General features: G+C 57.0%; 53 protein-coding genes (1 of these 53 only partly in view). 20 read left to right on the forward strand and 33 right to left on the reverse strand.

Annotated features, from left to right (window positions below):
• Both ACOTXT_RS06520 and ACOTXT_RS06525 read right to left on the reverse strand, forming a co-directional pair.
• On the reverse strand, positions 1–983 hold a 983-nt coding region (locus ACOTXT_RS06520), incomplete at its 3' end, for a type VI secretion system Vgr family protein (RefSeq protein WP_421625294.1).
• A gap of 105 nt (positions 984–1088) precedes the next feature.
• The gene (locus ACOTXT_RS06525; RefSeq protein WP_055322261.1) at positions 1089–3368 is read right to left on the reverse strand and encodes an ATP-binding protein; all 2280 of its coding nucleotides are present in this window, start codon (positions 3366–3368) and stop codon (positions 1089–1091) included.
• A gap of 181 nt (positions 3369–3549) precedes the next feature.
• Between ACOTXT_RS06525 and ACOTXT_RS06530 the strand changes: the two genes are divergently transcribed.
• The 7 genes from ACOTXT_RS06530 to lpxO all read left to right on the forward strand — a co-directional run bounded on the left by ACOTXT_RS06530 (position 3550) and on the right by lpxO (position 10697).
• Positions 3550–5070 carry a sugar ABC transporter ATP-binding protein gene (locus ACOTXT_RS06530; protein ID WP_021242933.1) on the forward strand — a complete coding sequence of 507 codons (1521 nt, stop codon included), beginning with the start codon at positions 3550–3552 and terminating at the stop codon, positions 5068–5070.
• Positions 5067–6062, forward strand: coding sequence for an ABC transporter permease subunit (locus ACOTXT_RS06535; RefSeq protein ID WP_008500046.1), 996 nt, complete (start codon positions 5067–5069; stop codon positions 6060–6062). Before ACOTXT_RS06530 ends, ACOTXT_RS06535 begins: the two co-directional genes overlap by 4 nt.
• A gap of 30 nt (positions 6063–6092) precedes the next feature.
• Positions 6093–7034: an ABC transporter substrate-binding protein gene (locus tag ACOTXT_RS06540; RefSeq protein WP_055322260.1), complete on the forward strand. Its 942-nt coding sequence runs from the start codon at positions 6093–6095 to the stop codon at positions 7032–7034.
• A gap of 49 nt (positions 7035–7083) precedes the next feature.
• Positions 7084–7770 carry a D-lyxose/D-mannose family sugar isomerase gene (locus tag ACOTXT_RS06545; RefSeq protein ID WP_023293504.1) on the forward strand — a complete coding sequence of 229 codons (687 nt, stop codon included), beginning with the start codon at positions 7084–7086 and terminating at the stop codon, positions 7768–7770.
• A gap of 10 nt (positions 7771–7780) precedes the next feature.
• On the forward strand, positions 7781–8641 hold the full coding sequence (locus ACOTXT_RS06550; protein WP_055322259.1) for a ketose 1,6-bisphosphate aldolase: 861 nt from the start codon (positions 7781–7783) through the stop codon (positions 8639–8641).
• Positions 8638–9645 carry a carbohydrate kinase family protein gene (locus ACOTXT_RS06555; RefSeq protein WP_023293506.1) on the forward strand — a complete coding sequence of 336 codons (1008 nt, stop codon included), beginning with the start codon at positions 8638–8640 and terminating at the stop codon, positions 9643–9645. The genes ACOTXT_RS06550 and ACOTXT_RS06555 overlap by 4 nt, the downstream gene beginning before the upstream one ends.
• Before the next feature lie 143 nt (positions 9646–9788).
• Positions 9789–10697 carry a lipid A hydroxylase LpxO gene (gene lpxO, locus ACOTXT_RS06560; protein WP_021242939.1) on the forward strand — a complete coding sequence of 303 codons (909 nt, stop codon included), beginning with the start codon at positions 9789–9791 and terminating at the stop codon, positions 10695–10697.
• A 3-nt stretch (positions 10698–10700) separates the two neighbouring features.
• On the opposite strand, the gene ACOTXT_RS06565 is transcribed toward lpxO, so the two are convergent.
• The gene (locus tag ACOTXT_RS06565; RefSeq protein ID WP_023293508.1) at positions 10701–11432 is read right to left on the reverse strand and encodes a response regulator; all 732 of its coding nucleotides are present in this window, start codon (positions 11430–11432) and stop codon (positions 10701–10703) included.
• 256 nt (positions 11433–11688) lie between these two features.
• On the opposite strand from ACOTXT_RS06565, the gene fdhF reads away from it, so the two are divergent.
• From fdhF to ACOTXT_RS06580, 3 genes are all read left to right on the forward strand, one after another.
• Positions 11689–13836, forward strand: coding sequence for a formate dehydrogenase subunit alpha (gene fdhF / locus ACOTXT_RS06570; protein WP_084831941.1), 2148 nt, complete (start codon positions 11689–11691; stop codon positions 13834–13836).
• 321 nt (positions 13837–14157) lie between these two features.
• Positions 14158–14310: a Hok/Gef family protein gene (locus ACOTXT_RS06575; RefSeq protein ID WP_032650616.1), complete on the forward strand. Its 153-nt coding sequence runs from the start codon at positions 14158–14160 to the stop codon at positions 14308–14310.
• 121 nt (positions 14311–14431) lie between these two features.
• Positions 14432–15106 carry a tetratricopeptide repeat protein gene (locus ACOTXT_RS06580; RefSeq protein WP_055322339.1) on the forward strand — a complete coding sequence of 225 codons (675 nt, stop codon included), beginning with the start codon at positions 14432–14434 and terminating at the stop codon, positions 15104–15106.
• Between the two features lie 83 nt (positions 15107–15189).
• Here ACOTXT_RS06580 and gltP read toward each other — a convergent pair whose 3' ends face one another.
• A complete protein-coding gene (gene gltP / locus ACOTXT_RS06585) occupies positions 15190–16503 on the reverse strand; it encodes a glutamate/aspartate:proton symporter GltP (protein WP_008503398.1) in 1314 nt (437 codons plus the stop codon).
• A 423-nt stretch (positions 16504–16926) separates the two neighbouring features.
• On the opposite strand from gltP, the gene acs reads away from it, so the two are divergent.
• The 3 genes from acs (at position 16927) to actP (ending at position 20928) form a co-directional block, all read left to right on the forward strand.
• Entirely contained in the window at positions 16927–18885 is a 1959-nt protein-coding gene (gene acs / locus ACOTXT_RS06590; RefSeq protein WP_008503397.1) for an acetate--CoA ligase, read from the forward strand.
• Between the two features lie 82 nt (positions 18886–18967).
• On the forward strand, positions 18968–19282 hold the full coding sequence (locus ACOTXT_RS06595) for a DUF485 domain-containing protein (protein WP_008503396.1): 315 nt from the start codon (positions 18968–18970) through the stop codon (positions 19280–19282).
• Positions 19279–20928, forward strand: coding sequence for a cation/acetate symporter ActP (gene actP / locus ACOTXT_RS06600; protein ID WP_008503395.1), 1650 nt, complete (start codon positions 19279–19281; stop codon positions 20926–20928). Before ACOTXT_RS06595 ends, actP begins: the two co-directional genes overlap by 4 nt.
• Positions 20929–20960: 32 nt before the next feature.
• Here actP and ACOTXT_RS06605 read toward each other — a convergent pair whose 3' ends face one another.
• Together ACOTXT_RS06605 and ACOTXT_RS06610 are read right to left on the reverse strand one after the other, a co-directional pair.
• Positions 20961–21650, reverse strand: a complete 690-nt coding sequence (locus ACOTXT_RS06605; RefSeq protein ID WP_333165064.1) for an LrgB family protein — start codon at positions 21648–21650, stop codon at positions 20961–20963.
• Positions 21643–22053, reverse strand: a complete 411-nt coding sequence (locus ACOTXT_RS06610) for a CidA/LrgA family protein (protein ID WP_021242769.1) — start codon at positions 22051–22053, stop codon at positions 21643–21645. The genes ACOTXT_RS06605 and ACOTXT_RS06610 overlap by 8 nt, the downstream gene beginning before the upstream one ends.
• Before the next feature lie 102 nt (positions 22054–22155).
• Here ACOTXT_RS06610 and ACOTXT_RS06615 point away from each other — a divergent pair, with 102 nt between their 5' ends.
• Entirely contained in the window at positions 22156–23043 is an 888-nt protein-coding gene (locus ACOTXT_RS06615) for a LysR family transcriptional regulator (protein ID WP_021242768.1), read from the forward strand.
• A gap of 81 nt (positions 23044–23124) precedes the next feature.
• On the opposite strand, the gene ACOTXT_RS06620 is transcribed toward ACOTXT_RS06615, so the two are convergent.
• The 4 genes from ACOTXT_RS06620 to soxR form a co-directional block, all read right to left on the reverse strand.
• On the reverse strand, positions 23125–24771 hold the full coding sequence (locus ACOTXT_RS06620) for a Na+/H+ antiporter (protein ID WP_008503391.1): 1647 nt from the start codon (positions 24769–24771) through the stop codon (positions 23125–23127).
• A 150-nt stretch (positions 24772–24921) separates the two neighbouring features.
• Complete coding sequence (gene ghxP, locus ACOTXT_RS06625; RefSeq protein WP_008503390.1) at positions 24922–26271, reverse strand: guanine/hypoxanthine transporter GhxP; 1350 nt, start codon at positions 26269–26271, stop codon at positions 24922–24924.
• A gap of 294 nt (positions 26272–26565) precedes the next feature.
• Complete coding sequence (locus ACOTXT_RS06630; protein ID WP_008503389.1) at positions 26566–27237, reverse strand: glutathione S-transferase family protein; 672 nt, start codon at positions 27235–27237, stop codon at positions 26566–26568.
• Positions 27238–27611: 374 nt separating this feature from the next.
• Positions 27612–28070 (reverse strand): redox-sensitive transcriptional activator SoxR, encoded by a 459-nt coding sequence (soxR, locus tag ACOTXT_RS06635; protein WP_008503388.1) that lies wholly within the window; start codon positions 28068–28070, stop codon positions 27612–27614.
• A gap of 98 nt (positions 28071–28168) precedes the next feature.
• On the opposite strand from soxR, the gene soxS reads away from it, so the two are divergent.
• Positions 28169–28495, forward strand: coding sequence for a superoxide response transcriptional regulator SoxS (soxS, locus tag ACOTXT_RS06640; RefSeq protein ID WP_008503387.1), 327 nt, complete (start codon positions 28169–28171; stop codon positions 28493–28495).
• 6 nt (positions 28496–28501) lie between these two features.
• Here soxS and ACOTXT_RS06645 read toward each other — a convergent pair whose 3' ends face one another.
• On the reverse strand, positions 28502–30067 hold the full coding sequence (locus ACOTXT_RS06645) for an EAL domain-containing protein (RefSeq protein ID WP_023293514.1): 1566 nt from the start codon (positions 30065–30067) through the stop codon (positions 28502–28504).
• A 636-nt stretch (positions 30068–30703) separates the two neighbouring features.
• Between ACOTXT_RS06645 and ACOTXT_RS06650 the strand changes: the two genes are divergently transcribed.
• Positions 30704–30985, forward strand: coding sequence for a YjcB family protein (locus ACOTXT_RS06650; protein ID WP_008503385.1), 282 nt, complete (start codon positions 30704–30706; stop codon positions 30983–30985).
• Positions 30986–31047: 62 nt separating this feature from the next.
• Here the strand turns inward: ACOTXT_RS06650 and ssb1 are convergent, their stop codons facing one another.
• Positions 31048–31572: a single-stranded DNA-binding protein SSB1 gene (ssb1, locus tag ACOTXT_RS06655; RefSeq protein ID WP_008503384.1), complete on the reverse strand. Its 525-nt coding sequence runs from the start codon at positions 31570–31572 to the stop codon at positions 31048–31050.
• A 251-nt stretch (positions 31573–31823) separates the two neighbouring features.
• Between ssb1 and uvrA the strand changes: the two genes are divergently transcribed.
• The gene (uvrA, locus tag ACOTXT_RS06660; RefSeq protein WP_008503383.1) at positions 31824–34646 is read left to right on the forward strand and encodes an excinuclease ABC subunit UvrA; all 2823 of its coding nucleotides are present in this window, start codon (positions 31824–31826) and stop codon (positions 34644–34646) included.
• Positions 34647–34649: 3 nt separating this feature from the next.
• On the opposite strand, the gene ACOTXT_RS06665 is transcribed toward uvrA, so the two are convergent.
• From ACOTXT_RS06665 to dnaB, 8 genes are all read right to left on the reverse strand, one after another.
• Positions 34650–35003 carry an MmcQ/YjbR family DNA-binding protein gene (locus ACOTXT_RS06665; RefSeq protein WP_008503382.1) on the reverse strand — a complete coding sequence of 118 codons (354 nt, stop codon included), beginning with the start codon at positions 35001–35003 and terminating at the stop codon, positions 34650–34652.
• Between the two features lie 2 nt (positions 35004–35005).
• Complete coding sequence (locus ACOTXT_RS06670; protein WP_023293516.1) at positions 35006–35422, reverse strand: secondary thiamine-phosphate synthase enzyme YjbQ; 417 nt, start codon at positions 35420–35422, stop codon at positions 35006–35008.
• Between the two features lie 113 nt (positions 35423–35535).
• Positions 35536–36249 (reverse strand): acid phosphatase AphA, encoded by a 714-nt coding sequence (gene aphA, locus ACOTXT_RS06675; RefSeq protein WP_333165067.1) that lies wholly within the window; start codon positions 36247–36249, stop codon positions 35536–35538.
• Between the two features lie 247 nt (positions 36250–36496).
• Positions 36497–37690 carry an aromatic amino acid transaminase gene (gene tyrB, locus ACOTXT_RS06680; protein ID WP_333165070.1) on the reverse strand — a complete coding sequence of 398 codons (1194 nt, stop codon included), beginning with the start codon at positions 37688–37690 and terminating at the stop codon, positions 36497–36499.
• Between the two features lie 75 nt (positions 37691–37765).
• Positions 37766–38776, reverse strand: coding sequence for an AAA family ATPase (locus tag ACOTXT_RS06685; protein ID WP_333165073.1), 1011 nt, complete (start codon positions 38774–38776; stop codon positions 37766–37768).
• Positions 38773–39330, reverse strand: coding sequence for a nicotinamide riboside transporter PnuC (pnuC, locus tag ACOTXT_RS06690; RefSeq protein ID WP_023293520.1), 558 nt, complete (start codon positions 39328–39330; stop codon positions 38773–38775). The genes ACOTXT_RS06685 and pnuC overlap by 4 nt, the downstream gene beginning before the upstream one ends.
• A 22-nt stretch (positions 39331–39352) precedes the next feature.
• Positions 39353–40432 carry an alanine racemase gene (gene alr / locus ACOTXT_RS06695; protein WP_333165076.1) on the reverse strand — a complete coding sequence of 360 codons (1080 nt, stop codon included), beginning with the start codon at positions 40430–40432 and terminating at the stop codon, positions 39353–39355.
• A 16-nt stretch (positions 40433–40448) separates the two neighbouring features.
• Complete coding sequence (gene dnaB, locus ACOTXT_RS06700) at positions 40449–41861, reverse strand: replicative DNA helicase (protein ID WP_008503375.1); 1413 nt, start codon at positions 41859–41861, stop codon at positions 40449–40451.
• Between the two features lie 60 nt (positions 41862–41921).
• On the opposite strand from dnaB, the gene ACOTXT_RS06705 reads away from it, so the two are divergent.
• On the forward strand, positions 41922–42905 hold the full coding sequence (locus ACOTXT_RS06705) for a quinone oxidoreductase (protein WP_008503374.1): 984 nt from the start codon (positions 41922–41924) through the stop codon (positions 42903–42905).
• A gap of 184 nt (positions 42906–43089) precedes the next feature.
• Here ACOTXT_RS06705 and pspG read toward each other — a convergent pair whose 3' ends face one another.
• The 4 genes from pspG to ACOTXT_RS06725 form a co-directional block, all read right to left on the reverse strand.
• Positions 43090–43332, reverse strand: coding sequence for an envelope stress response protein PspG (gene pspG / locus ACOTXT_RS06710; RefSeq protein WP_008503373.1), 243 nt, complete (start codon positions 43330–43332; stop codon positions 43090–43092).
• A 136-nt stretch (positions 43333–43468) separates the two neighbouring features.
• A complete protein-coding gene (dusA, locus tag ACOTXT_RS06715; RefSeq protein WP_023293522.1) occupies positions 43469–44464 on the reverse strand; it encodes a tRNA dihydrouridine(20/20a) synthase DusA in 996 nt (331 codons plus the stop codon).
• Positions 44465–44546: 82 nt separating this feature from the next.
• The gene (locus ACOTXT_RS06720; protein WP_021242754.1) at positions 44547–45857 is read right to left on the reverse strand and encodes a conjugal transfer protein TraF; all 1311 of its coding nucleotides are present in this window, start codon (positions 45855–45857) and stop codon (positions 44547–44549) included.
• A 172-nt stretch (positions 45858–46029) separates the two neighbouring features.
• Positions 46030–46518 (reverse strand): cupin domain-containing protein, encoded by a 489-nt coding sequence (locus ACOTXT_RS06725; protein WP_025912207.1) that lies wholly within the window; start codon positions 46516–46518, stop codon positions 46030–46032.
• Positions 46519–46633: 115 nt separating this feature from the next.
• On the opposite strand from ACOTXT_RS06725, the gene zur reads away from it, so the two are divergent.
• The gene (gene zur, locus ACOTXT_RS06730) at positions 46634–47146 is read left to right on the forward strand and encodes a zinc uptake transcriptional repressor Zur (RefSeq protein WP_008503369.1); all 513 of its coding nucleotides are present in this window, start codon (positions 46634–46636) and stop codon (positions 47144–47146) included.
• 69 nt (positions 47147–47215) lie between these two features.
• Here the strand turns inward: zur and ACOTXT_RS06735 are convergent, their stop codons facing one another.
• The 4 genes from ACOTXT_RS06735 to ACOTXT_RS06750 all read right to left on the reverse strand — a co-directional run bounded on the left by ACOTXT_RS06735 (position 47216) and on the right by ACOTXT_RS06750 (position 50032).
• Positions 47216–47425 (reverse strand): CsbD family protein, encoded by a 210-nt coding sequence (locus ACOTXT_RS06735; protein WP_014830284.1) that lies wholly within the window; start codon positions 47423–47425, stop codon positions 47216–47218.
• A gap of 120 nt (positions 47426–47545) precedes the next feature.
• Entirely contained in the window at positions 47546–48883 is a 1338-nt protein-coding gene (dinF, locus tag ACOTXT_RS06740; protein WP_021242751.1) for an MATE family efflux transporter DinF, read from the reverse strand.
• A gap of 63 nt (positions 48884–48946) precedes the next feature.
• Entirely contained in the window at positions 48947–49555 is a 609-nt protein-coding gene (gene lexA / locus ACOTXT_RS06745; protein ID WP_008503366.1) for a transcriptional repressor LexA, read from the reverse strand.
• Positions 49556–49663: 108 nt separating this feature from the next.
• The gene (locus tag ACOTXT_RS06750) at positions 49664–50032 is read right to left on the reverse strand and encodes a diacylglycerol kinase (RefSeq protein ID WP_045335150.1); all 369 of its coding nucleotides are present in this window, start codon (positions 50030–50032) and stop codon (positions 49664–49666) included.
• Between the two features lie 154 nt (positions 50033–50186).
• Between ACOTXT_RS06750 and plsB the strand changes: the two genes are divergently transcribed.
• Entirely contained in the window at positions 50187–52607 is a 2421-nt protein-coding gene (gene plsB / locus ACOTXT_RS06755; RefSeq protein WP_021242749.1) for a glycerol-3-phosphate 1-O-acyltransferase PlsB, read from the forward strand.
• A gap of 102 nt (positions 52608–52709) precedes the next feature.
• Here the strand turns inward: plsB and gntU are convergent, their stop codons facing one another.
• The 5 genes from gntU to ACOTXT_RS06780 form a co-directional block, all read right to left on the reverse strand.
• Entirely contained in the window at positions 52710–54050 is a 1341-nt protein-coding gene (gene gntU / locus ACOTXT_RS06760) for a gluconate transporter (RefSeq protein ID WP_014833577.1), read from the reverse strand.
• 3 nt (positions 54051–54053) lie between these two features.
• A complete protein-coding gene (gene gntK, locus ACOTXT_RS06765) occupies positions 54054–54581 on the reverse strand; it encodes a gluconokinase (protein ID WP_008503362.1) in 528 nt (175 codons plus the stop codon).
• Between the two features lie 126 nt (positions 54582–54707).
• Positions 54708–55703 carry a gluconate operon transcriptional repressor GntR gene (gene gntR / locus ACOTXT_RS06770; protein WP_021242747.1) on the reverse strand — a complete coding sequence of 332 codons (996 nt, stop codon included), beginning with the start codon at positions 55701–55703 and terminating at the stop codon, positions 54708–54710.
• A gap of 101 nt (positions 55704–55804) precedes the next feature.
• The gene (locus tag ACOTXT_RS06775) at positions 55805–56500 is read right to left on the reverse strand and encodes a pirin family protein (RefSeq protein ID WP_008503360.1); all 696 of its coding nucleotides are present in this window, start codon (positions 56498–56500) and stop codon (positions 55805–55807) included.
• 122 nt (positions 56501–56622) lie between these two features.
• Positions 56623–57072, reverse strand: the 3' end of a protein-coding gene (locus ACOTXT_RS06780) for an oxidoreductase (RefSeq protein ID WP_333165083.1). 588 nt of this gene lie beyond the right edge of the window; the window shows 450 of its 1038 coding nt (coding positions 589–1038); its start codon lies beyond the right edge, outside the window — the gene reads right to left on this strand; the stop codon is at positions 56623–56625.

The raw sequence follows: 57072 nt of genomic DNA on the forward strand, positions 1-57072 counted from the left end.
CCCTCTTTCAGGGCCGTAATGACATCGCCCTGTGGCTCCAGCACCTGCCCGGGCGTGAGGTGGGCAGCATTGCTGAACAGGTGGATGCGGGCTGATTTGTTCAGTTCCCGCTCGTGGTAGATGCGGGCATAAAAGGCGCCGGATTCGGTTTCCGGCTCCGGGCTGGTGTCGTCACCTGCGTCACGGTAAGGCGCTGCGTAGCGGTAATGCTCCCCGGTGGTGACCGCATCGTTACGCACGCTGACCGTCGCATCCATCGGCGTGGAGGCAGTCCGGTAGTTGTAATCCCGCGTGGCGACGGTGCCGGTGGCAACCCTGTGCCAGGTCCGCACATCCCAGACCGATTCTGCCGCGCCGTCAAACAGGCCCGATGGCTCGCTGTAAGGCAGGCGCACGTCAAACCGGTAGTTAAGCTGGCTGTCGGCAAATATGTACGTATCCAGACCACGCACGTCGTCCATCTCCGTGCGCCAGTAAATGCCCACCTCGGACAGAATGCGCTGGATAAACTGTAAATCCGTCTCCCGCCACTGGGTGATAATTTCACGCGGCGGGTAGGTGCGCTCCAGCCTGAATTCAAAATCAGGTCCCTCCAGCCCGTGTCTGCGCAGCACCTGCTCAACCACCTCAGGAACGGACTGGTTCTGATATACCGCGCACTGCCGGGTGTATCCCAGCAGCGCCAGGCGCGAACTGAGCGTAAGACGGTAGTGAGACTGGTCCCTGGATGTGGACAGCCATTCCAGGCGGGTCACCCTGCCGTGGACATTTTTGCCGCTTCGCATCCGGAAGGTGGCATATTTCATCAGCACCTGTTCCGGGGGGATGTTCGCCTGCGGCGTGGTGAACTCAATGTCCCATCTGAACGGCTCACTCAGGGGTTCCCTGCCGCGAAAGCGCAAAACATCCGGCTTTACTGGACTGTCATTAATATCCAGAAAATAACGGGTCTGTCCGTCGAAAAGCGCCAGCCAGTTATCCATAACAAAGCCTTATTATCAGCATGGTTAAATCAGAATGGTTGCATGGAGAGACGGCGCTGTAAACGGTTGAAACACGTGTCAAATTCTGAAAATAAAGGGCAAATCTCAAATTACCATCACTCTCCGCAGCGCCTGCGCCAGCTGCACCCGCGTAAACGGCTTGCGCAGTAGCTGAACGTCCGGCAGCTGAGGATTATGCGAGGGCCGTAAATCCTGTCCGCTGATCAGCAGCACCGGAAGCTGCGGATAGTGGCTGCGCACATGGCTAATCACCTCGGCCCCGCTCAGGCTTCCCGGCAACATCAGGTCGCTGATAAACATGCCAATATCCGGCGACGCCGCCAGCATGTTCAGCGCCTGCTCGCCGTTTTCCGCTTCGAGCGTCAGGTAGCCAAGCTGGTGCAGCTGCTCGCACAGGGTCTGACGGACATCGGCTTCATCTTCCAGCACCAGTACCAGCCGCTCGTTATCGACGGAGGCGGTGGCAGAGAGCGTTTCATCTTCAGGAACTACAGGTAGCGTCGATCGCGGAAGGTGAAGCCGGACGGTCGTCCCTTGCCCCGGTGCGCTCTCGATCTCCACGCGGCCGCCGGACTGGCGCACAAAGCCGTACACCATCGACAGGCCTAACCCGCTCCCGCTCCCGGTCTGTTTGGTGGTGAAGAACGGCTCAAAGACGCGGGATTTCACCTCCTGAGACATCCCGCAGCCGCGGTCAATGACCTCCAGCGCCACCATATCCTGCCTGCGCCCGTCGCTGCGGGTGACGCGCTGATTCCAGGTGCGGATTTTTATCACCCCGCTTTGCCCTTCCATTGCATCGCGCGCGTTCATCACCAGGTTTATGATGGCGTTTTCCAGCTGGCTAACGTCTATCCAGGCGGGCCATGCCGGGGATTGCGCTTCGATCTCCAGGGTCAGGGTGGCAGGGAGGGAGTGACGCAGCAGTTCCCGGAGGTTCTCCAGCAGCGGCTGCATCTCTACCGCATGCGGGGTCAGGGATTGCTTGCGGGAAAACGCCAGCAGGCGCTGGGTCAGCAAGGCGCCACGCTCGGCCGCCTTCAGCGCCCGGGTAATGCGCGGCGCGTCGTTTGATTCGGGGTCGGTCAGCTCAAGGCTGCCGATGATCACCGCCAGCAGGTTATTAAAATCATGCGCCAGCCCGCCCGTCAGCTGTCCGACGGCCTTCATTTTCTGGCTGTGCAGGAGCGCCTCTTCCAGCCCCTGACGCTCAATGCGGTCGATCTCCATCTGCGTGGTTTTTTCTTTCAGCAGACGCGTGGTGTGCTCAAGCGAGGCGGTGTTGCGGGCAAAAACGTTGAACGCGCGCGCCAGTTCACCCAGCTCATCACGCCGCTGCAGCGCGGGAACGGAAACATCCTGTTCGCCGTGCGCAAGGCGTGACATCGCCCGGGAAATGGCCGTCAGGTTGGAGGCCAGATGGCGGTAGATATACCAGCAGGCACACCCGGTGATGATCAGCGCCAGCACGGCGAAAATGGTGATAAATACGCTGATGGATTGCAGTTCGTGATGGCTCTGGGCGGTGCGAAGCCGGGAGGCCTGCGCCACCTGCTCAACGTACTGATTAATATCGCTGTTGAGGATCGCCACCAGCGCCTTGATGTGGAACATGTACCAGCTTATCGCCAGATCGCTCTCCTCCAGCTGCTTCGACAGCGGGGCGAGCTGACCTAGCTCGGCATTAAAATCAGGCAGAACCGCCTTCACGACCGGCTGTGCGGCGCTCCGGGGCAGCATCGCGGCCACCGCGTCCAGCTGCTGAACGGTCGCACGCGGCGAGGGGGTGTCGATGGCGGCGGCGATTAGCCGGTCCATCTCCATCAGCTGCTGCGCATCCGGAACATTGCTGCCATAGCGGCGGTTGATGTCCTGCAGATGGCGCAGGTAGCTCTGGCTTTGGTACAGCGAGCTCAGCAGCGCGTTACGCTCCAGATGGCGTCGCTGTCCGCGCTCCAGCATCTCCGTCACGCTCTGCTGGAGCTCATTGCTTCGTTGAATAATACGCGCCACCAGCGCCGGCTCCTGCTGCGCCAGCGGCGCCTCCGCAAGCTGCTCCAGCGAGTGGCGCAGGGCCATTTGCGTCTGCTTCAGGCGCTCGGCTTCACCTTTATACTCGAGCGCCCCTACCACCTGCGAGAGCCGCACCGCCGCCGTTGCCACGCTGGCGGTGTCGCGGGCCAGGTTCATGCTGCCGGTCATGTCGTCCAGCGTTTGCTGCTGGACCTGCTCCTGGATTTGGCTGGCGTGGCGGAAGCCGAGCACCGCCACGCCGCTCACCATCAGCGTCACGGCGACCACCAGCAGATTGAAAATCAGCAGGCGGCCTCGGGCGCTGGCGAAGAACGGGGGGCGTGATGGCATGGGGTTGGGCTCCTTTGCGGTTTGGTGCCCTCACCCTGGCCCTCTCCCACAGGGAGAGGGAAAAGGAAAATGTGATGGCGATTAGCTATTCATAACTATGACAAATATGAACAGCTTCTGACATTTTGCATTTACGCACCTGTGATGAAGTGCAGAAATCGGCATTCACAGGAGATCCGCCATGAGCAGAACCCCGGTATTAGAGATGCGCAGCATTGCCAAAACGTTTGGCAGTTTCCACGCGCTCAAGGGTGTGGATTTGACGGTCTTTGCCGGTGAGATCCACGCGCTGATGGGTGAAAACGGCGCAGGCAAAAGCACGCTGATGAAAATCCTTGCGGGCGCCTATACCGCCACCGGCGGCGAGATCCTGATCGACGGCCAGCCGTTTCACATCAAAGGGCCGAAGGATGCGCTGGCCGCAGGCATCACGCTGATTTACCAGGAGATGCAGCTCGCGCCCAATTTGACCGTAGCCGAAAATATCTTCCTCGGCAGCGAGCTGTCGCGCGGCGGGCTGGTCCAGCGCAAGGAGATGGCCGCCCAGGCGCAGGCGGTGATTGACCGCCTCGGCGCGCAGTTTAGCGCCACCGATCTGGTGATGAAGCTCACCATCGCCGAACAGCAGCAGGTGGAAATTGCTCGCGCGCTGCACCGCAACAGCCGCATTCTGGTGATGGATGAACCTACCGCCGCCCTCTCCTCCCGCGAAACCCATCGCCTGTTTGAACTGATTTTGCGCCTGCGCGATGAAGGGATGGCGATCATCTATATCAGCCACCGCATGGCGGAGGTCTATGAACTCTCTGACCGCGTCAGCGTTCTGCGCGACGGGCAGTACGTCGGGAGCCTGACGCGCGACAAGCTGAACGCGTCGGAACTGGTGAAGATGATGGTGGGCCGCCCGCTAAGCGACCTGTTCAACAAGGAGCGTGATATTCCCCTCGGCAGTCCGCGTCTCAACGTCCACCACCTCACCGACGGTAAAAAAGTACAGCCGTGCAGCCTGCAGGTGCGTTCCGGCGAAATCGTCGGGCTGGCGGGACTGGTCGGGGCCGGACGTTCCGAGCTGGCACAGCTTATCTTCGGCGTGCGTAAAGCCACGGGCGGCATGATTGAGGTCGACGGCGAGCCGGTGGTGATCCACTCCCCGCGCGCGGCCATCGAAAACGGCATCGGTTTTCTCACCGAGAACCGCAAGGAGCAGGGGCTGTTTCTGGAGCTGGCGGCGCAGGAGAACATCACTATGGCGACGCTGGAGCGCGACGCCACCTTCGGCTGGCTGAACCGCAAAAAAGCCCAGTCCATTTCCGATGACGCCATTGCCCTGCTCAATATCCGCGTGCCCCATTCGCAGGTGCGCGCAGGCGGTCTTTCCGGCGGCAACCAGCAAAAACTGCTCATCTCCCGCTGGGTCGCCATCGGCCCGCGCATTCTGATTCTGGACGAACCCACGCGCGGCGTGGACGTCGGCGCAAAAAGCGAGATCTACCGCATCATGAACCAGATGGCGCGCAAAGGCGTGGCGATCCTGATGATCTCCAGCGAGCTGCCGGAAGTGGTGGGCATGAGCGACCGGGTTTACGTGATGCGGGAAGGCAGCATCGCGGGCGAGCTTCACGGGCGTGACATCTCTCAGGAAAACATTATGACGCTGGCAACCGGCGTGAACGACACTCATCATCAGGCGGTGCAATCATGACAACTCCAACCCATCCGCAGCAGGTGGCGAAATCCGCCTCCGCCAAAAAAATGCTGATGAGCGATCTGATGCAAACGGTCGGCATTTTGCCGATTTTGATCCTGATTGTGGCGGTATTTGGCTTTATTGCCCCGAACTTCTTTACCGAGAGCAACCTGCTCAACATCACCCGTCAGGCGTCGATCAACATCGTGCTGGCGGCGGGAATGACCTTTATTATCCTCACCGGCGGGATTGACCTCTCCGTAGGGTCGATTCTCGGCACCACGGCGGTGGCGGCGATGGTGGTGTCGCTCATTCCCGAATTCGCCGGGCTGTCCATTCCGGCCGCGCTGATGCTCGGCATGGTGCTGGGCCTGTTCAACGGCGCGCTGGTGGCCTTTGCCGGGCTGCCCCCCTTCATCGTCACGCTCGGCACCTATACGGCGCTGCGCGGCGCGGCCTATCTGCTGGCCGACGGCACGACGGTCATTAACTCCAACATCAACTTCGAGTGGATCGGCAATAACTACCTCGGCCCGATCCCCTGGCTGGTGGCGATCGCCCTGGCGGTCATTGTGGTGTGCTGGTTCATCCTGCGCCGCACCACGCTCGGCGTTCACATCTACGCCGTGGGCGGCAACATGCAGGCGGCGCGCTTAACGGGCATTAAGGTCTGGCTGGTGCTGCTGTTTGTCTACGGCATGAGCGGCCTGCTCTCCGGCCTCGGCGGCGTCATGAGTGCCTCACGCCTGTACAGTGCCAACGGCAACCTCGGCACGGGTTACGAGCTGGATGCAATTGCGGCGGTGATCCTCGGCGGCACCAGCTTCGTCGGCGGGATCGGCACGATCACCGGCACGCTGGTCGGTGCCTTGATCATCGCCACCCTCAACAACGGCATGACGCTGATGGGCGTCTCCTACTTCTGGCAGCTGGTGATCAAAGGGGCGGTGATCATCATTGCGGTGCTGATCGACAAATACCGTACCCGACACCATCAAAGTGCATAACAACAATACCCTACGAGTGAGGAAGACAAGATGCGTTTGAAACCCTTAGTGACCGCGCTCTGTGCTGGCGCGCTGCTTGCCGCAACGCCGTTTGCGCAGGCGAAAGATCTGAAGTCCATTGGCGTGACGGTGGGCGACCTGGCTAACCCGTTCTTCGTGCAGATCACCAAAGGTGCCGAGCAGGAAGCGCGCAAACTGGCGGGCGATAACGTCAAGGTGACGCTGGTCTCCAGCGGGTACGATCTGGGCCAGCAGGTGGCGCAGATCGACAACTTCATTGCCGCGAAAGTGGACATGATCATCCTCAACGCCGCGGACTCCAAAGGGATCGGCCCGGCGGTGAAGCGCGCGAAGGACGCCGGGATCGTGGTCGTGGCGGTTGACGTGGCGGCGGAAGGGGCTGATGCCACCATCACCTCCGATAACACCCAGGCGGGTGAGATGGCCTGTAAGTACATTACCGACCGCCTGAAAGGGAAAGGCAACGTGGTGATCATCAACGGACCGCCGGTCTCTGCGGTACAAAACCGCGTAGAAGGGTGCCAGACGGAGTTCAAAAAACATCCTGATATCAAGGTGCTCTCGGATAACCAAAACGCCAAGGGCAGTCGTGAAGGCGGTCTGGAAGTCATGACCTCCCTGCTGGCGGCCAATCCGAAGATCGACGGCGTGTTTGCGATTAACGATCCGACCGCGATCGGCGCCGATCTGGCGGCGAAACAGGCGCAGCGCAATGAGTTCTTTATCGTTGGCGTGGATGGATCGCCGGACGGTGAGGAAGCGCTGAAGCGCGAAAATTCCCTGTTTGTCGCAACCCCGGCGCAGGATCCGCAGGTCATGGCGGCAAAGGCGGTGGAGATCGGCTATGACATTCTCCAGGGCAAACCCGCGCCGAAAGCGCCCGTGCTGATCCCGGTGACGATGATCGATAAAAAGAACGTCGGCACGTATAAGGGGTGGACGGTTAAATGATCCTTTTCCCTCTCCCGCAGGGAGAGGGAACTGTTTTCAAGGAGTCCCCATGAAACGCTCCGACATCAATGAAATCCTCGGCCACACGCGGCAGTTTTTCTCCATGCACGACGTTCATCTCCCGCCTTTTGCCAGCTTTCCGCCAACGAAATGGCAGCAGCTTGACCAGGCCGCATGGCAGGAAGTGTTCGACCTCAAGCTCGGCTGGGACGTGACGGCGTTCGGCGGCAACAACTTTGCCGCTGAGGGCCTGACGCTGTTTACCCTGCGCAACGGCTCGCCCAACGGCGTGCCTTATGAAAAAAGCTATGCCGAAAAAATCATGCACGTGCGCGACGGCCAGGTGACGCCGATGCATTTTCACTGGCGCAAGCGCGAAGACATCATCAACCGGGGCGGCGGGAATCTGATCATTGAGTTATGGAATGCCGGAGCGCATGAAGAGACGGAAAACACCGACGTGACCGTCACCGTCGACGGCTGCCGCCAGACCCACGCCCCCGGCAGCCAGCTGCGCCTCACGCCAGGGGAAAGCATCTGCCTGACGCCCACTCTTTACCACAGTTTCTGGGGCGAACGCGGCTTCGGCGACGTGCTGGTGGGGGAAGTCTCCTCGGTTAATGACGATGAACACGACAACCACTTTTTGCAGCCGGTTGCCCGCTATAACAACATCGAAGAAGACGAACCGGCACTGCTGGTGCTGTGCAACGAGTACAACCTGTTCCGGATATAAGGGGTGAATGATGCCATTGATTTCTCTTGCCGACGGTCTTGCGCACGCCAGACAACACCGCTATGCGCTGGGCGCGTTTAACGTGCTCGACTCCCACTTCCTGCGCGCGCTGTTCGCCGCCGCAAAGCAGGAACGCTCGCCGTTTATCATCAACATCGCGGAAGTGCATTTTAAGTACGTGTCGCTGGATTCCCTTGTCGAAGCGGTGAAGTTCGAGGCCGCTCGCCACGCTATTCCCGTGGTGCTCAACCTCGACCACGGCCTGCATTATGACGCCGTCGTGCGCGCCCTGCGCTTAGGGTTTAGCTCCGTGATGTTCGATGGCTCTACGCTGAGCTATGAGGAAAATGTTCGCCAGACGCGAGAAGTGGTGAAGATGTGCCATGCGGTGGGCGTCTCCGTGGAGGCAGAGCTGGGCGCGGTCGGGGGTGATGAAGGGGGCGCCCTTTACGGACATGCGGATGAAGCCTTCTTCACCGATCCGCTGCTGGCGCGCGAATTTGTTGATTCAACCGGCATCGACGCGCTGGCCGTCGCCATCGGCAACGCACACGGCAAGTATAAAGGCGAGCCGAAGCTCGATTTCCCGCGTCTGGACGCCATTCGTCAGCAGACGGGGCTGCCGCTGGTTTTACACGGCGGCTCCGGGATTAGCGATGCCGACTTCCGCCGCGCCATCGAGCTGGGCATTCATAAAATCAATTTCTATACCGGCATGTCGCAGGCCGCGCTCGCCGCCGTGGAGCAGCGCATGGCGAACCGCCAGCCGCTGTACGACGAGTTTGCCGAACTGCTGCTCGGCATTGAAGAAGCGATTACCGATACGGTCGCCGAACAGATGCGCATCTTCGGCAGTGCGGGGCAGGCATGATGGAACGCAAAGGCATCATCGCCGCAGGCAATATGCTGGTGGACCACGTCCACCAGATCGTGCAGTGGCCGGAGCGCGGCTGGCTGGCGGAAATCACCCACAGCGAACGCTCAACCGGCGGCGCGCCGCTCAACGTCCTGCTGACGCTGGCAAAAATGCACGTTGGCCTGCCGCTGCAGGCGGTGGGGCTGATTGGCGAAGACGGCGACGGGGACTACATTCTGGCGATGCTCGACCAGTACCACGTCAACCGCCAGCGCGTACAGCGCACCACCTTTGCGCCAACCTCCATGTCGCAGGTGATGACCGACCCCAGCGGACAGCGCACCTTTTTCCACTCGCCGGGGGCCAACCGCCTGCTGGATCTTCCTGCTTTCGATCGCTTAGACGGATCGATGAAGATCTTCCATCTCGGCTATCTCCTGCTGCTCGACAGCCTGGATATGCCCGATGACGAGTTCGGCACCCGCAGCGCGCGGCTGCTGGCGCAGATGCGCGACCAGGGGTATGAAACCTCGCTCGATCTGGTTTCCCGCAAGGGCGACCCGCGCTATCAGCCGCTGGTGCTCCCTGCCCTTCGCCATCTCGACTATCTGGTGATTAACGAGCTGGAGGCCGGTGAGTTTAGCGGCCTGACAATGCGTGACGAAAACGACGCCCCGCACATTGCCCATATCGCGGACGCCGCGGCGCAGTTGCTGGCGGCCGGCGTACGCCAGCGGGTGGTGATCCACTGTCCGGAAGGCGCATGGGGAGAAGCTCGCGGTGAAGAGGGTCGCTGGATCCCGTCATGGATGCTGGAGCAGGAAGAGATTATTGGCAGCGTCGGCGCGGGCGATGCCTTTTGCGCGGGCTTTTTATACGGCTGCCATGAATCGCTCCCGCTAACAGAGAGTATTTATCTGGCGCACGCCTGCGCGCGGGCAAGCCTGCTGGCCGCCAATGCGATTGACGGCGCAAAAACGCTGGCCGAGCTGCAGGCGTTTATTCGCGAGAGCATTTAATTTAACAATAATTGCGATTTTTCATTACAGTTCTATGAATTTTATATTCCCGAACTACACTCTCTCCATCTGGCATATTCGGCGTGGGCAGCACTCTGTCCGCACGCTTTTCCGAAATGAGATAGAAAGAGGACAAGGGAAAAATGTTCGCAGTCATCATCATCGGTATTTTCATTATCAGCGTTATTTATGCGCATTCCCGCGGCAAAGAAAAACAGACGCTTTCCCGTCAGCTCTTCGACCATTCGACGTTTATGGCGCCCATCAATATGTTTATGACGGCGTTTTCTTCCCTGCCCGCCAGGCAGCCTTTCTTTGAAACAGAGCGCTTCCCGGAATTAAATAAGCTGACGGAAAACTGGCTGGTTATTCGCGAAGAGGCGCTGCGTTTGCAGCATCATATTAAGGCAGCGGAAAATAATAACGACGCTGGCTTTAACACCTTTTTTAAACGCGGCTGGAAACGTTTTTATCTGAAGTGGTATGCCGATGCCCATCCCTCCGCGCAGTCTTTATGCCCGGTGACGACCCGGCTGGTGAGTGAAATCCCCTCGGTGAAGGCGGCCATGTTTGCCGAGCTGCCGGCGGGTGCAAAGCTTGGCAAGCACCGGGATCCGTATGCGGGCTCGGTTCGTTACCATCTGGGCTTATTCACCCCGAATGACGATCGCTGCTTTATTGAAGTCGACGGGCAGCGCCACAGCTGGCGGGATGGTGAAGCCGTTATTTTTGATGAGACCTACGTCCACTGGGCAGAAAATAAATCGGATCAAACGCGCATTATTCTCTTCTGCGATATCGAGCGTCCGATGAAATGGCGCTGGGCGCAGGCGGTTAACCATTGGGTGGGAACCACGCTGATGTCTGCGGCCAGGTCACCGAATGACGAGAATGACAGCACCGGCGGCATTAACCGCATTTTTAAATACGTTCATGCGGGCCGCGAACGGGGGCAGCGTCTGAAAAAAAGGAACCGTAAGGCCTATTACGCCCTCAAGTATTTGTGCATCATCGCGATTTTTGCCGCCATCATTGTTCCGGCGATAACGTAAGCCTTATGCCGCCTGTTCGGGCCGGCTCACGTCAGTGGCAAACACGTAACCCAACCCGCGGATGGTTTTGATGAGCGCAGGCTGATGCGGGTTAGCCTCTATTTTCCGGCGCAGGCGCATGATCAGCACGTCAATCGTGCGGTCGAACACGTCGGCACTTTCGCTGTGGGTCAGCTCAAGCAGCCGATCGCGGCTCAGCACCCGGCGGGCATTTTGCGTGAGCGCCAGCAGCAGGCCGTACTCGCCCTGGGTTAAGGGCACGGTATTACGCTGCGGATCAATCAGCTCACAGCGGGTGGTATCAAGCGTCCATCCGTTAAACGCAATGCCCGCGACGGGCGCTGCGGAGGCTTCTGCCGCCAGCGCGCCCGTTCGGCGCAACACCGCTTTCACCCGGGCGACCACCACGCGCGGGTTGAACGGTTTGCCAATATAATCGTCGGCCCCCATCTCCAGCCCCACCACCACGTCTGACTCACTGCCCAGGCCGGTTAACATCACAACCGGTAGCGCCGGACGCTGCTTTTGCAGCTGCAGCAGAACCTGCAGGCCGTTGATATCCGGCAGCATCATATCCAGCAGCACAAGCGCGATATTCGGCTCCTGCTGCACCTGGCGCAGCGCATCCTGGCCGTTATGGCAGACAAGCACGCTAAAGACGTGCTCGCTCAGCACGTCCTGAAGCAGTTCGCAGACTGCCGTATCGTCATCAACCACCAGAATCGCCGGTTTCATCGTATGCTTCCGTCAGGGAATTATGTTAAGTCTGAACTATTCTGCCGTTGGCTCCAGTCAAATGGTTTTTTCAGTGACGGAAATTCAACCCATGTCACATCCGCCGCCCTGTCGACACGTCAATTTTGACGATTGACTGCTTTTTGTCAGGGTTTTCACCCCGGATGGGCCGTAAAGTCAGGGGATACCCATACAAAAAACATGGCATAGAAGCTGCATAGTGGGTGCGAACGATTCGATTAACTGGAGCAGACTGATGAAAAAAGTCGTCACGGTTTGCCCTTATTGTGCCTCAGGTTGCAAGATCCACCTGGTGGTCGATAACGGCAAAATCGTCCGGGCGGAGGCCGCACAGGGGAAAACCAACCAGGGCACGCTGTGCCTGAAAGGGTACTACGGCTGGGATTTTATTAACGATACCCAAATTCTTACCCCGCGCCTGAAAACCCCTATGATCCGCCGCGAGCGCGGCGGCAAGCTGGAAGCCGTCTCCTGGAACGAGGCGCTGGATTATGTCGCCACGCGCCTGAGTGCCATTAAGGCCAAGTATGGCCCGGATGCCATCCAGACCACCGGCTCTTCCCGCGGGACGGGAAATGAAACCAACTATGTGATGCAAAAATTCGCGCGCGCCGTTATTGGTACCAATAACGTCGACTGCTGCGCTCGCGTCTGACACGGCCCATCGGTTGCAGGTCTGCACCAGTCGGTCGGTAACGGCGCAATGAGTAATGCCATCAACGAGATAGATAATACCGATCTCGTCTTCATCTTTGGTTATAACCCGGCGGATTCTCACCCTATCGTCGCGAACCACGTTATTCGCGCTAAACAGAATGGGGCGAAAATCATCGTCTGCGATCCGCGCAAAATTGAAACCGCGCGCATTGCGGATATGCACATTGCATTGAAAAACGGCTCAAACATCGCGCTGTTGAACGCAATGGGGCACGTCATTATTGAGGAGAACCTGTACGACCAGGCGTTTGTCGCGACCCGTACAGAAGGCTTTGAAGAGTATAAGAAAATAGTCGAGGGCTATACGCCTGAATCCGTCGAAGCGATAACCGGCGTTAGCGCACAGGAGATTCGTCAGGCGGCCAGAATGTATGCCGGGGCAAAAACCGCCGCCATTCTCTGGGGCATGGGCGTGACCCAGTTCTACCAGGGCGTGGAAACCGTGCGCTCGCTCACCAGCCTCGCGATGCTGACCGGTAATCTGGGTAAAGCCCACGTTGGCGTGAACCCGGTGCGCGGTCAGAATAACGTGCAGGGCGCCTGCGATATGGGCGCGCTGCCGGACACGTATCCGGGCTACCAGTACGTGAAGTTCCCGGAAAACCGCGCCAAGTTCGCGAAGGCGTGGGGCGTGGAAAGCCTGCCGGAACACACCGGGTATCGCATCAGCGAGCTGCCGCACCGCGCGGCGCATGGCGAAGTGCGTGCGGCCTATATCATGGGTGAAGATCCGCTTCAGACCGACGCCGAGCTTTCTGCAGTGCGTAAAGGGTTTGAGGATCTGGAGCTGGTGATTGTCCAGGATATCTTCATGACCAAAACCGCGGCGGCGGCGGATGTCATTTTACCGTCGACCTCCTGGGGCGAGCATGAAGGCGTCTACACGGCGGCCGACCGCGGCTTCCAGCGCTTCTTCAAGGCGGTCGAGCCGAAGTGGGATCTGAAAACGGACTGGCAGATCATCAGTGAAATCGCCACCCGCATGGGCTACCCGATGCACTACAACAACACCCAGGAGATCTGGGATGAGTTGCGCAGCCTGTGTCCGGACTTCTACGGCGCCACCTATGAAAAAATGGGCGAGCTGGGCTACATCCAGTGGCCGTGCCGGGACGAGTCAGAGGCCGATCAGGGGACGTCCTATCTCTTTAAGGAGAAATTCGACACCCCGAACGGGCTGGCGCAGTTCTTCACCTGCGACTGGGTCGCGCCGATCGATAAACTCACCGATGAGTATCCGATGGTGCTCTCCACCGTACGCGAAGTGGGCCACTACTCCTGCCGCTCGATGACCGGAAACTGCGCCGCGCTGGCCGCGCTGGCGGACGAGCCCGGCTATGCGCAAATCAACACCGCCGATGCGGAACGGCTCGGTATTGAGGATGAAGCGCTGGTGTGGGTGAACTCGCGCAAAGGGCGGATTATCACCCGTGCGCAGGTCAGCGATCGTCCAAACAAAGGGGCGGTCTATATGACCTACCAGTGGTGGATTGGTGCCTGCAACGAGCTGGTAACAGAGAACTTAAGCCCGATAACCAAAACGCCGGAGTATAAATACTGCGCCGTTAACGTTGAGCCGATTGCGGATCAGCATGCGGCAGAACAGTACGTGATCGACGAATATAACAAGCTGAAAGCCCGACTGCGCGAAAGCGCAATGGGTTGAAGCCGTTAATTTATCGTTGAATAAAGGGAGTGAAATATTCACTCCCTTTTTATTTCCGAGTAACCCATCAATAATATCAATTAATATTCTGGAAAACGACTCGCAGAAATAATGTAATTTTCGCGAAAAAGAATTACATCTTTGCATTTTAATTCAGAGGGATAAGATATTCGGCGGGTGCTTAAGACTTTCTGTCTTGAGCATTGTTGAGGGACAGAAAGTAGAAAGCCCCGGGAAATTTTCATTTACCCGAGGCTACTCCCTCAACTCCAACAAGTTGAGAGTAGCCTGTTATTCTTTTTTTGACAAGGAGTAAAAGGCATGACGCCATTAAAAACTGCGTTAGGCATCGTCTTTATTATTTGCCTGACGATAGTGATCTTTACCTTTATTACTCGCGGCAGGCTCTGCGAGTTTTCAATAAAGAGTGAGCATCAGGAGGTGGCGGCTAAATTAGCCTGCAACCCAGGCTAACCTCTACGGGCGGAACAACGGTTCCGCCCGGCTTGTAGGATGCTGAGGTCTTAATGCACCCATTTTTTTCTTTTGCGCCCGCGATTATACTGCGCGGCGTGTACCCAGATGATAAGAATCCATGAAAGCCATTTTTCTGTTGTTAGTATTTTTAACGTCCTTCGCCCGCGCGGATGAGATAGGCAGCCAGTATCGGAAACAGGCGGAAGCCGGTGATGCGCGTGCCCAGTATTATCTTGCCGATACGTACTTCAGCTCCGGCGACAGCAAGCAGGCCGCGCTGTGGGCCGAGAAAGCCGCGAAAGGCGGCGATGTCGACGCCATGGGGTTGCTCTCGCAAATCCTCTTTACGCAGGGCAATTACACACAGGCCAAAGCCCTGGCACAGCAGGCAAACATTGCTGGCAGCAAACGCGGCGCGATCATGCTGGCGCGCATTCTGGTGAATACTCAGGCGGGGAAAACTGACTATCCCCAGGCCATCAGACTGCTGCACACGGCAACCGAAGATATCGACAGCGACTCTGCGGTCGATGCACAGCTGCTGCTGGGGCTGATTTATGCCAACGGCGTCGAGGTAGCGCAGGATGACGTGCAGGCCGCCTCTTGGTTCAAGCGGAGTTCAGCCCTTTCGCGTACCGGCTACGCCGAGTACTGGGCTGGGATGTTGTTCAGGCAGGGTGAGAAAGGCTTTATCACGCCAAATAAGCAGAAAGCGCTGTACTGGTTGAACCTGAGCTGTACTGAAGGGTTTGATACGGGGTGCGAAGAGTTTGATGCGTTGAGCGGGGAGTAAACCATTGCCCGGTGGCGCTGCGCTTACCGGGCCTACGGCTTGTGTAGGCCGGGTAAGGCGAAGCCGCCACCCGGCTTTTTACATCACTGGTCAGCCGTCTTATCAAAACGACCCAGCACCTCGCGTTCATACGCCAGCGCCTTTTTACGATCGAATTTGTGTTCCCACTTGGCGATAACCAGCACCGCCAGTGCATTACCCACCACGTTCAGCGCCGTACGCGCCATGTCGAGGATACGGTCCACACCGGCGATAAAGGCCAGGCCTTCCAGCGGAATGCCTACGCTGCCCAGCGTCGCCAGCAGTACCACGAACGAAACGCCCGGTACGCCTGCGATACCTTTAGACGTCACCATCAGGGTCAGCACCAGGACGATCTCCTGCCACAGCGACAGGTCAATGCCATACAGCTGCGCAATAAAGATAGCGGCGATACTCTGGTAGAGCGTGGAACCATCCAGGTTAAAGGAGTAACCGGTCGGCACCACGAAGCTGGTGATCGACGCTGGCGCACCGTAGGCTTCCATCTTCTCAATAATACGCGGCAGCACGCTCTCAGAGCTTGCCGTGGAGTAGGCCAGAATCAGCTCATCTTTCAGGATACGAATCAGGATCCAGATGCTCAGCCCACACAGACGCGCCACAATTCCCAGCACCACCAGCGCAAAGAACAGGATGGCAAAGTGCACCAGGAGCACCAGCTTCGCCAGCGGCCAGAGGGAGGCAAAACCGAAGTTCGCCACGGTGACGGCGATAAGCGCAAACACCCCTACCGGCGCGTAACGCATCACCATGTGGGTCACTTTAAACATGGTTTCGGAGATCGAGCGGAACACGGTCACCAGCGGTTCGCGGTGCGTCGCGGGCAGTGAAGAGAGCCCCAGACCAAACAGGACCGAGAAGAAGATAATAGGCAGCATCTCGCCCTTCGCCATCGACGCCACGATGTTGGTCGGTACCAGAGAAAGGATCGTGCCCATCAGGCCGTGTGCATGGCTTTGCACGTCAGCGGTCGTACTTTGGTATTTCGAAATATCCACCGTCGCCAGCTGCGACATATCAATCCCGGAACCCGGCTGGAACACGTTCGCCAGGGTAATACCGAGAATGATCGCAACCGTAGTGATCACTTCGAAATAGATAATGGTTTTCGCACCAATACGGCCTAACTGCTTCGCATCGCCGACGCCTGCAATACCCACCACCAGCGTCGAGATCACAATCGGTACTACGATCATCTTGATCAGGTGAATAAAGATATCCCCTGCCGGTGAAAGCAGGTTCGCAATCAGCCAGTCGCGGCTGTCGCTGTGATAGTGGAGGTAACTGCCCAGCAGGATGCCCAGCACAAGGGCGATTAAGATCTGCCAGGCCAGGCTGACTTTAACGTTTTTCATAGAAACTGACTTCCTCAATGAAGCGCCTTATTCACTCAAACTGCATGAATATGGGGACATACTGAAAGGGTATGAATTGTGTTGCGTCGATTTATGGGATTTTTTAACGCGGCGTATGAGTATCATTTGCGCGGCCTGTTGCGCAAGCCTTAAAGAACGACGCATTTCACTCGTAAAAGCGTCTGTGACGGGAGTTTCTCCTGATTCTAATAAATAACCTTTTGTTATAAAAAACCTTTTTTAAACATAAATGTGAATAATCGTCAGCATAAATTATTTTCCTTCAAAGTTTCATTCGCTCATTTTTCAACCTGTTCAAACAATGCGTGATCTGTCGCCCAAATAATAAACAAAGCTTGTAAAGCCCCTACTATTAACGTTTTTGCGACATATTATTAACATCTTACAAGGAGAAAAAAAGCCATGAGCCAAATACACAAACATGACATTCCCGCAAACATTGCGGACCGTTGCCTGATCAACCCGGAGCAGTACCACGAGAAATATCAGCAATCTATTACCGCCCCGGACACCTTCTGGGGTGAGCAGGGCCATATCCTTGACTGGATCAAACCTTATCAGAAGGTAAAGAACACCTCCTTTGCGCCCGGTAACGTCTCCATTAAATGGTATGAAGATGGCACGCTGAACCTGGCGGCAAACTGTCTGGACCGTCACCTTGCCGCGCGCGGGAACGAGACGGCGATTATCTGGGAAGGCGATGATGCCTCGCAGAGCAAACACATTACCTATAAAGAACTGCACCGCGACGTGTGCCGCTTTGCCAACGTCCTGCTGGATAAAGGCATTAAAAAAGGCGACGTGGTCGCTATCTATATGCCGATGGTGCCGGAAGCGGCGGTGGCCATGCTGGCCTGTGCGCGTATCGGCGCGATTCATTCCGTTATTTTCGGTGGGTTCTCGCCAGAGGCGGTTGCGGGTCGTATTGTCGATTCAAGCTCAAAACTGGTGATCACCGCCGATGAAGGCGTGCGCGCAGGACGCAGTATCCCCCTGAAGAAAAACGTCGACGAAGCGCTGAAAAACCCGAACGTCAACACGGTCAGCAACGTCATCGTCCTTAAGCGTACCGGCGGCAAAATCGACTGGCACGAGGGGCGCGACCTGTGGTGGAGCGACCTGATTGAAAAGGCGAGCGACCAGCATCAGCCGGAAGAGATGAACGCGGAAGATCCGCTCTTCATTCTTTACACCTCTGGCTCAACCGGCAAACCGAAAGGCGTGCTGCACACCACCGGCGGTTATCTGGTCTACGCGGCCACTACCTTCAAATACGTCTTCGACTACCACCCGGGCGACATCTACTGGTGTACCGCCGACGTGGGCTGGGTCACCGGACACAGCTACCTGCTGTACGGCCCGCTGGCCTGTGGCGCCACCACGCTGATGTTTGAAGGCGTGCCGAACTGGCCGACCCCGGCGCGTATGTGCCAGGTGGTCGACAAACACCAGGTCAACATTCTCTACACCGCACCAACGGCCATCCGCGCCTTAATGGCGGAAGGCGACAAAGCCATCGAAGGCACCGACCGCTCTTCATTGCGCATCCTCGGTTCCGTGGGTGAGCCCATTAACCCGGAAGCCTGGGAGTGGTACTGGAAGAAAATCGGCAACGAGAAATGCCCGGTCATGGACACCTGGTGGCAGACCGAAACCGGCGGCTTTATGATCACCCCGATGCCGGGCGCCACGCAGCTGAAAGCGGGCTCGGCAACGCGTCCGTTCTTCGGCGTACAGCCTGCGCTGGTGGATAACGAAGGCAACCCGCTGGAAGGGGCCACCGAAGGCAACCTGGTGATCACGGACTCGTGGCCGGGTCAGGCGCGTACCCTGTTCGGCGATCACGATCGCTTCGAGCAGACCTACTTCTCGACCTTTAAAAACATGTACTTCAGCGGCGACGGCGCGCGTCGTGATGAAGATGGCTATTACTGGATCACCGGACGCGTGGACGACGTGCTGAACGTCTCCGGCCACCGTCTGGGCACCGCGGAGATTGAATCGGCGCTGGTGTCGCATCCGAAGATTGCCGAAGCCGCCGTTGTCGGCATTCCGCACAACATCAAGGGCCAGGCAATTTACGCGTACGTCACCCTGAACCACGGGGAAGAGCCGTCGCCAGAGCTCTATGCTGAGGTGCGCAACTGGGTGCGTAAAGAGATTGGCCCGCTGGCGACGCCGGACGTGCTGCACTGGACCGACTCGCTGCCGAAAACCCGCTCCGGCAAAATCATGCGCCGTATCTTGCGCAAAATCGCGGCAGGGGACACCAGCAACCTCGGTGATACCTCAACGCTCGCGGATCCTGGCGTGGTGGAAAAACTGCTCGAAGAGAAGCAGGCCATCGCAATGCCTTCCTAGTGTTTTCTCCCTCTCCCCTCACCCTCTCCCCATAGGGGAGAGGGGATAAAAACAAACCAACCTTACCTTTGGAGACTCTGTGATGAATGACCATATTTGTCAGCAGATAGAGAATAGTGCGCACTACAGGGAGCTCGTCGATAAGCGGCAACGGTTTGCCTTCACCCTTTCCATCATCATGCTGATTATCTATGTCGGCTTTATTCTGCTGATCGCCTTTGCGCCGCACTGGCTGGGCACCCCGCTGCACGAGGGCACCAGCGTGACGCGCGGTATTCCCATTGGCATTGGCGTCATCGTGATTTCATTTGTGCTGACCGGCGTTTACGTCTGGCGCGCGAACGGTGAATTCGATCGCCTTAATAAAGCGGTACTGCAAGAGGTAAAAGCATCATGAAGAGAATTCTGACGGCGCTCGCCGCCACGCTTCCCTTTGCCGCCCACGCGGCAGATGCGATTACCGGCGAGGTACAGCGCCAGCCAACCAACTGGCAGGCGATTGTGATGTTCCTGATTTTCGTGGTGCTGACGCTGTACATCACTTACTGGGCGTCGAAACGCGTGCGCTCCCGTAACGATTACTACACCGCAGGCGGCAACATTACCGGCTTCCAGAACGGGCTGGCGATTGCGGGTGACTTTATGTCCGCCGCCTCGTTCCTCGGGATCTCCGCGCTGGTCTACACCTCCGGCTATGACGGCCTGATTTACTCCCTCGGCTTCCTCGTCGGCTGGCCGATCATTCTGTTCCTGATTGCCGAGCGCCTGCGCAATCTGGGCCGCTACACCTTCGCCGACGTGGCCTCGTATCGCCTGAAGCAGGGACCGATTCGCACCCTCTCCGCCTGCGGTTCGCTGGTGGTGGTGGCGCTGTACCTGATTGCGCAGATGGTGGGCGCGGGTAAATTGATCCAACTGCTGTTCGGCCTGAACTACCACATCGCGGTGGTGCTGGTGGGCGTACTAATGGTGATGTACGTGCTGTTCGGCGGCATGCTGGCGACGACCTGGGTGCAGATCATCAAAGCCGTCCTGCTGCTGTTCGGCGCCAGCTTTATGGCCTTTATGGTGATGAAGCACGTCGGGTTCAGCTTCAATAACCTGTTCACTGAAGCCATGGCGGTCCACCCGAAAGGGGAAGCCATCATGAGCCCGGGCGGGCTGGTGAAAGACCCGATATCGGCCCTGTCGCTCGGTCTGGGCCTGATGTTTGGTACCGCAGGCTTACCGCATATCCTGATGCGCTTCTTCACCGTGAGCGACGCGCGTGAAGCGCGCAAGAGCGTCTTCTACGCAACCGGCTTCATGGGTTACTTTTATATCCTGACCTTTATTATCGGCTTTGGTGCGATCATGCTGGTGGGGGCAAACCCGGCGTTTAAAGATGCCGCGGGCGCGCTGATTGGCGGCAATAACATGGCGGCGGTGCATCTGGCCGACGCGGTGGGCGGCAACCTGTTCCTCGGCTTTATCTCAGCCGTGGCCTTCGCCACCATTCTTGCGGTGGTTGCGGGTTTAACGCTGGCCGGGGCGTCGGCGGTTTCGCATGACCTCTACGCCAACGTCTTCCGCAAAGGCGCGAGCGAGCGCGATGAGCTGAAGGTTTCTAAAATCACCGTGCTGGTGCTGGGCGTCGTGGCGATCCTGCTGGGCATTCTGTTCGAGAAGCAAAACATCGCCTTTATGGTGGGGCTGGCCTTCTCCATCGCGGCAAGCTGTAACTTCCCGATCATCCTGCTCTCCATGTACTGGTCGAAGCTGACCACCCGTGGCGCGATGATTGGCGGCTGGCTGGGGCTGCTGACGGCGGTGATCCTGATGATTCTGGGCCCGACGATTTGGGTGCAGATCCTCGGTCACGCAAGCGCCATCTTCCCGTATGAATATCCGGCGCTGTTCTCCATTGCCGTGGCGTTTATCGGTATCTGGGTCTTCTCGGCTACCGACAATTCGCCGGAAGGTAACCTGGAGCGCGAGAAATTCCGCGCCCAGTTTATTCGTTCACAAACCGGTCTTGGCGTTGAGCAAGGCCGCGCGCACTAAACCTTTCTCCCCGGCCATTCTGGCCGGGGAGCTTAAAACATCACCCACGCCACCAGCGGCGCAATCAGCACCATCACCACGCCCGACAGCATCATCACCAGGCTCGCGACAACCCCCTCCTGCTGGCCCAGCTCATAGGAGCGTGCCGTGCCCGCGCCGTGCGACGCCGCGCCAAACCCCGCGCCTTTGGCCATTCCTTCCCGAATAGAAAGCCGCAGAAAGAGCATATCGCCCACCGCCATCCCAAAGACGCCCGTCACCACCACAAACAGCGCCACCAGGTCCGGCTGTCCGCCGAGGGGTTTCGCCGCCGCGAGCGCAAACGGCGTGGTCACCGAGCGCACGGCCAGGCTGCGCTGAATTTCATCGGGCAGCGTAAACAGTCTCGCCAGCCAGACGGAGCTACAGACCGCGACCACCGTAGCGGTGATCACGCCTGCGCTGAGCGACATCCAGTGGCGCCTGATAATCGCCAGGTTGTCGTAAACGGGCACGGCAAAGGCGATGGTCGCCGGGCCGAGCAGCCACAGCAGCCAGTGGGATTCACCAATGTAGTTCTGCCAGAAGATATGGCCGAAGACCAGCATCAGCACCAGCAGGATCGGCGTGAAGACCAGCGGCATCAGCGGCAGCGCATGAAACCGGCGATACAGCCGCTTGTTGGCAAAGTAGATCGCCAGCGTCGCGATCAGGCACAAGACGCTGATCTGAAAGTTAGTCATGTTTGTGCCTGCTGATTTCAAAGCGATACACTTTATCCACCACCCAGGCGGTCGCTCCCAGCACCATCAGCGTACTCAGCGCGATCACCGCGAAGATGCGCCAGCCGTCCACCATCAACAGCTGCGCATAGTTCACCACCGCCACCACGGCAGGCACAAAGAACAGCAGCATCTCCGCCAGCAGCCAGCGCGCCCCGGCGCGCACCCAGTTAAGGGGGATCACGCGACAGAGGATGAGCGTCAACATCAGCAGCATCCCCACCAGGTTGGCAGGCAGCGGCAGGTGGAGCCAGCCGACAAGATATTCGGCGAAAACAAACAGTCCCGCGTAGAGCAGTACCTGAACCGGGACCTGGAGTCGTTGCACAACGGCAGGCGTAACACGGCTTAACGCCACGGCCATGGGGGTTTTCCTCAAAAATGAGACGAGGCGCCAGTATAGTGAGCGCACGGTATGGACTGAAATGAATTAAAATCATCACAGGTATAGTTTCGAGGAATAATCATGGACATAAGAACGCTGCGCTATTTTGTCGAAGTGGTTCGCCAGCAAAGTTTTACCCGCGCAGCGGAGAAGTTGTTTGTTACCCAGCCCACCATCAGCAAGATGCTGAAAAACCTCGAAGATGAACTTAACTGTACCCTGCTGATCCGCGACGGGCGCAAGCTGCTGCTGACCGACACCGGACGCGTGGTGTTCGAACGCGGGCTGGCCATTCTGGCGGAGTTCCGCCAGCTGGAAGCGGAGCTGGACGATATTAATCATCTGACCAAAGGGGTGCTTCGCCTCGGCATTCCCCCGATGGTCGGCATGATGATGGCCGGGCCGATCGGCCTGTTTCGCCAGCGCTATCCTGGCGTAGAGCTGAAGATTTCGGAGTTTGGTGGCTTAACCGTCCAGCAGGCCGTCACTAACGGCGAGCTCGACGTGGCCATGACCGCCCTCCCCGTTGAGGAAGAGAGCGGCCTGGCGACGCTTCCGCTCTTTAGCCACCCGCTGTGCGTGCTGGTTCCCCGCTCCGGCGACTGGCTGAAAAGGGACGCGGTGAAGCCTGAGCTGCTCGGCGAACACCCTCTGCTGATCTACAACGAAGACTTCGCCTTAAGCCGCCAGCTGATGACGCTGTTTAACCAACATAACGTCAAGCCACGCATCGCGGTGCGCAGCGGTCAGTGGGATTTCCTGGCCGCGATGGTGCAGGCGGGCGTGGGGATTGCCATTCTGCCGCAGCCGATTTGCGAGCGTCTGGATAAAAACACGCTGCGCTGGATCCCGCTGGAGAGCGATCTGCACTGGCAGTTAGGGATGATCTGGCGTGAAGGGGTCTATTTGTCGCAGAGCGCGCAGGCGTGGCTGCAGTGTTGTGAGGGGTTTTGGGTGCGGTCTGAATAGTGCCCGGTGGCGCTGCGCTTACCGGGCCTACGTTCGAACCGTAGGCCGGGTAAGGCGAAGCCGCCACCCGGCAAAACAGCGCTACTGATTCTCTATCAGCAGCGCTTCCAGCAGGTCCAGATCGTGCAGCAGCTTTTGCAGCGTCTCGTTGCTGATCTGGCGCGTGGCGCGCAGGTGATACAGTTCGGCACGCTCTGAGCGCAGCGCGGCCAGACGGAACCGGCGTTCCAGGTTCTCCTCCTGCAGCGAGCTTTCTACATCGTTACGCCCGTCCGCGCGGCGACGCAGGTTACCAATTACGCGGGAACTCACCTCCGTCAGCAGCTGATTGTCGATGTTCTCTTCCGCATCCGCGGCCAGGCGCTCTTCCATTTTCTGGATGGCGACAATCGCCACTTCGGCGGTCGCAGCACGCGCAATACGCTCTTCCTTGTGCTGCTGGGTCGAATCGCCAACATCAATATGCTGGAGCAAAATCGGCAGCATAATCACGCCGACGAACAGGGAGAACAGAATCACCCCCGCCGCCAGGAATACCAGCTCGTAACGCGCCGGGAAGACATCGCCCGTCGGCAGCAGCAGCGGAATGGAGAGCACACCGGCGAGGGTTATCGCCCCGCGTACGCCCGCAAAAGAGGCAATCAGCAGCTCACGCGTTGTCCACGAGCCGAACTCCATCGGTTTTTTCTTCAGGAAGCGGACGCTGAAGTTTTTCATCGTCCACAGCCAGCCGAAACGCACCAGCATCAGCGCCAGGTAGATCAGCACGATGTCGGTAAACAGCATCCAGACCTCAACGTTCGGATCGGCCTCCGCCGCCACCAGCGAGGATTCCATAATGCCCGGCAGCTGCAGGCCCAACAGCAGGAACACCATGCCGTTAAAGACAAACTCCAGCATCGCCCAGGTGCTGTTGGCACGCAGGCGCATCGCCAGCGGCGCGCGGCGCATCACGCCGGAGCGGGTGATGGTCATCCCTGCCGCGACCGCGGCCAGAATGCCCGACACGCCGATATGTTCGGCAATCAGATAAGAGGCGAACGGCAGCAGGAACAGCAGCACGATCTGCGTCGCGGGTTCATCGCCGCCCCAGCGGCTGAGGAAGCGCAATGAGCGGCCGTACAGCCAGCTCACCACGAAGCCCGCGAGAATACCGCCGATGGCTACCTTAAAGAACTCCAGCGTCGCGCCGCCGACGGTAAAGACCATCGTGCCCATCGCAACGGCCACGGCAAACTTCAGGGCAACCAGGCCGGAGGCGTCATTCATCAGCGCCTCACCCTGTAAAATCCCCATGATTTTCTTCGGAATGCGGCCTTCGCCCACAATGCCGGACAGCGCCACGGCATCGGTTGGCGACAACACGGCGGCCAGCGCAAAGGCAGGAATTAACGGGATACCCGGTACCGTCCAGTAGATCAGGAAACCAATCCCGACGACGGTAACCACCACCAGCGCAAGCGCCAGGCCGAAGATCTCTCGCCCGTGCTCAAGGAACTCGCGCGTGGGCGTTTTCCAGCCATCGGCAAACAGCAGTGGCGGGATGAACAGCACGAGGAACAGTTCGGGGTCAAATTCCACGTGCAGGCCAAACGTTGGCCACGCCAGCAGCGCGCCGATGGCAATTTGCATTAATGGCAGGGGGACCTGAAAGGGCAGTACGCGTGTAACCACCCCGGATAGCGAGACCACAAGGGTCATGATGAGTATTGTGAAGAAGATTTCCATGCGTTCCCTGTTTGCTGTGTTGCTTATGTACTCCGGAAGGCGTCGTGCCTTTTATTCTATCTTCCCCAGAGTAACGCAAAAGGCAACAGGATGAGTCCTGAAAATAAAAACGGGCGGCCTGAGCCACCCGTTTTCGCATCAAAGGACAACTCAGATTGCCCAGCCGCCCGCGTAAAACGCCACCAGCGCAACGGCAATCACAACGGTGCCAACGTTCAGCTTGCGCCATTCACCGGAGACCAGACGACCAATCACCAGCGACGCGAAGCCGATCATAATGCCGGTCACGATGTTACAGGTCAGTACGATGAAGACCGCGGTAATCAGGCCAGACATCGCGTCAACGAAATCCGCAAAGTCGATTTTCGCCACGTTGCTCAGCATCAGCAGGCCAACGTACATCAGCGCTGGCGCGGTCGCGTACGCCGGAACCAGATAGGAGAGCGGGGAGAGGAACAGGATCAGCATGAACAGCACGCCCACGGTGATCGCCGTCAGGCCGGTTTTACCGCCCGCCGCCGTACCTGCTGCGGACTCGATGTACACCGCCGCAGGCGCTGCGCCCACCAGGCCCGAGAAGACGCTGCTCAGGGAGTCCGTAGTCAGCGCTTTGCCGCCGTCAATAATCTGACCGTCTTTATCCAGCAGGTTCGCCTGACCGGCCACCGCACGAATGGTACCGGTCGCGTCAAACACGGCGGTCATCACCAGCGCCAGCACGCTTGGCAGGATCACCGGGTTGAGCGCGCCAACGATATCCAGGCTGCCAATCAGAGAGTTGCCTTTGTCATCGCTCAGCGACGGCATGGCGAAAATGCCGGAGAAGTGGACGTTCGGATCGAAAATCAGGCCCACAATGGACACGCCGATAATGGTCAGCAGAATGCCGCCCGGGACTTTCAGTTTTTCCAGACCGATAATCACCGCCAGGCCGATCAGCGACATGATCACCGGGAAGCTGGCGAAGTGGCCGAGCGCAACCGGCAGGCCGTCGAGCGGGTTCTTGATAACCAGACCGACGCCGTTGGCGGCGATCAGCAGCAGGAACAGGCCGATGCCGATGCCGGTACCGTGCGCCACGCCCTGCGGCAGGTTGCGCAAGATCCAGCTACGGATGCCGGTCGCTGAAATAACGGTAAACAGCACACCCATCAGGAACACGGCGCCAAGCGCAACCGGTACGCTGATGTGCTGGCCCAGCACCAGGCTGAACGCGGTAAACGCGGTCAGGGAGATGGCGCAACCAATCGCCAGCGGCAGGTTCGCCCAGAGGCCCATCACGATAGAGCCCACGCCGGCCACAAGGCAGGTCGCCACAAAGACAGCCGCTGGCGGGAAGCCCGCTTTGCCCAGCATACCCGGCACAACGATGACGGAATAAACCATCGCCAGAAACGTTGTCAAACCGGCAACGATTTCCTGGCGCACGGTGCTGCCGCGGGCCGAAATTTTAAACATGGCGTCAAGTGAACCGCCAGTACGCGCAGATGGCGTAGACATAGAAAACATCCCCTGAGAGTTTTTTAGGAAGTCCGTAAGCGAGGTGGAGACGCCACTGCCAGCTAAACGTCAAATCCTTGTGTTGCGTTTGCGACGAAAGGGCGTCACAGAATAAGCAAACGTTTAGCTCCGCGCTTACAAACGGGTGGTCAAATTAAGGCAAACGATTATCTAGCCTAATCCCCGCCCTTTTCAACTGAACTTTATCGTTTTTCGCTAAAATTCCCTTATGACGCTGAAGAAATAAACAGAGGATGCGCAAACGTTATCGTATATGCGCAATTTGTTTACATTTCAATCCTCACCCGGAATGGATAACGGTCCCCCTTGTGCCAGGGTTCGTTGCCAGCCGGGGCTGTTTTCAACTTTCGTTTTCCATGCCTGACTATGCGGCAGGTTGTCGATACCGCCGCGTGCCAGCAGGGCAAAGATCGGGAAGCTCATTTGAATGTCGGCCATGCTGAGCGAATCCCCGGCAAACCAGCTATTTTTAGCAAGGTGCGACTCAATAAAGCGCGCATGGGTTTCCAGCTGGCGGTTAAGGTACGCTTTCTGCACCCCTTGCCCAAGCGCTTTGCCCAGGGTTCGGATACCAAACGGCACCGGCGGCTTGCCGAGACTGCTGAAGACCAGCTTCATTAGCAGCAGCGGCATCAGCGATCCTTCCGCGTAGTGCAGCCAGAAGCGATACTGCACCTTATGCGCCGGATCTAAAGGCTTAAGCCGCGACTCGGCATCGTATGTTTCCTGCAGATACTCGAGAATGGCGCCAGACTCCGCGAGGATCAGCCCGTTATCTTCGATGACCGGCGATTTGCCCAGCGGATGCACCTTTTTGAGAGCCTCCGGCGCAAGCATGTTCTTTTCGCGCTGATAGTGAACGATCTCATAAGGCAGACCGAGTTCTTCCAGCGCCCAGATCACGCGGTGCGAGCGCGACTGGTTAAGGTGGTGTACCGTGAGCATGGTTTTCTCCTGTTATTCATACTTTTTAACTATAGAAAATCGAACAACACCGCGAAAAAAATTCGGCTAAAAACCGGTCAGCGACGCTGGCGAAAAAACGGGTCTTGCATAGAATTAAAGTGTCAGCACAATCCGGAACCTCCCCAACCAGCTCGACATGAGGGGTGCTGACGTCGGGGGAAACCCTCCCGTGAACCAGCGGGATAGAGAGAAAGACAAAGACCGGGAAAAACTAAAGCGCCCTTTGTGGCGCTTTAGTTCTTTATGTATGTGGGGTTTTGCCGGGTGGCGGCTGCGCCTTACCCGGCCTACATTTGACGGTTTGGTAGGCCGGGTAAGCGAAGCGCCACCCGGCGAATGGGCTACACGCACGCTCAATCCTCTTCCAGCAACCGCGCTCCCGTCCCCTGCTCGCCCAGTTTGTCGCCGGGGTTACGCAACGGGCAGTCGCTGCGCGACAGGCAGCCGCAGCCGATACAACCGTCCAGCTCATCACGCAGCGCGACCAGCGTATGGATACGCCTGTCCAGCTCTTCTCGCCACTGGGATGAAAGCTCTTTCCACTCTTTCGGGCTCAGCGTATGCCCTTCCGGCAGCACGCCAAATGCCTCGCCAATGGTAGCCAGGGGAATGCCGATTCGTTGCGCAATTTTGATAATCGCCACGTAGCGGAGCACGTCGCGGGTATAGCGACGCTGGTTGCCGCCGTTGCGGATGCTTTTAATTAACCCTTTGCTTTCATAGAAGTGGAGCGCCGATACCGCAACGCCGCTTCGCTTTGCCACTTCGCCGGGGGTTAACAGCGCTTTAATGCGCGGCAATCTCTTTTCCATAAAACCTCTTTACCTCAAGTTAACTTGAGGAATTATACTCCCCCGCAGAGAAAACGACGAATCAACCGAGAAAGTTGTATCTACAGAGGGGCAACCTTATGTCGCATCAGCAGATTATTCAGACGCTTATTGAATGGATTGACGATCATATCGACCAACCGTTGAACATTGATGTGGTCGCGAAAAAGTCGGGCTATTCGAAATGGTATTTACAGAGAATGTTTCGCACGGTCATGCATCAGACGCTGGGTGAGTACATTCGTCAGCGCAGGCTGCTGCTGGCGGCGCAGGCGCTACGCTCAACGCAGCGGCCGATTTTTGATATCGCGATGGATCTTGGCTATGTGTCGCAACAAACCTTTTCCCGCGTGTTTCGCCGCGAGTTTGACCGCACGCCGAGCGACTATCGCCACCAGTTGAATTAATTACTCTCAGTGCAAAGGTTGCTGCTGCCAGGTCATAAATTCCTGGGGCGGCATCGCTTTCGCGAAGTGCCATCCCTGACAAAACTGGACGCCGCGCTTCAACAGCCAGCTCACCTGCTCTGCCGTCTCGACCCCTTCCGCAATGGTTTTCAGCCGCAGGCTTTGCGCCATCTCGATAATATGCTCGGCGATCAGGTGGCTGGTGCTGTTGGTCGTTAAGGTATCGATAAACGATTTATCGATTTTCAGAATATCGACGTTCAGCGAATAGAGGTTGTGCAGGTTCGAATAGCCGGTACCGAAATCATCGATCGCCACTTCATACCCCGCCTGACGGAAAGCCTGAATCACCGGCGTGGTTTTTGGCACATCGATAAAACCGCGTTCCGTCACTTCAATTTTGATTTGCTGCGCGCGGACGGCGTAGTGGCGAGCCTTCTCAGAAATCATGGCGATCAGCCGCGAGGAGTGGAAATCCGTGGCCGACAGGTTAATCGAAATATAGAGATGCGGATGCTCGGCCAGGAAATGGCCCAAATCGCTGAACACTTCCTCAACGACGTAATCCGTAATCCGCTCGCTCATCCCCTCATTTTCAGCCAGCGGAATAAACTCAGCCGGGCTCATCACCTGTCCGTTAAAACCCGGCCAGCGTAACAACGCCTCCGCGCCGACACACCGGTTGTTCTTGATATCAATAATCGGTTGATAGTGCACGCAAAGCTGGCGTTTGTTCAGCGCCCGGTGCAGTAAACGCCCCGGCGAATTAAGCTCACGATGAGTACGGGACCAGACCAGCAAAATAATAATGCTGCAGATCATGCCCAGCGGCAGCGTTAATGTCGCCTGATGATAAAGCGTTTCATAAAAGCGTTTATTCGATGTCGACACGATAGCCGCAATCGGTCTTTTAGGGGATGTGACGATCGTATAAAAGCGGTTATCTTTTTGAAATACCGATTCCTTATCCCGAATCAGCGAATTTAATAACGAAACGTTGGCTTTCTGACTGACGGAAAAGAAAGCATTGGTTACCGTGTCGTAAACCCCCCACGAGAGAGAATGATCCGCGGACATGACTTCGCTGTATGAAAGTGGATTAACGACCACCACATAATTTCCGCGCTGCATATATGTCATTTTATAGCCAGTATAAAATGGGGTGTCGCGATAATAATAGATAGCGACGTCAGGTTTTCGCGTGTAATTAGCGACGGGTATGGCGTAGGGTTGATCCGGTGTAAAAACGGTCGAACAAAGAAAATTCTGACCTTCAGCGTAAATTAAATCGGCAACAAACAGGCGACCACGAACAACGTTCAACATATATTGACGGTGTCCCGGGGTACAGAGCTCGCCCCGATATTTTTCTGCCTCGTCCCGGGCCAGATCAACCTGTTGTATAACCAGCTCAGTTTTGTCTAAAGCCAGTTCAGCAAATGTCCGTAGCTGGGCGCTTGTTTCAGACACGGCTCTTAGCTGGGCAAACCATAGCGCAAGCATCACCGGCAGCATAACTACCATGATGATCCCTACCACCCTGAGCATCTTGCGCCGCGCGCTACGATTCATTTCCCGCCCTATATCCCTGCATGTTGTACGCCTGTAGTAATGAAGGCCGGATGCTGTGTTAAACAGGTGATTACGTTGCATGAATCATGCGAAGTTAGCAACTGACTTTTCGTATTAAAAATCTTAAATTTCGTTATGACGATAATATTTTCCCGTAAGTGAAACTGTAAGTATTCGTTCCGTTTCAATTAAGGAAAATAATTATCCAGCCCTCGAGGGCGGAGGGAAGATAACACAACAGACGATCGTTGATTAAGCCAAACTTCTGGCAGCATGAAAAAAGCGCACCTTTATCATGACGTTTTATGCTATTTACTGTGGGGCATTGTGTGCGTTGATTTATAAATAATCAGTCTTCGCCGCACTATTTTATGATTCGACTGAGCCCCCTCTTATAAAAACCGAATTTGAGGTATCACCACTAGCCCGATGGACGTTTCCGGCACGCTGGGGGGCGCCTCCTCGCGCGCCGAAGGCAGGGCCAGCCTGCACACACTCTTTACCGGAGGAATAAAAACCGTTTTTTGATCGCGCAGACACTGGCGAATAAATCAACAAATGTGATATAGTTCACACATATTCTGTAACGAGAAACACCGTTTCATTCAGGTCGTCTGTTTTGTAGAGGATGGGTTTATGGCAACCATTACTACCAGCATGGTTCTCCTGCGCTGGCCTTTGTTGAGTGCGGTACTGATGTTTTTGGCCAGCACGCTGAACATTCAGTTTCGTAAATCTGACTACGCGGGTCTCGCTGTCATCAGCACGCTGTTGGGGCTGGGTGCAGCATGTTGGTTTGCAACGGGGCTGCTTGGCATTACCCTGCTGGATATCGCCGCCGTCTGGGAAAATATCAAAGTGGTGATGGTTGAAGCGATGAGCCACACGCCACCAGACTGGCCAATGGTGATTACCTGATCCCTTTATGGAATAAAAAAACCCAGACGATGTCTGGGTTTTTTGTTTGAAGGACGCACAAATCAGAACGGAATGTCGTCGTCGAAATCCATTGGCGGTTCGTTAGACGGCGCCGGAGCAGACTGCTGCTGCGGACGAGACTGCGCGCCGCCGCTGAACTGGTTGCCGCCCTGTGGCTGCTGAGGCTGACCCCAGCCGCCCTGCTGCTGGCCGCCACCTGCTGGTGCGCCACCGCCCTGACGGCCACCCAGCATCTGCATGGTGCCGCCAACGTTAACCACGACTTCAGTGGTGTACTTCTCAGCACCGGACTGATCGGTCCATTTGCGGGTACGCAGCTGGCCTTCGATATAGACCTGAGAACCTTTACGCAGATACTCACCGGCCACTTCTGCCAGTTTGCCAAACAGCACAACGCGGTGCCATTCGGTCTGCTCTTTCATCTCACCGGTCGCTTTATCACGCCAGGATTCGGAAGTAGCCAGCGTAATGTTGGCAACTGCGCCACCACTCGGCATGTAGCGTACTTCCGGGTCCTGGCCCAGATTACCGACGAGAATCACCTTGTTTACGCCTCTGCTGGCCATGTTCGTGTCTCCTGAATACGTTTCTTAATAGTGTAAACGCGCGAGTGTACCATTTCCACGCTGCATTTTGATAGCTGCGAGATGGATTCCAGAGTTCTCGTGCGAACATAACATTGTTACACAGTCCGTCAGAAAATGCATTCCAATACTGTATATTCAAACAGGTCAAATTGTGTCATAATTAGCCGTTTCTGACAGCCGTTTGTCCTTCAAACAAACCAGGCAATCCGTGTTCCAACCGGGAAAGGTGAATGGATAAGATCGAAGTTCGGGGCGCCCGCACCCACAATCTCAAGAATATCAACCTGATAATCCCTCGCGACAAACTCATTGTCGTGACCGGGCTTTCGGGGTCTGGCAAATCCTCACTGGCTTTCGACACTCTGTATGCCGAAGGACAGCGTCGTTACGTTGAATCGCTCTCGGCGTACGCGCGTCAGTTCCTGTCGCTGATGGAAAAACCGGATGTCGACCACATTGAAGGGTTGTCTCCTGCTATCTCTATCGAGCAGAAGTCCACGTCGCATAACCCGCGCTCCACGGTCGGTACCATTACTGAAATTCATGACTACCTGCGTCTGCTGTATGCCCGCGTGGGTGAGCCGCGCTGCCCGGACCACGACGTCCCGCTGGCGGCACAGACCGTGAGCCAGATGGTGGATAACGTGCTGTCTCAGCCGGAAGGCAAACGCCTGATGCTGCTGGCGCCAATCATTAAAGAGCGTAAGGGTGAGCACACCAAAACGCTGGAGAACCTGGCAAGCCAGGGCTATATCCGCGCCCGTATTGACGGCGAAGTGTGTGACCTGTCCGACCCGCCCAAGCTGGAACTGCAGAAGAAGCATACCATTGAGGTGGTGATTGACCGCTTTAAGGTGCGTGACGATCTCGCCACGCGTCTCGCAGAATCGTTTGAAACGGCGCTGGAGCTCTCCGGCGGCACGGCCGTGGTTTCCGACATGGACGACCCGCAGGCGGAAGAGCTGCTCTTCTCCGCCAACTTTGCCTGCCCGATTTGCGGCTACAGCATGCGCGAGCTGGAACCGCGCCTGTTCTCGTTTAACAACCCGGCGGGCGCCTGCCCGACGTGTGACGGTCTGGGCGTCCAGCAGTATTTCGACCCGGACCGCGTGATCCAGAATCCGGAGCTGTCGCTGGCGGGTGGCGCCATTCGCGGCTGGGACAAGCGTAACTTCTATTACTTCCAGATGCTGAAGTCGCTGGCGGAGCACTACAAGTTCGACGTGGAAGCGCCGTGGGCCAGCCTGAGCCCGAACGTACACAAAGTGATCCTGTTCGGTTCTGGCAAAGAGAACATCGAGTTCAAGTATATGAACGATCGCGGCGATACCTCCGTGCGTCGCCACCCGTTCGAAGGGGTGCTGCACAATATGGAGCGCCGCTACAAAGAGACCGAATCCAGCGCGGTGCGCGAGGAGCTGGCGAAGTTCATCAGCAACCGCTCCTGCGCCACCTGCGAGGGCACGCGCCTGCGTCGCGAAGCGCGCCACGTGTTTGTGGAAAATACGGCGCTGCCGACCATCTCAGACATGAGCATCGGCCACGCGATGGACTTCTTCAATAACCTGAAGCTGTCCGGCCAGCGCGCCAAAATTGCTGAAAAAGTCTTGAAAGAGATTGGCGATCGCCTGAAGTTCCTGGTGAACGTCGGCCTGAACTACCTGACGCTTTCACGCTCGGCAGAAACGCTCTCCGGCGGTGAAGCCCAGCGTATTCGTCTGGCGAGCCAGATTGGCGCGGGCCTGGTGGGCGTGATGTACGTGCTGGATGAGCCGTCCATCGGCCTGCACCAGCGCGACAACGAGCGCCTGCTCGGCACCCTGGTCCACCTGCGTAACCTCGGCAACACGGTGATTGTGGTGGAGCACGACGAAGACGCGATCCGCGCCGCAGACCACGTGATCGACATCGGCCCGGGCGCTGGCGTGCACGGCGGCCAGGTGGTGGCGGAAGGCACGCTGAAGGACATTATGGCGGTGCCCGAGTCGCTGACCGGCCAGTACATGAGCGGCAAGCGCAAGATTGAAGTACCAAAACAGCGCGTGGCGGCGAACCCGGAAAAAGTGCTGAAGCTGACCGGCGCGCGCGGCAACAACCTGAAAGACGTTACCCTGACGCTGCCGGTGGGCCTGTTTACCTGCATTACCGGCGTGTCCGGTTCCGGTAAGTCGACGCTGATCAACGATACGCTGTTCCCGATTGCTCAGACGGCGCTGAACGGCGCGACGCTGGCCGAACCGGCACCGTACCGCGACATCCAGGGGCTGGAGCATTTCGATAAGGTTATCGACATCGACCAGAGCCCGATTGGCCGTACGCCACGCTCTAACCCGGCAACCTATACCGGTGTTTTCACGCCCGTACGTGAACTGTTTGCCGGTGTGCCGGAAGCGCGTTCACGCGGCTATACGCCAGGCCGTTTCAGCTTTAACGTGCGCGGCGGCCGCTGTGAAGCCTGCCAGGGCGACGGCGTGATCAAGGTTGAGATGCACTTCCTGCCGGATATCTACGTGCCGTGCGACCAGTGCAAAGGCAAGCGCTATAACCGCGAAACGCTGGAGATTAAGTACAAGGGCAAGACCATCCACGAAGTGCTGGATATGACCATCGAAGAGGCGCGTGAGTTCTTTGACGCCGTCCCTGCGCTGGCGCGTAAGCTGCAGACGCTGATGGACGTCGGCCTGACCTACATTCGTCTGGGGCAGTCCGCCACGACGCTGTCCGGCGGTGAAGCGCAGCGCGTGAAGCTGGCGCGCGAGCTGTCAAAACGCGGCACCGGCCAGACGCTGTATATCCTGGATGAGCCGACCACCGGTCTGCACTTTGCCGACATCCAGCAGCTGCTGGACGTGCTGCATCAGCTGCGCGATCAGGGCAACACCATCGTGGTCATCGAGCATAACCTGGACGTGATTAAAACCGCGGACTGGATTGTCGATCTTGGCCCGGAAGGCGGCAGCGGCGGCGGTGAAATCCTCGTCTCCGGTACGCCAGAGACCGTTGCAGAGTGCGAAGCCTCGCACACCGCGCGCTTCCTTAAACCGTTGCTGTAATTGTCACACGGAGAGTTGCTGTCGGGTCGTTTCCGGCAGCAGCTCAACCGCCTGCTGATAGGACGCGTCCACCAGGTAGTAAATTTGCGAGCCTGGAATCGATCCATCCAGATAGACGGTGCTCCAGTGCGCCTTATTGAGGTGCTGGCTCGGCCTCACGTCATCATGCTGCTGACGCAGTAAATCCGCCAGTTCAGGGCTGGTTTTCAGCGACGCCGCCGGACGGCCTTCTACCTCTTTCACCATCGCAAACAGCACATCCCCCACCTTAACCTGCGTGGCTTTCCAGTCGCTATGGACGCTCTGCTCCGCGCCGGGCTTGCTCATGCAGTACTGAAGTATCTCCGAAATTGTCATCTTTATTCCCCTTGTAGCGTGGCGATAATTTTACGCGAACCACCGTGAATGCGATGTTCTCCCAGCCAGATCCCCTGCCACGTGCCCAAAAGCAGCCGTCCGTTGTGGACCGGCAGCGTCAGCGATACGCCCAGCAGGGAAGATTTGATATGCGAAGGCATATCGTCCGCCCCCTCATAGTCATGCTCGTAGGGCGCGTTGTCCGGGACGCTCTTCAGAAAATGACGCTCCATGTCAGACCGGACGGTGGGATCGCAATTTTCATTCAGCGTGAGAGAGGCTGACGTGTGCTGAAGCAGCAGATGCAGCAAACCCGTTTTGACCCGCGACAGGTCGCGGAGCTGCCCGATGACCTCATCCGTCACCAGGTGAAAACCGCGTGGTTTAGCGCTTAAGGTCAGGGTCTGTTGGTACCACATCTGCTGCTCCGTAATGAAAGATGAATCTTTCTAAGTGTGCAGCAAGAAGGCGAAAGGTAAAACCCGCAGCAGCGAGATTTGATTAAAAAAGAGTCAAACTCGCTGCTAGCGGCTTAATACTCCGAGTTGACGATCACCTCTTCACCAAACTTTCCGGCCATCGGCAGCGGTCGATAGGTCGAGTTAGACGCGCGTAACACCCTGATCCCTCTGGCACCAGCATCCTGCGCGGCGGTAATGTCATTATCCGAATCGCCATAAAACACTTTGATGTTTTTCTTTTCCAGCCACTGGATTTTGGTGTTTTGCCCCTCTTTGTCACCCGCAAAAATGACCGGATTCATATTGGCAGCCGGGATCTGGAAATCGTCCTGCAGTGTTCTGGAGACGGTTTCCGTTTTGGTCTGGCTACGGCCGGTAACGAAGTAAATGCTGTCACCGCGCTTAACGTGCATAGCAATAAGCGCCCGGGCGACCTCTTTCGGGATGCTGTACTCGTCCCAGCCGTTATTCATTTTTTCCCAGAACTCCGGATTCTTCAGATACGCTTCGCTGTGCGGTGAATACATTTTTTTGCCGCGCCAGAAGCCAGGGCTTGAGAACAGCACGGTATCGTCAATGTCGAAGCCCACGGCCATTGGCGCGCGTCCCATCAGGCTGTTTTCGATTTGGGCCACGGAGACCCAGTGAATGGGCGCCTGCTCGGCAAGCATGGCGGCGGTGGTGCCGGTGTAAAGCGGCGTCGGCGCCGAGGCACGTGCGACGACGGCGCTATTAAGTGAGAACAATAAGCAGGCGGCGCTGAGCGCCAGTGTGATCTTGCGCATGTTTTCCCCTGAATATTCAGCTTGTTATCGTTTTATTTTGAGTGAATGGTCAAAAAACTATCCGACCTTAACCCCAGCGGGAGGTGAAGAGAAGGAGTTTTTGCTTATGAAGCGGAATAAAAAGAAGACGATCACAAAGTGTGGATGAGTGATGTAGGCCCGGTAAGGCGCAGCCGCCACCGGGCAAGATTTTCTGCGGCCTGATGCCCTCTCCCACAGGGAGAGGGCGATAATAAGTAGTGAGTACTTACATCACAGCTGCAAACGCCTGTGCCACGCGTTGAACGTTGCTGGCATTCAGGCCCGCCACGCACATACGGCCGCTGGCGATCAGGTAGACACCGAACTCTTCGCGCAGGCGATCGACCTGCGCCGCGCTCAGTCCGGTATAGCTGAACATCCCGCGCTGCTTGAGCAGATAGTCGAAGTTATGCCCTGGCACAGCCTCTTTCAGGACGTTAACCAGCGCCTGACGCATCGACAGGATGCGCTTACGCATCGCCTCCACTTCGGCAAGCCAGGAGGCTTTCAGCGTTTCGTCACCGAGAACCGTCGCCACTACCTGAGCACCAAAGTTTGGCGGGCTGGAGTAGATACGGCGCACCGTCGCTTTCAGCTGGCCCAGCACGCGGCCCGCCGCTTCGGCGTCTTCACACACCACGGACAGGCCACCAACGCGTTCACCGTACAGGGAGAAGATCTTAGAGAAGGAGTTACTCACCAGTACAGGCAGCCCGGCGCTGGCAGCGGCACGGATGGCATAGGCGTCTTCTTCCATACCCGCGCCAAAGCCCTGGTAGGCAATGTCGAGGAACGGGATTAGGTCGCGGGTCTTCAGCACCTCGATCACCGCATCCCACTGAGCATGGGTGAGATCCGCCCCGGTTGGGTTATGGCAGCATGGGTGCAGCAGCACAATACTGCGCGCTGGCAGCGTGTTCAGCTTTTCCAGCAGCGCGTCAACGCGCACGCCGTTCGTTTCGCTGTCGAACCACGGATAGGTCGCCACCTTAAAGCCCGCGCCCTCGAAGATCGCAACGTGGTTTTCCCACGTCGGGTCGCTGACCCACACGCCTGAATCCGGGAAGTATTTTTTCAGGAAGTCTGCACCGACTTTCAGCGCACCCGAGCCGCCCAGCGTCTGGATGGTCGCCACGCGTTTTTGCGCGAGCACAGCGTGATCGGCGCCGAACAGCAGCGGTGCAATGGTGTGGCGATAAGCGTTTAGCCCTTCCATCGGCAGATACAGAGAAGCGCCGTGTGGAACCGCGTTCAGACGCGCTTCGGCTTCGGCAACGGCTTTTAATTGAGGAATAATGCCATCCTCGTTGTAATACAGACCGATGCTGAGGTTCACTTTGTCGCTGCGAGGATCTTCTTTGAAACGCTCCATTAAGGAGAGGATAGGGTCGCCGGCATAGGCGTCAACTTTCTGAAACACGCGATGGTTCTCCGGAATTCGATGAGGCAGGGATTTCAACAATAAACCGGAAGCAGATGAAGGTCGAGAGCGATATCAGATCGGTCCCTGGATATATCGGCAAATGTGATCGATTCGCTCAGGCAGTGAGCCCCGCACGCGCAGAAAAGGAATATTTCGTGCCGACAGCTCTGCTTCATACCATACTTGCTGTCGGTGGCGAAACGCCTCGCCCTGCCGGGTGCCATCCTGCACAAACGGAAATTCATCTCCGCAAAGTACGACCAGCGCATAGTCTCGTTCAGCTAACTCCTTTAACGCCTGCGGCGCGCTGCCAAACTGATCGAGTGCGTAAAACAGGGTCGTTAAAGGTGAGGTATCACAGACCAGATAAGGCGCCGTGCAGGCTAATGCTTCCCGACGTACTTGCTCGCGGGCAATATGCAGCAAATCCTCCCGATCCAGGATACCGTTCTTCGCTTCCCAGTGTTCACGGCCATACTCTGCAACGTACGGAACGTTTAGCGTCTGCGCCAGAGCCTTTGCTAGCGTGCTTTTGCCCGTCGATTCTCCACCTAATAAGCAGATACGAAAAACAAAGCTGCGGTACACCTCTGGGGACATCATCTTACGATAACGATGAACATCAGAACGGATGAGCGTTCCCGAAGGGGCCTCTGGTCCCCGTTGACGCTGGAGACGCACGTGCGCAACCGGTCGTCCGAAACGCTGGCTCAGGACAGCGGCAAACCCGTCTCCATAGTCTTCGGCAGTAAATACCGCCTCTGGCTGACAGTGCAAAATGTCCTCACACAGCGTTGCAACATAATGCCGGTGAAGATCGTCATCAGCGTCATTCGGTGGCGGTGGCGCAAGGCAATATGCAGCCAACACATGCGGCGAAAGCACGAGGTGGCGACATTGCGGGAAGCGCGTTGTTAACCAGTTAAGCCGCTTTTCAGGTTCGTAACCGCGTATTTCCGGCGACGAATAGCTGATGATACAGACCGTCTCGCACTGCTCAAGTGCCGTATTGATAAGCGCTTCATGGCCTGCATGTAATGGTGCGAATTTGCCTACCACCAGGCCGTTGGCATACAGCGTCATTGCGCACGGATCTCCTTGCGCCACTGATACAGTCCGTGCCACGCATTAAACCAAAACACCAGATATAAACCGGCGGTCAGGTACAGTTCTCTCGTCGCGTACAGCGGTACTGCCAGCGTGTTAACGGCAAGCCAGATGTACCAGTTTTCCAGACGCCGTCCCATCAACATAAACTGAGCAAGAATGCTGAATGTCAAAATGATGGAGTCCAGCCAGGGGGCCCATGCATTGGTATAGAGATGCAATATCCACCCGTACGCCGCTGCTACGCTTACGGCGCAGGCTAAAAGCATAAAAAAATGTCCCGGTCTGGTACGACGAACAGGCAAGACCTCTCCATGATTGCCTTTAAGCCAATGCAGCCAGCCGGTTATGCTCGTTATGATGAAAAAGAACTGAAGGGTAACGTCAGCATAAAGCTGCACAGAATAGAAGACCCAGGCATAAAGCCCGCTACCGATGATGCCTATCCACCACGTATGGATATTGTTTCTGGCGGCCAGCCAGACGGAGAGAGCATAGGCCAGACATGCAGCGATTTCTGAAGGGGACATTATCCTTCCCTGGAATGAAATGTTAGTCGAGGTACTTCATCGCCACCCGCGACGTCAGGCGGGTGATAAGTTCGTAAGCACTCACTTTAGTGATTTCAACAATACGTTCAACGGGTAAACCTTCCCCCCACATCACCACATCGTCGCCGGGTTTATCCTGCGCTTCTGGCCCCAGATCGACGCAAATCATGTCCATCGCCACGCGGCCAACGATCTTCACCTCGCGACCGTTGACCAGCACCGGCGTACCCGTTGGTGCAGCGCGCGGATAGCCGTCGCCGTAGCCCATCGCCACCACGCCGAGACGCGTGTCGCGCTCGCTGGTCCAGGTGCCACCATAGCCCACCGGTTCACCGGCTTTGTGTTCACGCACGGCAATCAGAGTAGACACCAGAGACATGACTGGCTGGAAACCCATGTCCGGCCCCCAGGGTTTATTCTCCAACGGCGACACGCCGTAAAGAATGATGCCCGGTCTCGCCCAGTCGAAATGCGACTGCGGCCACAGCAGGATCCCGCCGGATGCGGCGATCGAGCGCATCCCCGGCTTGCCTTCGCAGAAGGTATTAAAGATATCCAGCTGTCGCTCGGTCGCACCGCACTCGGGCTCATCGGCACGGGCGAAGTGGCTGACAATATTCACCGGCTGGCGCACGTTTTTGCACCGGCATAAACGCTGATAAAACGCTTCGGCGCTTTCCGGACGTACGCCCAGACGGTGCATGCCCGTATCAAGCTTCATCCACACGGTCACCGGCTCGCTCAGCTCAGCGGTTTCCAGTGCGGCCAGCTGTTCTTCGTTGTGTACCGCCGTGTGCAGATGCTGATCCGCGATAGTTGGCAGATCGGCGGCTTCGAAAAAGCCTTCGAGGAGCAGAATCGGCTGGGTAATCCCCCCCGCGCGCAGGCGAAGGGCTTCTTCAAGACGGGCGACGCCAAAGGCGTCGGCATCGGGGAGCGTTCGCGCGGTCTCAAGAAGACCGTGTCCGTAAGCGTTCGCTTTCACGACTGCAACGAGCTTGCTGGCGGGTGCCAGTTCACGCAGACGTTGCAGGTTGTGTCGCAGAGCGCGGCGGTTAATGACAACAGTTGCCGCTTGCATTTGAATTCCTTAGAAATTACTCATCATCATATTGAGGACCGGCATAGTTGTCGAAACGCGACCACTGGCCGTTAAAGGTCAGACGCACCGTCCCGATCGGGCCGTTACGTTGTTTACCAATAATAATTTCGGCGATCCCTTTCAGGTCGCTGTTCTCGTGATAAACCTCATCACGGTAGATAAACATGATTAAGTCGGCATCCTGCTCGATCGAGCCGGATTCACGCAGGTCGGAGTTGACCGGACGTTTGTCGGCACGTTGTTCCAGAGAGCGGTTAAGCTGCGACAGCGCCACCACCGGCACGTGCAGCTCTTTGGCTAACGCCTTGAGCGAGCGGGAAATTTCGGCGATCTCCAGCGTACGGTTGTCGGAGAGCGACGGGACGCGCATCAGCTGAAGGTAGTCGATCATGATAAGGCCGATACCGCCGTGTTCGCGGGCGATACGACGCGCGCGGGAACGGACTTCCGTCGGCGTCAGGCCGGAGGAGTCATCAATATAGATGTTACGTTTTTCCAGCAGAATGCCCATGGTGCCGGAGATGCGCGCCCAGTCCTCATCGTCGAGCTGACCGGTACGGATGCGGGTCTGGTCCACGCGCGACAGCGATGCCAGAGAACGCATCATGATCTGCTCGGAGGGCATCTCAAGGCTGAAAATCAGTACCGGCTTATCCTGCAACATCGCCGCATTTTCGACGAGGTTCATCGCAAATGTCGTTTTACCCATCGACGGACGCGCGGCGACGATAATCAAATCCGACGGCTGCAGACCGGCGGTTTTTTTGTTGAGATCGTCATAACCGGTGTTCACCCCGGTCACACCGTCGTGCGGCTGCTGGAACAGCTGTTCGATACGGGCAACGGTGGCGTCGAGGACGTCGGCGATATTTTTGGGGCCTTCGTCTTTGTTGGCGCGGCTTTCGGCGATTTTGAAGACGCGGGACTCGGCAAGGTCGAGCAGATCTTCACTGGTGCGACCCTGCGGATCAAAACCCGCTTCGGCGATCTCATTCGCCACCGAGATCATCTCTCGGACAACGGCGCGTTCACGCACGATGTCAGCATAAGCGCTGATGTTCGCCGCACTTGGCGTGTTTTTTGACAGTTCTGCCAGATAGGCAAACCCGCCGACGCTGTCCAGCTGTCCCTGACGCTCCAGCGATTCCGCGAGCGTGATCAGGTCAATCGGGCTACCCGACTCCTGCAGGCGCGCCATTTCGGTAAAGATATGACGGTGCGGACGGGTGTAGAAATCCTCGGACACCACGCGCTCGGCGACGTCGTCCCAGCGCTCGTTATCCAGCATTAAACCGCCCAACACCGACTGTTCCGCTTCAATCGAGTGCGGCGGGACTTTTAACCCTGCGACCTGGAAATCACGCTCGCGAGGTTCAGTCTGTTTGTTGAAGGGTTTGTTTCCTGCCATAGTGAATGGAGTTACCGAGATAAAGAGTGGGTCGAAAGATTACCACATTCTGGAGGAAGCATGGCAACACGTATTGAATTTCACAAGCATGGTGGCCCTGACGTACTCAACGCGGTGGAGTTCACCCCCACCGCGCCTGGCGAAAACGAAGTGCAGGTTGAAAACAAAGCCATCGGCATAAACTACATCGACACCTATATTCGCGGCGGGCTCTACCCGCCTCCGTCGATGCCGAGCGGACTGGGTACCGAGGCGGCCGGCGTCGTCGTCAAAGTGGGCAGCGCGGTTAAGCATATTAAAGAAGGCGACCGCGTGGTGTACGCGCAATCTCCGCTGGGCGCTTACAGCTCCGTCCACAACGTCCCGGCGGATAAAGCCGCCCTGCTGCCCAACGCCATCTCCTTTGAGCAGGCGGCGGCCTCCTTTCTGAAAGGGTTAACCGTTTACTACCTGCTGCGCAAAACCTATGAAATTAAACCCGACGAGCAGTTCCTGTTTCATGCCGCGGCGGGTGGCGTCGGGCTCATCGCCTGTCAGTGGGCAAAAGCGCTGGGCGCAAAACTGATCGGCACCGTGGGCAATGCCCAAAAAGCCCAGCGCGCGCTGCAGGCGGGCGCCTGGCAGGTGATTAACTACCGTGAAGAGAGCATTGTCGAACGGCTGAAGGAGATCACCAGCGGCAAAAAGGTGCGCGTGGTGTATGACTCGGTAGGGAAAGATACCTGGGAAGCGTCGCTGGACTGCCTGCAGCGTCGTGGGCTGATGGTGAGCTTCGGGAATGCGTCAGGTGCTGTCACCGGCGTGAATCTCGGCATCCTGAACCAGAAAGGCTCGCTGTACGTCACGCGCCCTTCCCTGCAGGGCTACATCACCAACCGGGAAGAACTTGAGGAAGCCAGCAACGAGCTGTTCTCGCTGATCGCCAGCGGCGTCATTAAGGTGGATGTGGCAGAAGCGCAGAAATACCCGCTAGCCGATGCGCAGCGTGCGCATGAGGTGCTGGAGAGCCGGGCAACGCAGGGGTCGAGTTTATTGATTCCCTGAGCCCCAAAAAGAAATTGGGCTTCCCGTGGGAAGCCCTTTCTTTTTTTAGTTCGGCTGTATGTAGGGTACAGCGCGATGAATTCTTTAACGGCAGTCATAGTGACAGATTCGATAAGTAAATCCTATTCTGTTCTAAGCCAGGCTGCCGGAAAAGTTACAACTCTGTGACGAACCCCTCAATACCTTAGTAACGAAAGCGGTTATTGCGCTGATAACTGGGCACTTTTGGCGATTTAATCGCCCGTATCACCCACACCACCGCCACGGCCAGCAGTAACCACGGCAGCAGTTTGATCGTCAGGGCAAACAATCCGCCAATAAACATGACGACCGTCGCCACCACGATAGCCGCCAGAATGCCGAGCAGCGAAATGCCCGTTGCTAACAGCATGACAAAAAAGCCAATCACAAAAAGTAGTTCCAGCATGGTGCTCTCCCACGAGTTCCCGAATGATGCTGCAAACATTACAAGAATCATGCCAGACATAACATGTTGTTCTTAAAGCAAAACGCCCCGCGAGAATTCGCAGGGCGTGGTGAATTTGACGAACTTTTAGCGAAAGTTATCGCTTGTCCGCCACCAGGCGCAACGCATGTTCCAGCACCTCAATATCGGCCCCGGCTTTATGCGCGTTTTCGCTCAGGTAGCGACGCCACTGACGCGCGCCCGGAATGCCCTGGAACAGCCCAAGCATATGGCGAGTGATATGGCCGAGATACGTACCGTTGCTCAGCTCGCGCTCAATGTAAGGATACATCGCACGCACGACGCCAACCGGATCGGTGTCTGCACCTTCGATGCCAAAGATTTCGCGATCGACCGTCGCCAGAATGCCCGGGTTCTGATACGCCTCGCGCCCGACCATCACCCCATCCATATGTTCGAGATGCGCTTTGGCCTCTTCCAGCGACTTGATGCCGCCGTTAATGGACATCGTCAGGTGCGGGAAGTCACGCTTCAGCTGATACACGCGCGGGTAGTCCAGCGGCGGGATTTCACGGTTCTCTTTCGGGCTCAGGCCGGAGAGCCAGGCTTTTCGCGCATGGATGATGAACATCTCGCATTCGCCCTTGCCGGAGACCGTATTGATGAAATCGCACAGGAATTCGTAGCTGTCCTGGTCGTCAATCCCGATACGGGTTTTGACCGTCACCGGAATGGAAACGACATCGCGCATCGCCTTGATACAGTCCGCCACCAGCTGCGCGTTCCCCATCAGGCAGGCGCCGAACATGCCGTTTTGCACGCGATCGGACGGGCAGCCAACGTTGAGGTTGATCTCGTCGTAGCCGCGCGCTTCAGCCAGCTTCGCGCACTGCGCCAGCGCGGCCGGATCGCTGCCGCCCAGCTGCAGGGCAACCGGATGCTCTTCTTCGCTATAGGCCAGATAGTCGCCCTTGCCGTGAATGATTGCGCCTGTGGTCACCATTTCGGTGTACAGCAGCGTATGGCGGGAGAGCTGGCGCAGGAAATAGCGGCAGTGTCTGTCCGTCCAGTCGAGCATTGGCGCAATGGAAAAACGGTGTGCAGGGAAAGCGGTCTGTAATTCTGACGACATGGCGAAGTTTTAAGCATCTGGTGGAAAAGGGGCGCTACTATAGCACAAAGAAAAGCCGGAGGCGCAGCGCCTCCGGTGGACTTTAGAACGTCATGCTCAGCTGAGCCCCTGCGCCCCAGGTTTCGTCTTCACCGTACAGGCCCATCAGGTCAACATGCACGGTGCTAAACGGCGCGAAACCGACACCGCCGGTAAAGACATTGCTGTCGTTACCCTTCACGTCGGCACGATAACCCGCACGCACCGCCAGCCAGCTCAGCGGCGTCACCTCGGCACCGACACCCACGTACTGCGACGTATCTTCGCTCTTGAAGCCTTTGGTTTCGGTCAGATCGCCATCGGCGGTCAGCGTCACCAGGTCATTGTGCCAGGCAGCACCGGCGGTCACCAGCGGACGGATCTGATAGGTGTCTTTATAGCTCACCACTTCTCCCGTACGGCCGTTGCGAATACGGATGTCTTTGGTGTCGATATCACGCGACATCAGGTTTTGTCCGCTCACGCCCACGGTCCAGTGTTCGCCGAAATCGGCCGCAATACCGGCATCCACGTTGAAGCCCGTATCGTCAGTGCGGTAGCGGCTGTCGTTCCACTTGTTACTGTCGTAATCGTAGATTGACGTGGTGTAGTTATAGACCCAGGTTTTTTGCAGTTTTGGCGTAACCCCCACGGAAACCGGGACGCCACCCAGATCGAACTGACGGGCAACAGCAACACCGTAATCGGAGACTATCGCCGCCCGGCCGGATGCCGTTGAGTTGAGGTTTTTGGTGATCTGATCCGTACCATTCAGCGCAGCGTCCAGCGCGACACCGGCAGCCACGACATTGCTTCGTTGAATACGGCGAAGGTAATCAATATCTTGCTGATCGATAGACGAGCTCACCCGGCCATGGGCATAGCCTTTCGCCATGAAGGCTACCGAAAGGACATCGTTAGGGATACTCACCGCAAGCCCTGCCCCTGCCGTTGCGCGTGCGGTTTTGCCTTTGAGATAGTCCAGCTCATCGGCCAGATCTTTGGCCGCGCCCTGGAATTGATTAATGGAACCTAATGGATTGGTGATAATTTCTCGTGGCGTGAGATTATCAACCACATCCTTGTAGTGATTAATTTTGTCGTTGATGTTATCAATCTCGTCCTGAAGATTGTCTTCATCCGTGATTTGCGCGCCAACCGAAGGCAATATGACCGTCACATCATCGTCCGGTTTTGCCTTTGCCAGCAGCGCGGGGTTGATTAACGCCCCACTACCATAGCTTCCCGAAGCCACGCCGGTGCCACCCATTGCGTCGCTGCGTGATTCTGTCCAGGTATTGGCTGCTCCCGCCTGATTTGCCATAAACAAGGAGACAGCAATGCTAACCACCGAAAATTTAAAATTTTTTTTCACAGTATGCCCGTTATAGTCTGTTATGAAATAACCCCTGTCTGTTATCACCCAAACAGGAACGAACTATTGCTGTGAATAAGTAGTAAAAGACCCGCTATTTCTTTCCCTAAGTAAAACTCCCTTACGGCCTGTTATATTTTGTGACGGCCCTCAATATTTATAGAAGAGGAAATTATTTTTTCCCAGGTTTTCCATCATGCGGCCCAAAAAACTGCGGGGGATGATCTACCCAGCGATCTTCCCGCGTGGCGGCATACACGGGGTTGAGCGGGTAGTAGATGCGGTTGTGCTTCTTATTGGCCTCGCCAACGACCAGGAGCCGAACCTCATCGTCCGTGTTGTTGATAAAGGTATGACAGATGCCGGTTCCGGCGGGAAAACCTACGCTGTCGCCAGGCTCCAGCTTCCACAAGTAGCCGTTAATCCAGGCTTCAGGGTAGCCTTCGAGTACGTAAACAAACTCTTCTTCGTCGCTCTCCGCATGCGGATAGGACGTTCTGCGCCCAGGCGGCAGGCGCTCATGATGGATGCCAATACGCCCGAGCCCAAGCCTGCGAGCCAGCGGAGCACCAATGGAAAACAGCTCATCGCTGTCGGGGTAGGTCGAGTCATCCGCGCCTTCCACGTCGCGCCAGTGTCGAATGCAGTCAGGTCTTTTCATTCTGGTTCTCCCGGTTTTCGATGGGTCAGGTATAGCACAGACTGGCGGATCTCGGTGTTTTTAGCAGAACATGATAAAGTGAAGGTTTTCCGTCCTATAACATCCGGGGTGCTACATGGATAAGTCCACAAAAGAGCTGTTAGCGCAGGCCGAAAAGCTGTGTGCGCAACGCAATGTGCGCCTGACTCCGCAGCGCCTTGAAGTATTACGTCTGATGAGCCTGCAGCAGGGTGCCATCAGCGCCTACGATCTGCTGGATCTACTCCGCGAAAGCGAGCCGCAGGCAAAGCCGCCGACGGTCTATCGCGCGCTGGATTTCCTGCTTGAACAAGGGTTCGTGCACAAGGTGGAATCCACCAACAGCTATGTGCTATGCCATCTGTTCGATCAGCCCACCCACACATCGGCGATGTTTATCTGTGACCGCTGCGGCGTGGTGAAAGAAGAGGCTGCGGAAGGCGTGGAAGATATTATGCATACGCTGGCAGCGAAAATGGGCTTTGCCCTGCGTCATAACGTGATTGAAGCGCACGGGCTCTGTTCCGCGTGCGTGGAGGTGGAAGCCTGTCGCCATCAGGACGCGTGTCAGCACGACCACTCTATCCTGGTTAAGAAAAAGCCGCGTTAGCGGCAAAAGAAAAGGCGGCTCATGGCCGCCCTCAGGGTGTACTTCCTTATACTTTCGGGTGTAGCCCGGTTACCAGCGGTAGTCGTTGCGTTTTTCCCAGTCGCCCACTTCTTTTTCCGCCTGGTCTTTTGCGTAGCCGTAACGCTCCTGGATTTTACCGACAAGCTGATCGCGTTTACCTTCGATGACGGTCATGTCGTCATCCGTCAGCTTACCCCACTGTTCTTTCGCTTTACCTTTGAACTGCTTCCAGTTGCCGCCGATTTCGTCTTTATTCATCATCGTGTCCTCTTCGTTAAGCGTCGGGTCGTAACGTCCGTTACGTTCTTTTCTGCTGGACGTGATAATTATTGTAGTTAAGGATTCCGTGGTTAATTTCATATTCGGAATCTTTAACCGTCACGATATATCGGAGCGCGAGGGAAACCAGGTATTGTTTTGCCAGTGTCGGTGCCAGATAAACGCCAGCGATAATCCGCGCAACGAGAGGAAGACGGCCAGGGCCAGCCATAAACCATGATTCCCCAGCCAGGGGAGCGTCAGGAGCGTCAGGCCAAATCCGGCCGCCGCGACAGCCATACTGTTGCGCATTTCGGCTCCGCGCGTCGCCCCAATAAACATGCCGTCCAGCAGATAACACCAGACGCCAACCACCGGTAAGACGACTTGCCAGATGAGATAGTGGCTCGCCAGCTCGCGCAGCGCAGGGAGAGAGGTAAGCAATGCAACGATTTGCTCACCGAAGCAGGCGTAAACCAGACCAAAGGCCAGCGCCACCAGCCCCGACTGACGGCAGGCAGCCCGCCACACCTCCCGAAGCTGCCCGCTTTCGCGCGCGCCGTACGCCTGCCCGGAATGCGCTTCAACCGCGTAGGCAAATCCGTCCAGCGCATAGGCGGTAAAGGTCAGAAGCGTCATCAATACCGCATTCACCGCAACGATTTCCGGCCCCAGTCGAGCCCCGAAAACCGTCAGCGCACCAAAGCAGAGCTGAAGAAGAAGCGAGCGCAACATGATGTCACGGTTGAGCGCCAGCAGCTTACGGATATTGCCGCGCCATGCGGTTTTGAGCAGCGCCAGGGAGATCCCGCGCATGGCCAGCACACGCCGGACCATCCACAAGCCAATGATAAAGGTCCCGTATTCGGCAATCGCCGTCGCCAGCGCCGCGCCCTGCACGTTCATATGCAGACCCATGACCAGCCAGACGTCCAGAACAATGTTGAGCAGATTACCCACCACCAGCAAAATCACGGGCGCGCGGGCGTACTGCACGCCCAGTAGCCACCCCAGCAGAACCAGGTTTGCCAGCGAGGCGGGTGCGCTGAGCCAGCGGATTTCCAGGAACCGTCGCGCCTGCGCCAGTACCGCTTCGCTGCCACCGACGATATGAAGCGCAAGATCGATCAGGGGGGCCCGCAATACAACGATTAACGCACCCGCGCCAAGCGCGAGGATCAGCGGCTGCACCAGTGCGCGCGCCAGACGCAGCGGATCTTTCGCGCCATAAGCCTGTGCGGTAAGACCGGTGGTACTCATGCGCAAAAAGAGCAGCAGCATAAACAGGAAGCTGGTTGCCGTCGCGCCAATCGCCACGCCGCCAAGATAAACCGGTGAATCAAGATGGCCTATAACGGCAGTATCAACCAGCCCCAGCAAGGGCACGGTAATATTGGAGAAAATCATCGGCAGAGCAAGACGCCACAATGCCTTATCGGATGCCGTCAGCAGTGACATGAAAGATACCGGGAGTGGGGAATGAATCAGGCTACAGCGGTGCCATAGCCTGTCAGGAAGAGATTACAGCCATTCACCGTTGCGAATCACGCCTACCGCCAGACCTTCAATAGAGAAGCTCTGTTCGCGGAGGTCGACCACAATCGGGGTGAACTCGCTGTTTTCGGGCAGCAACTGAACAGTGTTACCCTGCTTTTTCAGACGCTTAACGGTCACTTCGTCATCAATGCGTGCGACCACGACCTGGCCGTTTCGCACGTCCTGAGTTTTATGCACCGCAAGCAGATCGCCATCAAGAATGCCGATGTCTTTCATCGACATGCCGCTGACGCGCAGCAGGAAATCAGCGCTCGGTTTGAACATGCCGGGATCGACCTGGTAGTGACCTTCAATATGCTGTTGTGCCAGCAGCGGCTCACCTGCAGCAACACGACCTATCAGCGGAATGCCCGTCTCTTCTTCCACCAGCAGGCGGATACCACGCGACGCGCCTGACACAATCTCAATCACACCCTTACGCGCCAGCGCTTTCAGGTGTTCCTCGGCAGCATTCGGAGAACGGAAGCCCAGACGCTGCGCGATTTCCGCACGCGTGGGTGGCATACCCGTCTGGCCGATATGATCCCGAATGAGATCAAACACCTCTTGCTGCCTGGTCGTTAACGCTTTCATTCCGCCCCCTGGGTGTATATACAGTTATGCTGTGAGTATATACAGTCAAAGGCGATTTTGGAACCAAAAACTGCACAAAAAACCAGGGACTTAATTATTCCTCGAGGCTCATCGGAAATGTGACCAAAGCAGGGTGACCCAGGTGATAACGGCAGTGATAATCGCCAGCAACACGGCAGCAGAGCCCATGTCTTTTGCACGGCCAGAAAGCTCATGGAAATCGGAACCAATGCGATCAACAACGGCCTCAATAGCGCTATTAAGAATTTCCACTATCATCACCAGAAGTACGGAACCGATAAGCAGTACGCGGGTAATCGCATCAACATCAAGGAAACAGGCGACGATCACCGCGACGATTGCGGCAACGCCCTCCTGGCGAAAAGCGGCTTCGTTGACCCATGCGGCACGGAACCCTTTCCATGAATAGCCGGCGGCTTTGATGATACGCGTTAACCCAGTGGTATTATTGGCCATTAAAAGAACCTTTTTTAAAAAAGAGCGTCATTAACATGAGGCGGAGCGCGTTTCGCTACAGCCTGAAGTATGACGGGTAACAACAGAAATTTTGCGCGCTTTCTGTTATCCTTGCGCCGCAATTGCATTATTAACCAGAGGCTTTACATCGTTTATGTCCGGCTGGCCACGAATTTACTACAAATTACTTAATTTACCATTAAGCATCCTGGTAAAAAGCAAGTCTATCCCAGCAGAACCCGCGCTGGAACTGGGGCTCGATACGTCGCGCCCTATTATGTACGTTTTGCCTTATAACTCGAAGGCAGACTTACTGACGCTTCGCGCCCAGTGTCTGGCGCATGACTTACCTGACCCGCTTGAACCGCTGGAAGTTGACGGTACGCTGCTGCCGCGCTACGTCTTCATCCACGGCGGGCCGCGCGTGTTTACCTATTACACGCCGAAAGAAGAGTCCATCAAGCTGTTCCATGACTATCTCGACCTGCACCGCAGCAACCCCGATCTGGATGTGCAGATGGTGCCGGTATCGGTGATGTTTGGTCGTCGTCCGGGTCGTGAAAAAGGCGAAGAGAATCCGCCGCTGCGCATGCTTAACGGCATCCAGAAGTTCTTCGCGGTCTCCTGGCTGGGACGCGACAGCTTTGTGCGCTTCTCCCCTTCCGTTTCGCTGCGTCGCATGGCGGATGAGCACGGCACCGACAAGATCATCGCGCAAAAACTGGCGCGCGTGGCGCGTATGCACTTCGCCCGTCAGCGCCTGGCGGCCGTAGGGCCACGCCTTCCGGCGCGTCAGGACCTGTTCAACAAGCTGCTGGCCTCCAAAGCGATCGCCCGCGCCGTTGAAGACGAAGCGCGAAGCAAGAAAATTTCGCATGAGAAAGCTCAGCAGAACGCCATTGCGCTGATGGAAGAGATCGCAGCGAACTTCTCTTACGAGATGATTCGCCTGTCCGATCGTATTCTCGGCTTTACCTGGAACCGCCTGTATCAGGGCATCAACGTCCATAACGCTGAGCGTGTACGTCAGCTGGCGCACGATGGCCATGAGATTGTCTATGTCCCCTGCCACCGCAGCCACATGGACTACCTGCTCCTTTCCTACGTGCTCTATCACCAGGGGCTGGTGCCACCGCACATCGCAGCCGGTATCAACCTGAACTTCTGGCCCGCGGGCCCGATTTTCCGTCGCCTGGGCGCGTTCTTTATTCGTCGTACCTTCAAGGGCAACAAGCTCTACTCCACCGTGTTCCGCGAGTATCTTGGCGAGCTGTTCAGCCGCGGCTATTCCGTGGAATACTTCGTGGAGGGCGGTCGTTCCCGTACCGGTCGTCTGCTCGATCCGAAGACCGGCACGCTGTCGATGACCATCCAGGCCATGTTGCGCGGAGGCACCCGTCCGATCACGCTGGTGCCTATCTACATCGGCTACGAGCACGTGATGGAAGTGGGCACGTACGCGAAAGAGCTGCGCGGTGCGACCAAAGAGAAAGAGAGCCTGCCGCAGATGCTGCGCGGCTTGAGCAAGCTGCGCAATCTCGGTCAGGGCTACGTGAACTTCGGCGAGCCGATGCCGCTGATGACCTACCTGAACCATCATGTGCCGGAATGGCGCGAGTCCATCGATCCTATCGAAGCGGTGCGTCCTGCCTGGCTGACGCCAACGGTTAACGGCATCGCGTCCGAGCTGATGGTGCGCATTAACAACGCCGGTGCGGCTAACGCCATGAACCTCTGCTGTACGGCACTTCTGGCTTCACGTCAGCGTTCCCTGACCCGTGAACAGCTTACGGAGCAGCTGGATTGCTATCTGGACATGATGCGTAACGTGCCGTATTCGGTTGACTCGACCGTGCCTTCTGCAACCGCCAGTGAACTTATCGATCACGCGTTGCAGATGAACAAGTTTGAAGTGGAGAAGGACACGATCGGCGACATCATCATTCTGCCGCGCGAGCAGGCCGTTCTGATGACCTACTACCGCAACAACATCACGCATATGCTGATGCTGCCGTCGCTCATGGCCGCCATTATTACCCAGCATCGTCATATCTCCCGTCAGGAGCTATTGCGCCATCTTGAGACCATCTATCCAATGCTGAAAGCGGAGCTGTTCCTGCGCTGGAGTAAGGATGAGCTGGCGACAGAACTGGATAAGATGACGGAAGAGATGCGTCGCCAGGGGCTGATTACCCTGAACAACGACGAGCTGCACATCAATCCGTCACGCTCCCGCACCCTGCAGCTGCTGGCGGCCGGTGCGCGCGAAACGCTGCAGCGCTACGCCATCACGTTCTGGCTGCTGAGCGCGAACCCGTCCATCAACCGCGGTACGCTGGAGAAAGAGAGCCGGACGCTGGCCCAGCGCCTGTCCGTTCTGCACGGTATTAACGCCCCTGAATTCTTCGACAAAGCGGTCTTCAGTTCTCTGGTGCTGACGCTGCGCGATGAAGGCTTCATCAGCGATACGGGTGATGCCGAGCCGGAAGAGACGTTGAAGGTGTACCAGATGCTGGCAGAACTGATTACCTCGGACGTGCGCTTAACGATTGAGAGCGCCACGCAGGGCGAGTAACACAATGCCGGGTTATGGCCCGGCCTGACGCCCTGGATAATAAAAAGGCCCGGTAAGCGCTGACGCTACCGGGCCTTTTTTTGCCTTGTTAAATCATTGCATTTAGCTGAGCAGCGTAAAGGCAATCATCCCGACAATTGCACCCGTCGTGCCGAGGATAGTTTCCATCAGCGTCCAGGTTTTCAGGGTTTGCGCTTCGGTGGCGCCGGTAAACTTACCGAACAGCCAGAAGCCGGCGTCGTTAACGTGAGAGACCACAATCGAACCACCCGCGATACAAATAGAAAGCGCGGCCATCTGGGCACCGGAGTAGTTCAGCTGTTCAATCACCGGCATCACCAGACCCACGGCGGTTAAACACGCCACGGTGGCGGAACCCTGGATGATACGCACCGCCGCAGCCAGCACAAAGCAGGTGACCGCAATCGGCAAGCCCATCCCGGTCAGCGCTTCGCCCAGAGCCGGGCCCACGCCGGAATCCACCAGCACCTGCTTGAACACGCCGCCTGCACCGATCACCAGCAGGATAATCCCCGCAGGCTGCAGCGCCGCACCGCAGATCTCCATCACCCGGTCTTTTGGCATCCCCTGACGCATCGCCAGGCCGTAAATCGCCACCAGGCACGCCACCAGGATCGCCGTGAACGGATGACCAATGAACTCAAACCATTCGTAGGCGGTAGAACCGACCGGCACAAAGCGCGCGGCGATGGTTTTCAGGCCCACCAGCACCAGCGGCAGCAGGATCAGCGACAGGCTGAAGCCGAAGGATGGCATTTTGCCCTCGCCCAGGTGCGGCTCGGTAATGTCGTCCGGAATGTGCAGCTCAACGTAACGGCTGATGAAGTTGCCCCACAGCGGACCGGCGATAATCATCCCCGGGATTGCCGCGCACAGGCCAATCAGGATCATCCAGCCAAAGTCGGCGTGCATCTGGGAGGCCAGCAGCATCGGGGCAGGCCCCGGCAGCAGAAACGCTGCGGCTGCCGCCACGCCCGCAAACAGCGGAATGACCAGCTTCACGAGGTTAGTACCGGTATGGCGCGCCATGGAGAATGCGACGCTTATCAGCAGCACAACGGCCACTTCGAAGAACAGCGGCAGCGCGCAAATCAGACCGGCCAGACCAATCGCGTAGTGCGCGCGGCTGTGGCCAAAGGATTTCAGCATCTTGACGGCAATCTGGTCGACCGCGCCCGTCTCGTGCAAAATCTTGCCAAACATCGCGCCCAGCGCGACCACAATCGCCAGGAAGCCCAGCGTACCGCCCATCCCTTTTTCCATTGTCGCGGCGATCTTGTCGAGCGGCATACCGGAAAAGAGACCAGCACCAATAGAAACCACCATCAAAGCAACAAAGGCGTGCATGCGCGCCTTCATCACTAAAAACAGCAGCAGCAATACCGAACCCACTGCTGTCAAAACTAGCGTTAATGTACTCAAAACTTACTGCCTTTTATTAATGACCTCGATGGTGCTTGCAACAACACCCTCCAGTGACTGATCGATATCAACCACTAAGACGTCTTTTTCGTCTTCACCCGGCTCCTGCAGCGCTTCAAACTGCGTCACCAGCATCTGGGTTTTGAAGAAGTGACCTTTGCGCGCCTTCAGGCGGCTTTCAATCACCTCGAAATCTCCTTTCAGGTAGATGAAAGAGAGGTTTGGGTTGCCGTCGCGCAGCAGGTCGCGATAGGTTTTTTTCAGCGCGGAGCAGACGATCAGGGAGACTTTGTTAGTGCGCTGCATCGCGAACGCGGCGTCATTCAGCGCCTGCAACCACGGTTTGCGGTCGTCGTCGTTCAGCGGCTCGCCGGAGGCCATTTTCATGATGTTGCTGCGCGGATGGAGGAAGTCGCCATCAAGAAACGCAGCCTGGAGTTGATGCGCCACTTCGCTGGCCACGGCTGATTTCCCGCTACCGGAAACGCCCATCAGGACGTAGACGTGGTGATCGTGATTAGTCGTGCTCAAAGGGTGTCCCTCAGTCAATTGTTACGGGTAACAGTTATCGGTAACATTGTCCTGCCGGGGCAAAAGAGAAGCAATATCCAAACGTGCGCGAAGTGAATAAGTGTGAGCTACTTCAAATTTGTCAGTTCAAATAGATCCACCCGGTGACAAGGTGAAACCTAAATCTAACATTTTCGGCGTAACCGTCTCGCCACGAATGCGCGCCAGCAGGCGTTCTGCGCCAATGCGGCCCATACGTTCACGCGGCGTCAGGACGCTCGCCAGACGCGGCTCCATCACCTGACCGATGTCATGGCCGTGGAAACCGGCGATCGCCATATCATCAGGGATCTTCAGCCCCAGACGCTGGCACTCAAACGCTGCGCCGACCGCAAGGTCATCGTTGGTACAGAAAATACCGTCCAGTTGCGGATACTCGCGTCGCGCCTGACGCATCAGCTCAATACCCGACGTATAGGAAGAGGACTGCTCCACCATCACGCTGTACGGGGTTAAGTTCGCGTCGAGCATCGCCTGCTCGTATCCCTTCTGTTTGATGATAGTACGTTCATCAAGACGCGCACCCAGATAGGCGATATGACGATGCCCGCGGGCGATAATGGCCGCCGTCATCTGGCGCGCCGCTTCGAAGTTATCAAACCCCACGGCGATGTCGAGGCACGGCGACTGGCTGTCCATCAGCTCCACGACCGGGATACCGGCCACTTCAATCATTTTGAGCGTGCGGGCAGTGTGGGTTCGTTCGGTTAAAATCAGGCCGTCAATGTTCCAGGAAAGCATCGATTCAAGACGTTCCTCTTCGAGTTCCGGCTTGTACCCGTAGTGGGCGAGCATGGTCTGGTAACCAAACGCATCGGTGACGCTTTCAATTCCACGTAATACTTCGGCGAAAACCTGGTTGGTCAAAGAAGGAAGCAGAACGCCCACCGCGCGGCTGGTCGCATTCGAGAGAATATCGGGTGCACGGTTGGGGATGTAACCCAGTTCATCAAGGGCAGCGGCAATCTTGCCACGTAACGCCACGGAAACCTGTTCCGGGTTACGTAAAAAACGGCTGACCGTCATTTTGGTCACACCGACGCGATCGGCGACATCCTGAAGTACGGGGCGTTTCTTTTTCATCGTCCTGAGAAATCTTGAAGTGAGAGATTTGCTCAGTTTACCACGGACAAAGCCCATCCTTCCCCTGTCAAAGGGAAGGATGGGGATTTATTTATGTTTTATTACACCGGCGGCAGGTCAAACAGCAGAATTTCGCTTTCGCTGTCGGCATGCACGGAGATCGCCTGCTCATCCCAGATGGCCAGACCATCGGCGGTTGTCGCTTTGGTGCCGTTGATGGACACCTCCCCTTTCACCACCTGGATCCAGACGCGGCGGTTAGCGGCAATCTGATGCACGGACTGTTCATCTTTCGCCAGCGCCCAGCGGTACAGCTCCATATCCTGATGCACTTTCAGGGAACCTTCACGCGCATCCGGGGAGAGCACCAGCTGTTTACCCTGTTTGGCGTCGAAGCGGCGCTGCTCGTAGCGCGGCGTGATGCCGGTCTCTTCTGGAATGATCCAGATTTGATACAGGTGCAGTTTTTCCGTTTTGCTTGGGTTGTACTCAGAGTGACGCACCCCGGTACCCGCGCTCATAATCTGGAACTCGCCCGCCGGAACCTGCTCTTTGTTGCCCATGCTGTCCTGGTGCTCAACCGCGCCTTCTAGCACATAGGTCAGGATTTCCATGTCTTTGTGCGGGTGGGTACCAAAGCCCTGGCCTGCATCAATCACGTCGTCGTTAATCACGCGCAGTGCGGAGAAGCCCATGAAGTTCGGGTCGTAGTAGTCGGCAAACGAGAATGAATGCCATGAGTCCAGCCAGCCATGATTCGCGTGACCACGTTCGTTTGCTTTGCGTAAGTAGATCATTGTTTCACCCTCAGTTCGTTTCGATGGAGTAAGTGTGGACGCAAACGGCCAGGGATCATAGAGGGTGAAAATTGACTCCTCTGTTCAAAAATTGTGAACAAGTGCAGAGGAGCCGTTTTTGCTTATTTCGCGAGGGTTACCGTGGCAGGAGAAGCCTGTTCGAAGGCCCGCTCAAGGATTTCGAGGTTGGTCAAAACGTCAGATTCCTTGACGTAATTCGCCGTGCCGTTTGTGAGGGTCTCAAACAGCGCATCATAGACGCGGCCATAGTCGCCGGTTTCCGGCTTCAGCGTTTCTTTGACCGTCACGCCCTCATCGTTCACATACTCCAGCACGCCCACGGAATCGTCCGCCGCAAAGCCAGGTTCACCGGGCATGATATTGGCCTTCAGGCTGGTCTCCTGCTGGTCGATACCGTATTTGATAAACGAACCTTTTGTGCCGTGAACGATAAATTTCGGGTAGTCGATCTTCACCAGGTGGCTGGTTTTGACGATGGCCTTCAGGTCGCCGTAGAACAGCTGGGCTTCGAAGGTATCGTCCGGGTTGGCTTTATTGCGCAGGCTGCGAAT

The organism is Enterobacter cloacae complex sp. IR5422, from assembly GCF_049238165.1.
Lineage (GTDB): Bacteria > Pseudomonadota > Gammaproteobacteria > Enterobacterales > Enterobacteriaceae > Enterobacter > Enterobacter roggenkampii.

What these genes read in the sequence shown, in the direction of transcription:
- ACOTXT_RS06525 (WP_055322261.1), bottom strand. Translation starts at nt 3,368, where the DNA reads ATGCCATCACGCCCCCCGTTCTTCGCCAGCGCCCGAGGCCGCCTGCTG.
- ACOTXT_RS06530 (WP_021242933.1), top strand. Translation starts at nt 3,550, where the DNA reads ATGAGCAGAACCCCGGTATTAGAGATGCGCAGCATTGCCAAAACGTTT.
- ACOTXT_RS06535 (WP_008500046.1), top strand. Translation starts at nt 5,067, where the DNA reads ATGACAACTCCAACCCATCCGCAGCAGGTGGCGAAATCCGCCTCCGCC.
- ACOTXT_RS06540 (WP_055322260.1), top strand. Translation starts at nt 6,093, where the DNA reads ATGCGTTTGAAACCCTTAGTGACCGCGCTCTGTGCTGGCGCGCTGCTT.
- ACOTXT_RS06545 (WP_023293504.1), top strand. Translation starts at nt 7,084, where the DNA reads ATGAAACGCTCCGACATCAATGAAATCCTCGGCCACACGCGGCAGTTT.
- ACOTXT_RS06550 (WP_055322259.1), top strand. Translation starts at nt 7,781, where the DNA reads ATGCCATTGATTTCTCTTGCCGACGGTCTTGCGCACGCCAGACAACAC.
- ACOTXT_RS06555 (WP_023293506.1), top strand. Translation starts at nt 8,638, where the DNA reads ATGATGGAACGCAAAGGCATCATCGCCGCAGGCAATATGCTGGTGGAC.
- lpxO (WP_021242939.1), top strand. Translation starts at nt 9,789, where the DNA reads ATGTTCGCAGTCATCATCATCGGTATTTTCATTATCAGCGTTATTTAT.
- ACOTXT_RS06565 (WP_023293508.1), bottom strand. Translation starts at nt 11,432, where the DNA reads ATGAAACCGGCGATTCTGGTGGTTGATGACGATACGGCAGTCTGCGAA.
- ACOTXT_RS06575 (WP_032650616.1), top strand. Translation starts at nt 14,158, where the DNA reads ATGACGCCATTAAAAACTGCGTTAGGCATCGTCTTTATTATTTGCCTG.
- ACOTXT_RS06580 (WP_055322339.1), top strand. Translation starts at nt 14,432, where the DNA reads ATGAAAGCCATTTTTCTGTTGTTAGTATTTTTAACGTCCTTCGCCCGC.
- gltP (WP_008503398.1), bottom strand. Translation starts at nt 16,503, where the DNA reads ATGAAAAACGTTAAAGTCAGCCTGGCCTGGCAGATCTTAATCGCCCTT.
- acs (WP_008503397.1), top strand. Translation starts at nt 16,927, where the DNA reads ATGAGCCAAATACACAAACATGACATTCCCGCAAACATTGCGGACCGT.
- ACOTXT_RS06595 (WP_008503396.1), top strand. Translation starts at nt 18,968, where the DNA reads ATGAATGACCATATTTGTCAGCAGATAGAGAATAGTGCGCACTACAGG.
- actP (WP_008503395.1), top strand. Translation starts at nt 19,279, where the DNA reads ATGAAGAGAATTCTGACGGCGCTCGCCGCCACGCTTCCCTTTGCCGCC.
- ACOTXT_RS06605 (WP_333165064.1), bottom strand. Translation starts at nt 21,650, where the DNA reads ATGACTAACTTTCAGATCAGCGTCTTGTGCCTGATCGCGACGCTGGCG.
- ACOTXT_RS06610 (WP_021242769.1), bottom strand. Translation starts at nt 22,053, where the DNA reads ATGGCCGTGGCGTTAAGCCGTGTTACGCCTGCCGTTGTGCAACGACTC.
- ACOTXT_RS06615 (WP_021242768.1), top strand. Translation starts at nt 22,156, where the DNA reads ATGGACATAAGAACGCTGCGCTATTTTGTCGAAGTGGTTCGCCAGCAA.
- ACOTXT_RS06620 (WP_008503391.1), bottom strand. Translation starts at nt 24,771, where the DNA reads ATGGAAATCTTCTTCACAATACTCATCATGACCCTTGTGGTCTCGCTA.
- ghxP (WP_008503390.1), bottom strand. Translation starts at nt 26,271, where the DNA reads ATGTCTACGCCATCTGCGCGTACTGGCGGTTCACTTGACGCCATGTTT.
- ACOTXT_RS06630 (WP_008503389.1), bottom strand. Translation starts at nt 27,237, where the DNA reads ATGCTCACGGTACACCACCTTAACCAGTCGCGCTCGCACCGCGTGATC.
- soxR (WP_008503388.1), bottom strand. Translation starts at nt 28,070, where the DNA reads ATGGAAAAGAGATTGCCGCGCATTAAAGCGCTGTTAACCCCCGGCGAA.
- soxS (WP_008503387.1), top strand. Translation starts at nt 28,169, where the DNA reads ATGTCGCATCAGCAGATTATTCAGACGCTTATTGAATGGATTGACGAT.
- ACOTXT_RS06645 (WP_023293514.1), bottom strand. Translation starts at nt 30,067, where the DNA reads ATGAATCGTAGCGCGCGGCGCAAGATGCTCAGGGTGGTAGGGATCATC.
- ACOTXT_RS06650 (WP_008503385.1), top strand. Translation starts at nt 30,704, where the DNA reads ATGGCAACCATTACTACCAGCATGGTTCTCCTGCGCTGGCCTTTGTTG.
- ssb1 (WP_008503384.1), bottom strand. Translation starts at nt 31,572, where the DNA reads ATGGCCAGCAGAGGCGTAAACAAGGTGATTCTCGTCGGTAATCTGGGC.
- uvrA (WP_008503383.1), top strand. Translation starts at nt 31,824, where the DNA reads ATGGATAAGATCGAAGTTCGGGGCGCCCGCACCCACAATCTCAAGAAT.
- ACOTXT_RS06665 (WP_008503382.1), bottom strand. Translation starts at nt 35,003, where the DNA reads ATGACAATTTCGGAGATACTTCAGTACTGCATGAGCAAGCCCGGCGCG.
- ACOTXT_RS06670 (WP_023293516.1), bottom strand. Translation starts at nt 35,422, where the DNA reads ATGTGGTACCAACAGACCCTGACCTTAAGCGCTAAACCACGCGGTTTT.
- aphA (WP_333165067.1), bottom strand. Translation starts at nt 36,249, where the DNA reads ATGCGCAAGATCACACTGGCGCTCAGCGCCGCCTGCTTATTGTTCTCA.
- ACOTXT_RS06685 (WP_333165073.1), bottom strand. Translation starts at nt 38,776, where the DNA reads ATGACGCTGTATGCCAACGGCCTGGTGGTAGGCAAATTCGCACCATTA.
- pnuC (WP_023293520.1), bottom strand. Translation starts at nt 39,330, where the DNA reads ATGTCCCCTTCAGAAATCGCTGCATGTCTGGCCTATGCTCTCTCCGTC.
- alr (WP_333165076.1), bottom strand. Translation starts at nt 40,432, where the DNA reads ATGCAAGCGGCAACTGTTGTCATTAACCGCCGCGCTCTGCGACACAAC.
- dnaB (WP_008503375.1), bottom strand. Translation starts at nt 41,861, where the DNA reads ATGGCAGGAAACAAACCCTTCAACAAACAGACTGAACCTCGCGAGCGT.
- ACOTXT_RS06705 (WP_008503374.1), top strand. Translation starts at nt 41,922, where the DNA reads ATGGCAACACGTATTGAATTTCACAAGCATGGTGGCCCTGACGTACTC.
- pspG (WP_008503373.1), bottom strand. Translation starts at nt 43,332, where the DNA reads ATGCTGGAACTACTTTTTGTGATTGGCTTTTTTGTCATGCTGTTAGCA.
- dusA (WP_023293522.1), bottom strand. Translation starts at nt 44,464, where the DNA reads ATGTCGTCAGAATTACAGACCGCTTTCCCTGCACACCGTTTTTCCATT.
- ACOTXT_RS06725 (WP_025912207.1), bottom strand. Translation starts at nt 46,518, where the DNA reads ATGAAAAGACCTGACTGCATTCGACACTGGCGCGACGTGGAAGGCGCG.
- zur (WP_008503369.1), top strand. Translation starts at nt 46,634, where the DNA reads ATGGATAAGTCCACAAAAGAGCTGTTAGCGCAGGCCGAAAAGCTGTGT.
- ACOTXT_RS06735 (WP_014830284.1), bottom strand. Translation starts at nt 47,425, where the DNA reads ATGAATAAAGACGAAATCGGCGGCAACTGGAAGCAGTTCAAAGGTAAA.
- dinF (WP_021242751.1), bottom strand. Translation starts at nt 48,883, where the DNA reads ATGTCACTGCTGACGGCATCCGATAAGGCATTGTGGCGTCTTGCTCTG.
- lexA (WP_008503366.1), bottom strand. Translation starts at nt 49,555, where the DNA reads ATGAAAGCGTTAACGACCAGGCAGCAAGAGGTGTTTGATCTCATTCGG.
- ACOTXT_RS06750 (WP_045335150.1), bottom strand. Translation starts at nt 50,032, where the DNA reads ATGGCCAATAATACCACTGGGTTAACGCGTATCATCAAAGCCGCCGGC.
- plsB (WP_021242749.1), top strand. Translation starts at nt 50,187, where the DNA reads ATGTCCGGCTGGCCACGAATTTACTACAAATTACTTAATTTACCATTA.
- gntR (WP_021242747.1), bottom strand. Translation starts at nt 55,703, where the DNA reads ATGAAAAAGAAACGCCCCGTACTTCAGGATGTCGCCGATCGCGTCGGT.
- ACOTXT_RS06775 (WP_008503360.1), bottom strand. Translation starts at nt 56,500, where the DNA reads ATGATCTACTTACGCAAAGCAAACGAACGTGGTCACGCGAATCATGGC.